The sequence below is a fragment of the Streptomyces sp. NPDC000983 genome, assembly GCF_040299205.1.
Classification (GTDB): domain Bacteria; phylum Actinomycetota; class Actinomycetes; order Streptomycetales; family Streptomycetaceae; genus Streptomyces.
The window spans coordinates 55,438-112,287 of record NZ_JBEPBM010000017.1; the positions used below are offsets into that span (position 1 = coordinate 55,438).

Here is a 56,850-nt window from a genome sequence, read left to right on the forward strand (position 1 = left end):
GACGACGCCACCGCGGGCCGGCTGCTGGACGGCTTCTACCGGCCCTTCGTCGAACTGCGCGCCCAGGGCCGCGGCTACGCCGTGGCCCTGGTCAAGGCGGGCGTCCGGCTGCGCGGCCTGGACGTGGGCGAGGTCCGGCCGCCGCTGCACGAACCGGCCGAGGACCATGTCAAGCAGCTCGCGCTGCTGATCGAGCGCGGGTACGCGCTGCTGGAGGAGGACGGCAAGTGACGGTGTCGGCATTCGTTTACCCCTGGGACGTCAACGGGGACCCCGAGGCGCCCGCGCGGATCGCCGCGCTCGGGGTGCGGCAGGTGACCCTCGCCTCCGCCTACCACTCCACCCGCGCGCTGACCCCCCGCCACCCCCGGCACCGCGTCGTCACCGCCGAGCACGCGGCCGTGCTCTACCCGGCGGACGACGGCCGCTGGGCGGGCCGGGACCTGCGACCCCACGCGTCCGGCGCCTGGGCGCCCGGCGACGCCTACGGCGAGGCCGCCGAGGCGCTGGCCGGGGCGGGCCTCGACGTCCACACCTGGGTCGTGCTCGCGCACAACTCCCGCCTGGGCGCCGAACATCCGGACACCTCCGTCGTCAACGCCTACGGCGACCGCTACCCCTGGGCCCCGTGCATCGCCCAGCCCGCCACCCGCGCCTACCTGACCGACCTGGCCGCCGAGGCCGCGGTCCGGCCCGGCGCCCGCGGCACCGAACTGGAGTCCCTCGGCTGGTACGGCCTCGCCCATCTGCACGCCCACGACAAGACCGGCGGGGTCGGCCTCGGGGAGGCGGGCCAGTACCTGATGTCGCTGTGCTTCTGCCCGGCCTGCCGCCAGGGGTACGGCGCCCACGGCCTGGACGCCGACGAGCTGGCCGCGGCCGTGCGTGCCGCGCTGGAGCCGCTGTGGCGGGGAACCGCCGCCGACGACGAGGGCTGGGCGGGCGTCGAGAAGCTCCTCGGCGAGGCCGACGCGGCCGCCACCCTGGCCTGGCGCGGGGCGACCGCCCGCTCCCTCCAGGAGGCCGCCGTCGCCGCGGTGAGGGCCGCCGCGCCGGCCGGCTTCCAGGTGCTGCTGCACGCCGACCCGGTGCCGTACCACTGCGGGGCCAACGCCGGTGTGGACGCGGCGCACATCCTGTCCGTCGCGGACGGCGTGGTCGTGCCGTGCACCGGCGGCCCCGGACTCCTCGCCCCCTTCGCCGAGCAGGGGCGCGGAGTCCTCGCCGCCAACCTCACCGTGGTCTCCGGGATGGGCGGCAGCCCTGGCACCCTGGCCGCGGACGCGGCCCGCGCCCGTGACCTCGGCGCCACGGAGCTGCGGCTCTACCACGCCGGGCTGGCGTCCGACGGGGACCTGGAGGTGGTGCGGGCGGCCCTCGCCGGGGGGTGAGTCCCGGGTCGGGCGATGAGTTTCCGTGCCGCGGGCGGTCCACCCTGGGAGACCACCGCCGCAGCACGGAGGAACATCCCATGAACGACTCGATCATCGACCTGGGGCCGCAGACCCTGGTCCTGGCCCGGCTCGCCGAGGGCGTCGGGGACGAGCGGCTCGACGACGCGACACCGTGTCCGCTGATGCCCGTGCGTGCGCTGCTCGGGCATCTGCTCGGGCTGTCCGTCGCCTTCCGCGACGCCGGGCGCAAGGACCTCGGTCCCACGACCGACACCGCGCCCACGGAGGGCGAGCCGCGGCTCGGGCCGGGCTGGCGGGAGGAACTGCCGAAGGCGCTCGACGAACTCGCCGAGGCGTGGCGGGATCCGGCCGCCTGGACCGGGATGACGCGGGCCGGCGGGGTGGATCTGCCCGGCGCGGTCGCCGGGGCCGTGGCCGTCGACGAACTGGTGCTGCACGGGTGGGATCTGGCCCGGGGCACGGGGCAGGCGTACGAGCCCGATCCGGCGGCGCTGCGGGTCGCGTACGCGTTCCAGGTGGACTCGGTGGGGGATCCCATGCGGGGGGAGATCTTCGGGCCGGTTGTGCCGGTGCCGGATGCTGCGCCGCTGCTGGATCGGACGGTGGGGTTGAGCGGGCGGTCGCCGGGGTGGGTCTGAAGTCGGCGGTCGTGCAGGTGCGGGGCGTCCCTGATCGGGGCGCCCCGCGGTGCGTTTCGGGTTCTTCGGCGGTCGGGTGCGGGTGCGTCGGGGCTGGTCGCGCAGTTCCCCGCGCCCCTGAACGGGGTTGCCGGGCCGGAGTGTTGGGTGTGCGCGTGTTTTGCTCCGGTGAACCAGTGCGGGTCGGTGGTCGGGTGCGGGTGCGCCGGGGCTGGTCGCGCAGTTCCCCGCGCCCCTTGAGGGGTGGTCGGGGCGGAGTTTGAGTGCGCCGTGCTTCGCCCCGGTGAACTGGCGGGAGCCGTGCCCCTGCGCGCCGGAGCCGTGGGGGCAATCTCAACTTCCTTTGTCAGAAGCATTGACGAAACACAGGGGTGCTCCTACTTTCATCGCGTCGTACTTCGTACGTCATATATGAGACGCGATATGTGAGATCCGAGAGGCGCGCATGACCTCTGTGCCCACGCCGATCCCCTCCCGCACGCAGTACGTGCTGGAGGAGATCAAACGCCGCATCCTCACCGGGCGGTTGACGCCCGGCCAGGCCCTGGTGGAGACCGAGCTGGCCGCGCAGTTCGGGGTGTCCAAGACCCCCGTGCGCGAGGCCCTCAAGACCCTCGCCGGGACCGGGCTCGTGGTGATGAGCCAGTACAAGGGCGTCACGGTGCGCATGGTCGACGCGGACATGGCGCGCGAGGTCTACGACGTCCGCCTGCTCCTCGAACCCGAGGCGCTGAAGCGGGCCGTACGGCGCGGCGCCTCCCTGGACGACGCCCGCGACGCGCTGACCCGGGCCGACCGGGCCACCGACACCGCCGAACGCTCCCTGGCCAACCGGGAGTTCCACCGCGCCCTGTACCTGCCCTGCGGCAACCCGCTGCTCGGCCGGATGCTCGACGAGGTCCGTGACCAGGCCGCCCTCGTCTCCGCCGTCGCCTGGGCCGCCTCGCCCTCCTGGGAGCGGGAGGCCGGCGAGCACCGGGAGATCCTGCGGCTCGCCCTGGAGGGCGACGCGGACGGGGCCGCGCGAGCGCTCCACGCCCACATCGGGTCCTTCGTCGAGCGGGCGTTCCCCGGAACGCCGGAACAGGAAGGTCAGGAATGAGCAGCGTGACGTTCGAGACCCAGCGGGCGGCCCTGGCCGACGTGGTGTCGATCCCGGTGACCCCGTTCGCCGAGGACGGCAGCATCGACCAGGACGTCCACCGGGCCCTGCTGCGTCGACTGCTCGACGGGGGGATCCGCACCCTCACCCCCAACGGCAACACCGGCGAGTTCTACGCCCTCAGCCCGCAGGAACGCCAACTGGTCACGGAGATCACCGTCGACGAGGCCGGCGACCGGGCGGTGATCCTGGTCGGCGTCGGCCACGACGTGCCGACCGCCGTGGCCTCCGCCCGGCACGCCCGGGACCTGGGCGCCGCGATGGTGATGGTCCACCAGCCCGTCCACCCCTACGTGTCGCAGAGCGGCTGGGTCGACTACCACCGCGCCATCGCCGAGGCCGTCCCCGAGCTGGGGGTCGTCCCGTACATCCGCAACACCCAGCTCGGCGGCGAGCGGCTCGCCGAACTCGCCGACCACTGCCCCAACGTCATCGGGGTGAAGTACGCGGTTCCGGACGCCGCCCGGTTCGCCGGCTTCGCCCGGGACGCGGGCCTGGAGCGGTTCGTGTGGGTCGCCGGACTCGCCGAGCCCTACGCCCCCTCCTACTTCTCCGCCGGCGCCACCGGATTCACCTCCGGACTGGTCAACGTCGCCCCGGCCGTGTCGCTGAACATGATCGAGGCGCTCCGCTCCGGCGACTACCCGGCCGCCATGAAGGTCTGGGGCCAGATCCGCCGGTTCGAGGAACTGCGCGCCGCCAACGGCTCCGCCAACAACGTCACCGTCGTCAAGGAGGCCCTCGCCTCCCTCGGCCTGTGCCGCCGGGACGTCCGCCCGCCGAGCCGGACCCTGCCCGAGGACGAGCGCGCCGAGGTCGCCGCGATCGCCGCCGGATGGTCCATATGAAGGCGCCCGAGGAGCTCAGGAGCCACCAGTGGTGGGGCACCGACGGACTGCGGTCCTTCAGCCACCGCGCCCGCACCCGCCAGCTCGGCTACCTGCCCGAGGAACACCTCGGCAAGCCGGTCGTCGCGATCCTCAACACCTGGTCCGACATCAACCCCTGCCACGTCCACCTGCGCGACCGCGCGCAGGCCGTGAAGCGGGGCGTGTGGCAGGCGGGCGGCTTCCCGCTGGAGTTCCCGGTCTCCACGCTCTCCGAGACCTTCCAGAAGCCGACCCCGATGCTCTACCGCAACCTCCTCGCCATGGAGACCGAGGAACTGCTGCGGTCCTACCCCGTCGACGGCGCCGTCCTGATGGGCGGCTGCGACAAGTCCACCCCCGCGCTGCTGATGGGCGCGGCCTCGGTCGACCTGCCGGCGGTCTTCGTGCCGGCCGGCCCCATGCTCCCGGGCCACTGGCGCAACGAGGTCCTCGGCTCCGGCACCGACATGTGGAAGTACTGGGACGACAAGCGCGCCGGCCTCATCGGTGACTGCGAGATGACCGAGCTGGAGAGCGGGCTGGCCCGTTCCCCCGGCCACTGCATGACCATGGGCACCGCGTCCACGCTGACCGCCGCCGCCGAGGCCCTCGGCGTGACCGTGCCGGGCGCCTCCAGCATCCCGGCCGTCGACTCCGGGCACGACAGGATGGCCGCGAAGGCGGGCCTGGCCATTGTCGACCTCGTCCACAAGGGCCGTACGCTCGGCGACATCCTCACCCAGGAGGCGTTCGAGGACGCGGTCACCACCGTCCTCGGACTCGGCGGCTCCACCAACGCCGTCATCCACCTGATCGCCATGGCCGGACGGGCCGGCGTACGGCTCACCCTCGACGACTTCGACCGCATCGCCCGTACCGTCCCGGTGCTCGCCAACGTCAGGCCCGGCGGACAGAAGTACCTCATGGAGGACTTCCACTTCGCGGGCGGCCTGCCCGGCTTCCTCTCCCGGATCCCGGACCTGCTCCACCTGGACCGGCCCACGGTCTGCCACGACACCCTGCGCGAGCAGATCAGCGGCGCGCAGGTCCACGACGACGACGTCATCCGGCCGCGCGACAACCCGGTCGCGAGCGAGGGCGGGGTCGCGGTCCTGCGCGGCAACATCTGCCCGGACGGCGCCGTCATCAAGCACATCGCCGCCGAACCGCACCTGCTCAAGCACACCGGCCCCGCGGTCGTCTTCGACGACTACCGCACCATGCAGCGCACCATCAACGACCCGTCGCTGGACATCACCGCCGACAGCGTCCTGGTGCTGCGCAACGCCGGCCCCAAGGGCGGACCGGGCATGCCCGAGTACGGCATGCTGCCCATCCCCGACCACCTGCTCAAGCAGGGCGTGCGGGACATGGTCCGGATCTCCGACGCCCGGATGAGCGGCACCAGTTACGGCGCCTGCGTCCTGCATGTGGCGCCCGAGTCGTACATCGGCGGACCGCTCGCCCTGGTCCGCTCCGGCGACCCGATCACCCTCGACGTCGCCGCACGCACCCTCCGACTCCACGTGGACGACGAGGAGCTGGAGCGCCGCCGGGCCGAGTGGACGCCTCCGCCCACCCGCTACGAGCGGGGCTACGGCGCGCTCTACAACGACCAGATCACGCAGGCCGACACCGGCTGCGACTTCGAGTTCCTGGCCCGCCCGGGCCATGTGCCGGACCCCTACGCCGGCTGAACCTCCGCACCGCCCACGCAAGGCCAAGAACGCATCGCGCAGTGAGAGAAAGCGCTTCCCCCAGAACGGAGTACAGTCATGGCCCATGCCGCAGCCGTGGCGAAACCGCCCGCGCCACCGAGGCGGCGCCGTGGATCCGCCACCCCGCGCAGGCTGCCGTACCTGCTGATCGCCCCGGCCGCCCTGCTCATGCTGGGCTTCATCGCCTACCCGGTCATCAGCGTCTTCTACTACAGCCTCCAGAACTACAACCCCACCAAGCCCTGGCGGAACGGGTTCGCCGGCTTCGACAACTTCGTCCACGCCTTCACCGAGGACCCGCTGTTCTGGGACACCCTCGCCTTCAGCGCCAAGTGGGTCTTCGTCGAGGTCGGACTCCAGCTGATGTTCGGGCTCGCGCTGGCCCTGATCGTGAACCAGACCTTCGTCGGCCGGGGACTCGGCCGCGCGATGGTCTTCTCGCCCTGGGCCGTCTCCGGCGTGCTGACCTCCGCGATCTGGGTTCTCCTGTACAACTCCCAGACCGGCATCACCCGTTACCTCGCGGACATGGGCATCGGCACCTACGGCACCAGCTGGCTGTCGGACACCTCCACCGTCTTCTCCGCCGCGATCGTCGCGGACCTGTGGAGAGGCGTCCCCTTCTTCGCCATCCTGATCCTCGCCGACCTCCAGTCCGTCTCCAAGGACCTCTACGAGGCCGCCGAGGTCGACGGGGCCAGCCGCATCAAGCAGTTCTGGCACATCACGCTGCCCCATCTGAAGGACGCCATCATCCTGTCCACGCTGCTGCGCGCGGTCTGGGAGTTCAACAACGTCGACCTGCTGTACACCCTCACCGGCGGCGGACCGGCGGGCGTGACGACGACCCTCCCGCTGTACATCGCCAACACCAGCGTCGACGCCCACAACTTCGGTTACGCGTCCGCCCTGACCACCGTCGCGTTCGTGATCCTGCTCTTCTGCTCGATGGTCTATCTGCGGCTGAGCAAGTTCGGAGGTGAGAGCAAGTGAGCATCAAGGAAGCCACCCCCGTCGTGCCCGCCGCCCGGAGGAACCCTCCCGCGCCGCCCCGCCCCAAGAAGGTCCACCGGGCCTGGGACGAGGCCCCGCGCTGGCAGATCTACCTCCCGCTCGGCATCTATCTCCTGTTCACCCTGATCCCCTTCTACTGGATCCTGCTCTTCGCGCTCCGCCCGGCCGGCTCCACCTCCCTGGTGCCCTGGCCGATGACCCTGGAGCACTTCGAGAAGGTCTGGAACGAGCGGAGCTTCGGCACCTACTTCCAGAACAGCGTCTGGGTCGGCGTCGCCACACTGGTGATGACGACACTGGTCGCGCTGGCCGGCGGCTACGCCCTCGCCCGCTTCGACTTCAAGATCAAGCAGGCGTTCATGCTCGCCCTGCTCTGCTCCCAGTTCGTGCCGGGCGCGCTGCTGCTGGTGCCGCTGTTCGAGATCTTCGCCGAACTCCAGATGATCAACTCGCTGGGCAGCGTCATCCTCGCCGAGACCGTCTTCCAACTGCCCCTGTCGATCATCCTGATCAGCAACTTCATCAAGAACGTGCCGTACTCCCTGGAGGAGGCGGCCTGGGTCGACGGCTGCGGGCGGATGCGAGCCTTCCGGGTGGTCGTCCTGCCGCTGCTGCGGCCCGGTCTGATCGCGGTCGGCTCCTTCGCCTTCGTGCACTCCTGGAACCACTTCCTGTTCGCCCTGATGTTCCTCAACAACCAGGACAAGCAGACCATCCCGGTCGGCCTCAACACCCTGATGAGCGCGGACAGCGTCGACCTCGGCGCCCTCGCGGCGGGCGGCATCATCGCCGCCGTACCCGTGGTGATCGTGTTCGCCTTCATCCAGAAGTGGCTGATCACCGGCTTCAGCGCGGGGGCGGTGAAGGGGTGAACCCGTCCCTGGGCACGGCCACGCCACTCGTCCTCGCGGGCGCCCGCGGCCACGGCCGCTGGCACCTGGAGAACATCCGACGGCTCCAGGAGCGGGGCGTCGTCCGCCTCGCCGGCATCTGCGAACTGACGCCGCTGGCCGCCGAGGAGATCCCGGACGGGCTCGGCACACCCGAGCAGTCCGCCGACCTCGGCGCCCTCCTGGACTCCACCGGCGCCGAGATCGCGGTGATCTGCACACCGATCCCGACCCACACGGACCTGGCCCTGACGGCCGCCGCCCGGGGCGTGCACCTGCTGCTGGAGAAGCCGCCCGCCCCCTCCTACGCGGAGTTCCGGCGGATGGCCGACGGAGTCGCCGCGGCGGGCGTCGCCTGCCAGATCGGCTTCCAGTCGCTCGGCTCGCACGCGCTCCCCGCGATCCGGCGCATGATCGCCGACGGCACCGTCGGCGAACTCGTCGGCATCGGCGGCGCCGGCGCCTGGTCCCGGCCCGAGTCCTACTTCCGGCGCGCCCCCTGGGCCGGAAGACGGCGGCTGAACGGCGTCGACGTGATCGACGGCGCGCTGACCAACCCGCTCGCGCACGCCGTCGCCACCGCCCTCGCGCTCGCCGGCTCGACCCGCGCCGAGGACGTCATGGAGGTGGAGACCGAGCTGCTGCGCGCCAACGACATCGAGTCCGACGACACCTCCTGCGTCCGGGTCACCTCCACCCGGGAACTGACCGTCACCGTCGCCGCCACCCTGTGCGCCGAGTACCCCGACGACCCGTACGTGGTGGTGCACGGCAGCAGCGGCCGGATCACCTTCTGGTACAAGCAGGACCGGGTGCTGCTCCAGCGCGCCGACCACGGCCCGCAGGAGTTCGAGTACGGCCGCACCGACCTGCTGGAGAACCTCGTCCGGCACCTCGCCGACGGCACCGGGCTGCTGGTCACCCCCGATCTGACCGGCGCCTTCATGAAGGTCGTCGAGGCGGTCCGGCTGGCCCCCGACCCCGTCGTGCTGCCCGCCGGGGCCTGGCACCGGCCGCCCGGCGAACAGCGCCGCGTGGTGCCCGGGATCGACGGCATGGTCGCCGCCTCCGCCGACAGCCTGGCCCTCTACTCCGAGCTGGACGCCCCCTGGACGCCGCCCCACCGACTGCGCACCGAGGTGAGGACATGACGACCACCCAGGACAGCCCCGTGCTCAGGGTCGCGGGCCGCCCGGTCGGCCGGTACGTCACCCGGCCCGAACTGCCCGACCGGCTCTCCCCGCGCCCGTACCTGCACCCCGTCACCACCCTGGCGGGCACCGCGGTCACCGAGCTCAGCCCGGCCGACCACGCACACCACCTCGGCGTCGGTGTCGCCGTTCCCGACGTCGAGGGGCACAACTTCTGGGGCGGCCGGACCTACGTCCGCGACCGGGGGCCGACCGAGCTGGACAACCACGGCGCCCAGCGCCACAACGGCTTCCAGCTGCGCGACCCCGACGGGTTCGTCGAGGAACTGCGCTGGACGGCGGGCGGCACCGAACTGCTGCGCGAACGCCGTACGGTCGCGGCGACCGCGCTCACCGACACCGCCTGGGCGCTGGACTTCACCTTCTCGCTCACCGACGTCACCGGCGGCGGGCTGTCCATCGGCAGCCCCGCCACCAACGGGCGCCCCGGCGCGGCCTACGGCGGGTTCTTCTGGCGGGCCCGCAAGGAGGCGGCCGCCCCGGACGTCCTCACCGCCGACGGCGAGGGCGAGGAACGGGCGCACGGCAGCCGGGCCGACTGGGTCGCCCTGGCCGGCGCCGGCTGGACCCTGGTCTTCGCGGGCGCCACCGACCGCACCCGCGAGGACCCGTGGTTCGTGCGCACCGCCGAGTACCCCGGCGTCGGCTCCTCCCTCGCCCACGACCGGCGGCTGGAGGTGCCGCCCGGCGAGACCGTGGTCCGGCGGATCGTCACCGTCGTCGCCGACGGCCGGCTCGACCGGGACGCCGCCGCCCTGCTGGTGCGCAAGGCGGTGAGCGCGTGAACACCTACACCAACCCCGTCCTCGACGCCGACTGGTCCGACCCCGACGTGCTGCGCGTCGGCGACGACTACTACCTCACCGCCTCCAGCTTCGGCCGGGTGCCCGGACTGCCCCTGCTGCACTCCCGCGACCTGGTCAACTGGACCCTGGTCGGACACGCCCTCGAACGCCTGGAACCGGCCGCCGAGTTCCGCGCCCCGCGGCACGACTGCGGGGTGTGGGCGCCGTCCCTGCGCCACCACGCCGACCGGTTCTGGATCTTCTGGGGCGACCCCGACCAGGGCGTCTTCCAGGTCAACGCCTCGGGCATCAGGGGGCCTTGGACCCGGCCGCACCTGGTCAAGGCCGGACAGGGACTGATCGACGCCTGCCCCCTGTGGGACGAGGAGACCGGCGAGGCCTATCTGGTGCACGCCTGGGCCAAGTCGCGCTCCGGCGTCAAGAACCGGCTCACCGGCCACCGGATGAGCCCCGACGGCACCGAACTCCTCGACGAGGGCAAGGTGATCGTCGACGGCGACCGGATCCCCGGCTGGTTCACCCTGGAGGGCCCCAAGCTCTACCGGCACGATGGCTGGTTCTGGATTTTCGCCCCCGCCGGGGGAGTGGAGACCGGCTGGCAGGGCGCCCTGCGCTCACGCGGCTTCTTCGGCCCGTACGAGGAGCGGATCGTGCTGGAGCAGAAGGACACCGACGTCAACGGCCCCCACCAGGGCGGCTGGGTGCGCACCCGGTCCGGCGAGGACTGGTTCCTGCACTTCCAGCAGCGCGGCGCCTACGGCCGGGTCGTGCACCTCCAGCCGATGCGCTGGGGAGCCGACGGCTGGCCGGTGATCGGCGCGGACGGCGCGCCCGTCGCGGTCCACACCAGGCCCGCGCTGCCGCCGCAGCCGCCCGCCGCCCCCGCCACCGACGACCGCTTCCCCGGCGGCCGGCACGGCCGGCAGTGGCAGTGGACGGCCAACCCGCGGGAGGGCTGGACCACCCAGCACTCCGCCGACGGGCTCCGGCTGGCCTGCGTCCGCTCGGCCGACGCGCACGACCTGCGCAGACTGCCGAACGTGCTCACCCAGCGGCTGCCGGGCAAGCCGGTCACCGTCGAGGTGGGGCTGCGCCTGGACGGCGAGGAGCCGGGGGCCCGGGCCGGGCTCGCGGTGCTCGGGGACGCGTTCTGCTGGATCGGACTCCAGCGGGCCGCCGACGGCACCGTCCAGGTCGTCCACCGGTTCGCCGAGGCCGCCGCCGAACGGGAGCGGGACGCGGCGCACCCCTGTCCCGCTCCCGGGGGCCGGGTCCGGCTGCGCGTCGAGATCACCGCCGGCGCCCGCTGCCGCTTCCTGTACGACATCGGCGACGGCTGGACACCGTCCGGCCCCGTCTTCGCCGCCACCCCCTGGCGCTGGGTCGGTGCCCTGCTCGGCCTGTTCGCCCTCGCGCCCGACGGACCGGGACATGCCGGCTCCGCCGACTTCACCCACTTCGAGATCGTGCCCGCGTAACCGCCCCTCGCCACAAGCCCGTCGGGAGAAGCAATGACGCACCCCCGGAGCAAGCGCTTGCCGGACAGGGCGGAGCCATGCGCGGGTTCGACCACCGATGACCCCCCACAACTTCATATCTCGCTGGATCCAGAAGAAGAGAGCCGACCAATGAAGATCAGCATCCGCAGAAGCAGGCGTGCCGCCCTGGCCGTCGCCCTGGGCTCCGTGCTCGCCCTGACCGCCACCGCCTGCGGTGACGACGGCAGCGGCGGCGGCGGGGACAAGGGGGCCGAAGGGTCCGGCAAGGGAAAGATCGTCTTCTGGGACAACAACGGCGGTGTGCGCACCGACATCTGGAAGGAGATCATCGCCGACTTCGAGAAGGCGAACCCGGACATCGACGTCGAGTACGTCGGCATCGCCTCCACCGAGTACCAGTCCAAGGTCGACACGGCCATCCAGGGCGGCGGCCTGCCCGACGTCGGCGGCGTGGGCGCGGCGATGCTCGCCGGGTTCTCCGCCCAGAACGCGCTGGAGCCGCTCGACGAGCGCCTGTCCGGGTCCTCGCTGGGCGGCAAGCTCAACGCGGACATGATCGCCTCGCTGAAGGCGGCCGGCGGCGGCGACGACACGCTGTACTCGATCCCCACCTCCGCCAACAACGGTGTCCTGTACTACCGGACCGACCTGTTCGACAAGGCGGGTCTGGAGGAGCCGTCCACCTGGGAGGCCTTCTACAAGGCGGCGGAGAAGCTGACCGCGGCGAAGAAGAACGAGTTCGGCTACACCATCCGCGGCGGCGCCGGTTCCATCGCCCAGGCGCTGGACGCCATGTACGGGCAGAGCGGGATCACCGAGTTCTGGGACGGCGACAAGACCACCGTCAACGACCCCAAGAACGTGGCGGCGCTGGAGAAGTACGCGGCGCTGTACAAGAAGGTCACCCCGGCCGCCGACCTCAACAACGACTTCACCAAGATGGTCGCGCAGTACGACTCCGGCACGATCGGGATGCTCAACCACAACCTGGGCTCCTACCAGGACCATGTGAAGGCGTTCGGGGCGGACAAGTTCCGCGGTATCCCGCAGCCGGTCGGTGACAGCGGCAAGCGGGTCCAGGTCTCCAACCCGGTCGACGGGCTCGGGGTGTTCAAGAGCTCCAAGAACAAGGACGCGGCCTGGAAGTTCATCGAGTTCGCCGTGGGGCATGAGGCGAACTCCAAGTTCAACGAGTCCGCGGGACAGGTCCCGGCCAACAACGACGCGGCCAAGGACCCCTGGGTGTCCTCCGCCGAGCCGACCAAGCTGGCCGCCCAGGCGCTGACCGACGGTTCCACCACGATCGTGCAGCTGCCGTACTACCTGCCGGACTGGAACACCGTCTCCAAGGCCGACAACGAGCCGAACTTCCAGAAGGTGCTGCTCGGTGACATGGACGCCAAGGAATTCCTCGACACGCTGGCCGAGCAGCTGAACGAGGCGCAGGCCGAGTGGAACGAGCAGAAGGGCTGAGCGAGCCGGGTGCTCGTCCGCGGGAGGACTGCCGGTCCGTGCGACGGCCCGCGCAGTCCCCCGCGCCCCTCGGGAGTTCTCCCTTCCACCTGTGACTCCCTCGGACTCACCTCGGACGGAAAGGCCCAGCATGACTCTCTCCCGCAGACAGGTCGCCGGCGCCGCCTTCGCCGCCGCCCTGCCGCTCACCGCCGGAACCGCCCACGCGGGCGAACGGCGGCCGCCCCGGACGCTGTTCATCGCCGGGGACTCCACCGCCGCGCAGAAGTACGCGGACGCCGCGCCCGAGACCGGGTGGGGCATGGCCCTGCCGTTCCTCCTGCGCAAGGGGCTCGCCGTCTCCAACCACGCGGTGAACGGCCGCAGTTCGAAGAGCTTCGTCGACGAGGGTCGGCTCGACGCCGTCCTCGCCGTGATCCGGCCCGGTGACTTCCTGATCGTCCAGTTCGCGCACAACGACGAGAAGGCCGGCGACCCCACCCGGTACACCGAGCCCTGGACGACGTACCGCGACCACCTGCGGCTGTACGTCGAGGGCGCCCGCGCCCGCGGCGCCCGGCCGGTGCTCGCCACCGCCGTGGAACGGCGCCGGTTCGACGCCGACGGCAACGCCCTGCCCAGCCACGGCGAGTACCCGGCGGCGATGCGCTCGCTCGCCGAGGAGGAGCGGGTGCCGCTGCTGGACGTCCAGGCGCTGTCGCTGGCGCTGTGGCAGTCGCTGGGCGTGGAGGAGACCAAGAAGTACTTCAACTGGACCGCGACCGAGCAGGACAACACGCACTTCAACCCGCCCGGCGCCATCGCGGTGGCCCGGCTCGTGGCACGCGAGCTGCTGCGGACCCGGGTGCTGCGCCCGCACGACCTCGGACGGCTGGACCAGGAGATCCCGGAGTCCTGGATCACCTGGCCGCAAGCCGCCGCCTGACCCCACATCCCCTGTCGCGCAAGAAGAAGAGAGCCGCACCATGAACACACCGAAGTGGCATGGGCATGCCACAGGTAGAACCGTCGCGCTGGCCGGCTGCGCCGCCCTCGTCCTCGGGGCCACCGGCGCCGGAACCGCCCAGGCCGGGCACCACCACCGTGACCTCGCCCGCCAGGTGCTCGGCGCCGGGGACGGCTGGGCCTCGGAGGGCGCCGGCACCACCGGCGGGGCCGCCGCCGACTCCGCGCACGTCTACACCGTCACCACCTGGGCGCAGTTCAAGGCCGCCCTCGCCGACAGCCCCGGCGCGCCCCGGATCATCAAGGTCAAGGGCCTGATCGACGCCGTCTCCGAGGGCTGCGACGCGCTCGCCGCCGAGGGCTACGACTTCCAGCGGTACCTCGCCGACTACGACCCCGCGGTCTGGGGCAACGACACCGTCGTCAGCGGCGAACAGGAGGACCTGCGCGCCGCGTCCGCCGCCAACCAGGACCAGATGATCAAGGCGAACGTGCCCGCGAACACCACCATCGTGGGCGTCGGCCGGAACTCCGGTATCCGCGGCGGCAGCCTCCAGATCAAGGCCGTCGACAACGTCATCGTCCGCAACCTCACCATCGAGGCCCCCGTCGACTGCTTCCCCCAGTGGGACCCCACCGACGACAACAAGACCGGAGCCTGGAACTCCGAGTACGACGGGGTCGTCGTCTACGGCTCCACCCATGTGTGGATCGACCACAACACGCTCACCGACGGCCGCTACCCCGACAGCTCCCTGCCGGAGTACTTCGGCAAGGTCTACCAGCAGCACGACGGCCTGCTCGACGTGGTCCGCGGCGCGAACCTCGTCACCGTGTCCTGGAACTCCTTCGAGGACCACGACAAGACCATGCTGATCGGCAACAGCGACGGCGCCGGCTCCACCGACTCCGGCAAGCTCAAGGTCACCCTGCACCACAACCGCTTCGAGGGCATCGTGGAGCGGGCGCCGCGCGTCCGGTTCGGCCAGGTCGACTCGTACAACAACCACTTCGTGGTCACCGCCGGGCAGAAGTTCGGCTACGTCTTCGGCATCGGCGCCTCCTCCCGGCTGTACGCCACCGACAACGCCTTCTCGCTGGGCTCGGGCGTCAGCACCGGCAAGGTGCTGAAGAAGTGGAGCGAGGCGCCCCTGACCGCGGCGAACAACTACGTCAACGGCAGGCTCACGGACCTGATCGCCGTGCACAACGCGGAGATCCCCGCCGAGACCCTCCAGTCCGACGCCGGCTGGACGCCCACCCTGCGCACCAAGGTCGACCACCCCCGGGCGGTCCCCGGCATCGTCGACCACCGCGCGGGCGCCGGCCGCCTCCGCTGAACCCCCGAGGGGGCCGGCCCGCCCGGCCCCCTCGTCCGCCCCCCATCAGGAGCACCCACCAGGAGCACCCGCCATGCCCTCGCCCCACTTCCGACTGCCCGTCTCCAGAAGGGGATTCCTGATGGCGAGCGCCGGTGCCGGCGCCGCCCTCGGTCTCACCCAGGTCCCGGCCGAGGCCGCCGGGCCCCGCCCGTTCGGCCGGTACGGATCACCGGCCGCCCGCCTCACCCCGACCACCCTCTACGTCGACCCGCACGGCCGCGGCGACTCCACCACCGTGCAGGGGGCCGTGAACGCGGCCACCGGCAGCGGCTGGACCCTGGTCCTCGCGCCCGGCACCTACCGGGAGACCGTCTCCGTCGACGCCACCCGCACCGAGATGACCTGGCTCGGCGCCGGCGACCACCCGCGGGACACCGTCATCGTCTTCGACAACGCCGCCGGCACCCCCAAACCCGACGGCTCCGGCACCTACGGCACCACCGGCTCGGCCACCACCACCGTGCGCGCCGACGGCTTCACCGCCCGCCGCATCACCTTCGCCAACGACTGGCTGCGCGCCGACCACCCGGAGATCACCGGCACCCAGGCCGTCGCCCTGAAGGTCACGGGCGACCGCTCCGCCTTCCACCACTGCCGCTTCCTCGGCCACCAGGACACCCTCTACGCGGACACCAACGCGCTGACCGTCCTCGCCCGCCAGTACTTCGCGCACTGCTACGCCGAGGGCGACGTGGACTTCGTCTTCGGCCGGGCCACCGCCGTCTTCGAGCACTGCCACTTCCGCACCCTGACCCGCACCGACCTGGCCTCCGCCCCCCACGGCTTCGTCCTCGCGCCCTCGACCGCGGGCGCCAACCCGTACGGCTACCTCGTCACCCGCAGCCGGATCACCAGCGAGGCCCCGGACGCGTACTACAAGCTGGCCCGCCCCTGGGTGCCCAGCTCCGACCGCACGGCCCGGCCCATGCTGACCGTCCGGGAGACCTGGCTCGGCCCGGGCATCGACGCGGCGGCCCCCTACGCCAACATGTCCGACGCCTACCCCTGGCAGAGCCAGCGGTTCGCCGAGTACCGCAACACCGGCCCCGGCGCCGCGGTCACGGTCCCGGAGAACCGGCCGCAGCTCACGCCCGAGCAGGCCCGCGAGCACACCCCGCGCGCCTACCTGGGCGACTGGCGGCCCCATGGGCACGCCTGACGCGCTCTATCCGGCGCTGGCCGGTGAGCTGACCTTCCCGCTGGCCTGGGGGACCTCCCCGGTCCGCGACTTCGGGCGGTGGCGGTCGGCCGCCCGCGCCAAGGTCGAGGAGTGCCTCCTGGTGCCCGCCCAGGACGGCACGCCGTACGCGCCCGAGTACGGCCCGGGCCACCCGGCCGACGGCTGCACCCGGCAGCTGGTGACCCTCTCCCTGACCCGCCACGCGCGCGTCCGGGGCGTCCTGCTCACCCCGGACGGCCCCGGCCCCTTCCCCGCCGTCCTGCTCCTGCACGACCACGGCGCCAGGTTCGACATCGGCAAGGAGAAGTGCGTCCGCCCCTGGTACGACGACACCCGCCTCGCCTCCGCCCAGGCCTGGGCCGAGCAGCACTTCAGCGGCCGCTTCATCGGTGACGAACTGGCCCGGCGCGGCCATGTCGTGCTGTGCCTGGACGCCCCGGGCTGGGGCGACCGCGGCCCGATCACCTACGAGCAGCAGCAGGCGCTCGCCGCCAACTTCTACAACCTCGGCTCCTCGCTCGCCGGGCTCATGGCCCGCGAGGACGTCCGGGCCGCCGGTTTCCTGGCCGGACTGCCCCAGGTGCGGGGGGTCGCCGCCGTCGGCTTCTCGATGGGCGCCCACCGCGCCTGGCAGACCGCCGCGCTCAGCGACGACGTCGACGCCTGCGCCGCCGTCGGCTGGATGACCGGGCTCAAGGAGATGATGGTGCCCGGCAACAACACCCTGCGCGGCCAGTCCGCGTACTACCTGCTCCACCCCGGGCTCGCCCGCCACCTCGACATCCCCGACGTGGCGAGCATCGCCGCACCCAGGCCCATGTACCTGCTCAACGGCGCGCTGGACCCCCTGTTCCCCGCCGACGGCGTGCGGGTCGCCCACGAAAAGCTGCGTGCCGTCTGGCGCTCGTGCCACGCAGAGGAGCGGTTCCGGGCGGAGACCTGGCCGGACCTCGGCCATGTCTTCACCGCCCGGATGCAGGACGAGGTCTTCCGCTGGCTCGACGCCGTCCTGTGAACCGCGGCCGCGCGACGGATCAGCCCACCGGGTCGACCGACTCCAGGGTCGGCACCACCGGCACGATCGTGCCGTCCGCCGCGAACCGCAGCCGGTCGACCGTCGTCTCCCGGTGCGTGCCGTCCCCGCCCGGACGGCCGGGCCCGTCCAGGGCGAAGCGGTGGTAGACGATGTACCAGTCGTCGGTGCCGGGCGCGTTGACCACCGCGTGATGGCCGGTGCCCCTGATGCCGTACTCGGGGCGCTTGGACAGGATCGTGCCGCGCTCGGTCCACGGGCCCAGTGGGGACGGGCCGGTGGCGTACGCGACGTGGTAGTCCTCGCTGCGCGTGTCGTCCTCGGACCACATCAGGTAGTAGGTGCCGTTGCGTTCGACGACGAAGAACGCCTCACGGAAGTCGGTCGGGGTGATCTCCCGCACCCGCGCCGGGTCGAAGGACATCATGTCGTCGTCGAGCGGCACCACGTAGCCGTGCGTGTTGCCCCAGTAGAAGTACGAGGTGCCGTCGGCGTCGGTGAGGACGGCGGGGTCGATCATCTGACCGGGGTAGGCGTCCCTGGCCACCAGCGGCTTGCCCAGCGCGTCGGTGAACGGGCCGGCGGGGGAGTCGGCCACCGCCACACCGATCTGCTGCTCGGCGCAGAAGTAGAGGTAGTACCGGCCGTCGCGCTCGGCGATCGCCGGCGCCCAGGCGTCCTTCTTGGCCCAGGCCACGTCCCGGCCCAGATCGAGCACGACCCCGTGTCCGGTCCAGTGGACCAGGTCCTTCGAGGAGTACGCCGAGAACGTCGTCCCGCCCCAGCCGGGGAAGCCGTCGGTCGTCGGATAGACCCAGTACGCGCCGTCCAGGTGGCGCACATCGGGATCGGCGGTCAGCCCCGGCAGGACCGGGCCGCGGGTCGGCACCGCCTCGACGGTCCAGGTGCGTGCGGTGCCGTCCGCCGCCGTGACGGTGTACTCCCGCGGGGTGCGCAAGTCGCGGGGTGTGCCGGAGGCCGGCGTGATGGTGGCGCCCTCGGCGGCCCACAACTCGGGTGCGAGCGAGTCGAGTTCGGCGTCCGGCTCCATCGGCAGGACGACCTTGGCCGATGCCTCCGTGACGACGGCGTACCCCCTCTGTCCGGGCGCGGTCACGTCGACGACCGAGGTGGGGCTCCCGGCGTGGGCGGCGAGTAGCCGGTCGTACTCCTCCCGGGTCACCGGGAGCACGCTGCCGTGCCGGGGGTTCGCGGGCAGCCGGTGGTCGGTGCACGGGGTCCAGTGGCCGGAGTCCAGGTCGGTGGTCTCGAAGGGGAGGTAGCCGCGGCCGCCGTACTCGTCCACGAACAGGTACCACTTCTCCCCGGTGTTCGACCTGAACACCGTCGGCCCCTCACCGCGCTCCATCGCGCCCGCGCCGATCCGGTCGGCGACGAACTCGTAGGCCGTCGAGGTCAGTTCCGTCGACTTCTCGCAGGTGACGAACTTCGAGCCGGGAGCGCCCGAGCCGGGCTCGCGCTCGTCCTTGGTGAAGCGGTAGTAGGTGCCCCCGTGTTCCACGACCGTGGAGTCGATGACGGAGTGGCCGGGGTCGTGCCACACCACGGGCTCGCCGAAGGTGCGGAAGTCCCGGGTCGTCGCGTACAGCATCCTGTTGTACGACTCCCCGGTGTGCTCCGGGTCGTCCTGCGCGTACAGGCGGGACGCCCAGTGGACGACGTACGCGTCGAGCGCCGGGTCCCAGTGGGCCTCCGGGGCCCAGGCGTTGCCCGCGTGGTCGGGGGCGATCCGCACCAGGCGCCGACCGGTCCAGTGGACCAGGTCGGTGGAGTCCCAGACCACCACGGACCGGCTGCCGTGCCGCTGCACCCGGTCCCAACTCCCGCCCTCCTCCTCGTACATGCGCAGATCACTGGCGATCAGGAAGAAGCGGTCACCCTGCGGTGAGCGGATCAGGAACGGGTCGCGCAGGCCCTTGGTGCCGACCGTGGAGGTCAACACCGGTCGTCCTCCGTTGAGTTCGCGCCAGTGCAGCGGGTCGTCGCCGCGGCTGAGGGCGAAGCGGATCCGCTCGCCGTCGGCGGTGTCCTCGCCGGTGAAGTAGGCGAAGAGATAGCCGGCGTACTGGGGTTCGGTCACGGGTGGTGCTCCTGGACGGTCGGTGCCTCGCGGTCGGCCCTCGGAGTGTCACCAGCGGGGAAACCGCACGTCAATCGGGATCAGCCGGATACGGGCGAGCGAAAGTTTCGGTCGCTTTCGCGCTCGTGCGGCAACCTCACGGGCCACCGGCGGCGACTGCCGCACATCCCCGTCCCCCAGGAAAGGAGCGTTCCGTGCGGCAGAGCATCGGACGCCACCGCAGAACCCGCACGCTCTCCCTCGCCGCCGCCGTGGCCCTCTCCTCCGGAGCGGGCGGCGTCTACCTCGGCCTGACGAACGGCGGTGCCGAGGCCGCCTCCACCACGGTCACCGTCACCACCACCGCCCGGCTGGAGTCGGCCGTGCGCGACGCGGTCGCCGGCACCGTCATCCAGGTCAGGGCCGGCACCTACACCCCCTCGGCGACCCTGAAGTCCACGGCGAACGGCACCGCTTCGGCACGGATCACCCTCAAGGCGTACAGCGGGGAGAAGGTGCGGATCGACGGCTCGAAGCTGGCCGACGGCTCCCGGCTGGCCGCGATCCACGGCGACTTCTGGACCGTCGAGAACCTCACCTTCCAGAACTCCCCGGCCCAGGGCTTCGTCGCCACCTCCTCGGCCGGCGGCGTCTTCAGGAACCTCGTCACCGCCGACAACGGCGACTCCGGGTTCACCCTGCGCGGCGACGGCACCACCGGCAACCTCGTGCAGAACCTCGACAGCCACGGCAACTACGACGCCTCCGGGCACGGGCAGAACGCCGACGGCATCGCGGTGAAGTTCGGCTCCGGCACCGGAAACCGGATCACCGGGGCACGCCTGTACGACAACTCGGATGACGGGCTGGACCTCTGGCAGTTCTCCTCGCCGGTCACCGTCGACCACTCCTGGGCCTTCGGCAACGGTGAGAACCGCTGGTCCGACCCGGCCTTCGAGGGCGACGGCAACGGCTACGAGCTGGGCGGCGGGGGCGTCCTGGTCGCGCACGTCGTCAACGACAACGCGGCCTGGGACAACACCCTCAACGGGTTCACCGAGAACTCCAACGCCGGCGCGATCGTGCTGAACCGCAACACCGCCTACTCCAACGCCGAGTCCGGCTTCCACTTCGCCACCGGCACGGCGCGCCTCGCGCGGAACCTGGCGGTCGGCGACAGGGGCGGTCCCGCGAAGCTCGGTTCCTCGACGGTGTCCGCCGCCAACAGCTGGGACAGCGGGGTGATCGCGCCGTCCTTCCGGTCGGTGGACGCCGCCACCGCCCACGGCGCCCGTCGGGCGGACGGCTCGCTGCCCGCGACGCCCTTCCTGACCACGGGTTCCACCACCATCGGCGCCACCATGGACTGACCCCGGGCCGCGTCGGCGACCGGCCGAGGAAGACGCCCCCGCCGGTCGTCACCGGCGGGGGCGTCTCTCTGCTGACCGAGGGGGGCTCAGGTCAGCAGGCTCTGGGGATTACTCGTACGTGATGTCAGACGCGCTGAAGAGGCACGACGTTCCGTCCGGACCCACTCCGAGCTGAGTCGGTTCGGCTCCCGAGCTGTTGCCCTTGAACCGTACACATGTCTTGATCTTCTTGCTGCTGTCGCCGTGGATGCGGACCTTGCGCAGCGAGGCGGTGTCCCCGTAGTTGGAGTTGACGCCCACGATCGAGTTCATCGGCGCCGTCACATCCACGTCGTTGATGATGATCGTACGCTTGTACTGCGTGGAGCAGTTACCGCAACTGCGCACCAGCTTGCCGGAGTTCGCGACCTGGAACTTGCTCACGACCAGCTTGCCCGCGCCGTTGAACTGCAGGACCTTGTCCGAGCCGTTCTTCGCGCCGCCGCCGTAGACCGTGTAGACGGACGAGGCGGACTTGCCCTTGAAGGTCGCCGCGTCCTCGCCGACGTCCAGCCACCACACGTTCTGCAGGGTGCAGGAGCCCAGGCAGTGGACGCCGTCGGCGGCCGGGGTGCCGATGATCACGTTCTTCAGGGTGGCGCCGTCGGCGAGCTGGAAGACCGGGTCCTGGCCCTCGTCCTGGCTGTCGCCGCCCAGGGCGCCGCTGCCGTAGAACTTCTGGTACTTGCCGTCGTAGCTGCCCGACACCTTGATGGTGCTGGTCACGGCCTTGCTGCCGGTCGCGGTCGGCCAGCTGGAGGCGGCGCCCGCGGTGGAGAGCATCGCGGTGGTGACGATCGCCGCGCCGGTGATGCCGAGGGCCGAGGCCCCCGCGATCACCGCCCGCCGCTTGCTGACCCGGCGGCGGTGGCGGACGCGCTGTTCGGCTCGTGCAGTCATGCCCATTCCTTGCGTGGGGAGTTGTCGCTTGCGCTACCTGGTCGCCACCGACCTGGAAAGGGTTGCCGCCGCCCGCGGAATTTCCCCCACCGCGCCGTGCCTACGCGTCGCCGTCCTCGCTGTCGTCGTCCTCGTGCCGGGCGAAGCCGCCCGCCACCGAGAGGTCGTCGCCGTCCGCGCGGGCCGTCGCCGTGTAGCCGTCGGCGGCCGCGTCCCGGCCGCCGCGCTCGTGGTCGTACTGCCCGGCGAACACCCACTCGCCCTCGGGGACCGTACGGCCCTCCTTGAGCACCCAGGTGTAGACGAGGAAGCCGTCGCGCTCCGCGACGGTGAGCGCGAAGTCGTCCTCGGGCGGCGAGCGCCAGGCACCGGTGGAGGTCACCCCGCCGGTCTGCGCGATCCTCAACTCGACCGTCAGCTCCGAGAGTTCCTCGTCGGTCTTGAGGGTCACATTGCTCTGCGCCCAGAACTCGTTGCTGTGCGGGTCGACCGAGCCGTCCGACCACAGCGGCCCGTCCTCCTCGCCGGCGGCGGGCGGCCGCCCGGTCGCCGGGGGCCGCGAGGCGGACGGCGACGAACTCGGCTCGCGGGTCGGCTCGGAGGTCTTTGGCGTCGGGTCCGCCGGGGGAGCCGAGGGACGGGGGGAGCGGCTCGTCGCGTCGGGCGAGGGGGCGGCGGTGGGCGTGGGGGAGGTGGCGACCGTTCGCTGCGGCGGGGTGTCGCCCTTCACGGCCGAGGCGACCGCGTACCCGCCGACGGCCAGCACCCCGGCGACCGCGGCGGTGGCGGCGGCCACCCGGACCCAGCCGAACACCGGCGGCCGGCCGGCCCGGTGGTCGGAGCGGGTCTGCTCGGCCATGCCGCGTTCGACCCGGGCGAGGATGTACTCGCGGTTCGGCTCGTGCGCCCCGGCCGCCTCGTGCAGCCGGGCGCGCAGCTCGTCGTGCACGTCCCGCTGCGTCGTCATCGGTCCCTCCCCGTGGCGTCACCGGTGGGCGCCATCGCCGCGTGCATCCTCAGCGGTGCCGCCTTGGGGCCGAGCAGTCGCTGCAGTTCCGCCATCCCCTTGGAGGTCTGGCTCTTCACCGTACCCACCGAGACGCCCAGGGCGAGCGCGGTGTCCTTCTCCGAGAGGTCGAAGGCGTGCCGCAGCACCACGCAGGCCCGTTTGCGGAACGGCAGTCTACGCAGCGCCTCCTGCACGTCGACCACGCCGGCGATGTCCGGGTTCTCGATCCTCTCCTCGCGCTGCGACCAGAACAGGGCGATCCGGCGCCGCTCGCGGACCGCGCTGCGGATACGGGTCCGGGCGAGGTTGGCGACCACGCCCCGGGCGTAGGCGACGGGGTGGTCGGCGGCGCGGACCCGGTCCCAGCGGTTCCACAGGGCCAGCAGCGCGTCCGCCGCCAGATCGTCGGCGGCGTCCGCCTCACCGGTCAACAGATGGGCCAGCCGGGAGAGTTCCGCGTAGTGGCGCTCGAAGAAGGCGTGGAACTCCACGGAGGAGGCGTCGTCGACGACTGTGCCCACGGGCGACCTCTCCTGCCTGTGATTGGCATGTGAATGACATGTGATCGTCCGGCGATCTTCGGTCCGAGGTGCGGAAGCGTAGCAGCGGGCGCGTCCCCGGTTCGTACGGGGCCTCGAACAACGTATGGCCCGCCGCACCTGAGCAGCGCTGATTCCGTAACACGGGGAAAACCTGAAACAGGTTCAACAGGGGAACAATCCAGCCAGCGTTCGCACACCGATCCCTCAGCACCGAGGAGCCGCAGGCATGTCCGAGACACAGGCGAAGGTCGACCGGCCGGGTGGGCCGGCCCCGGCCGTGAGCAGCGTGGACCGTTTCTTCCGGATCTCCGAACGGGGGTCCACCTACGGCCGGGAGATACGCGGCGGCTTCGCCACGTTCTTCACCATGGCCTACATCCTTGTCCTGAACCCCATCATCCTCGGCAGCGCCAAGGACAAGTTCGGCGAGACCCTCGACCCGGTCCAACTCACCACCGCCACCGCCCTGGTGGCCGCTGTCATGACCGTCATCATGGGCGTCGGCGGCAATCTGCCGCTCGCGCTCGCCGCCGGTCTCGGCCTCAACGCCGTCGTCGCCTTCCAGATAGCCCCGCTGATGAGCTGGGACGACGCGATGGGCCTGGTCGTCCTGGAGGGCCTGCTGATCTGCGTCCTGGTCCTCACCGGGCTGCGCGAGGCCGTCATGCACGCCATCCCGCAGGCGCTGAAGCAGGCGATCAGCGTCGGCATCGGCCTGTTCATCGCCTTCATCGGCTTCGTCGACGCCGGCTTCGTCACCCGCATCCCGGACGCGGCGGGCACCACCGTCCCGGTGCAGCTCGGGGCCACCGGGAGCCTCACCGGCTGGCCCGTCCTGGTGTTCTGTCTCGGGGTGCTGCTGACGATCGCGCTGCTGGCCCGCAAGGTCAAGGGCGCGATCCTGATCAGTATCGTGGTGATGACCGTCGTCGCCCTCGTCGTCAACTCGATCGCCGACGTGAAGTCCTGGGGCCTGACCACACCCGAGTGGCCCGAGAAGCTGGTCGACACCCCCGACTTCGGACTGATCGGCCAGTTCAGTCTGTTCGGGGCGTTCGGGCAGACCACCTTCATCACGGTCGTCCTGCTCGTCTTCACCCTGGTGCTGTCCGACTTCTTCGACACCATGGGCACCGTCGTCGGCATCAGCGCCGAGGCGAAGCTGCTCGACGAGGACGGCAAGGTCCCCCACCTCGGCCGGGTGCTGCTCATCGACGGCGCGGCGGCGGTCGCCGGCGGCGCCTCCTCCTCGTCCTCGGCGACCTCCTACATCGAGTCGGCGGCGGGCGTGGGCGAGGGCGCGCGCACCGGCTTCTCCAACCTGGTCACCGGCGGCCTGTTCGCCCTCGCCCTCTTCCTCGGCCCGCTGCTCACCATCGTGCCGCTCCAGGCCGCCGCGCCCGCCCTCGTCGCGGTCGGCTTCCTGATGATGACCCAGGTCAAGCACATCGACTGGGACAGGTACGAGATCGCCATCCCGGCGTTCCTGACGATCGCCGTGATGCCGTTCACGTACTCCATCACCAACGGCATCGGCGCCGGCTTCGTCGCCTACGTCCTCATCAAGACCGTGCTCGGCAAGGCCAAGGAGGTCCACTGGCTGCTGTGGGGGACCTCGGCGCTGTTCCTGGTGTACTTCGCCATCGACCCGATCGAGCAGCTCCTCGGGGTGAAGTAGCCCTCAGCCGGCCAGGGCGGCCTCCATCATCGCCCTGGCCACCGGCGCCGCCAGCCCGTTGCCGCTGACCTCGGAGCGGGCGGCGCCGGACTGCTCGACCAGCACCGCGACCGCCACCTCCCGGTCCCCGGACTTCGCGTAGGAGGTGAACCAGGCGTACGGCGTCTTGCTGTTGTTCTCGCCGTGCTGGGCCGTGCCGGTCTTCCCGCCCACCGTCGCGCCGTCGATCCGGGCGTTGGTGCCGGTGCCCTCCGACACCACCGTCTCCATCGCCGACCGCAACTGCCGGGCCGTGTCGGAGCTGACGATCCGCTCGGTGTCCGGGTCGGAGTCGTGGTCCTCGAGGACCTCGCCGCCGCCGTCGGTCACCTGCGACACCATGTGCGGCGAAACCAGCTCGCCGTCGTTGGCGATGGCCGCCGACACCATGGCCATCTGCAGCGGCGTCGCGGTGACGTCGAACTGCCCGATGCCGCTCAGCGCGGTCTGCGCCCGGTCCATCCCGGACGGGTACACGCTGGGGTACGCCCGCACCGGCACGTCCTGCTCGCTGTCGCCGAAGCCGAACTTCTCGGCCATCGCCCGCACCTCGTCCTGCCCGAGGTCGACGGCCATCTTCGCGAAGACGTTGTTGCACGAGTACTTCAGGGCCGTGCGGATCGTGGCGTTCTCGCAGGGCGCGGACCTGTTCTCGTTCTCCAGCACCGTCGTGGTGTCCGGCAGCGTGTACGGGTCCGGGCTGTCGGTCCGGTCGTCCACCGACGTGTACAGCCCGTCCTCCAGCGCGGCCGCCGCCACGACCAGCTTGAACGTGGAGCCCGGCGGCAGCGGCTGGCGCAGCGCGCGGTTGGTCAGCGGCTTGTCGGGATCGGCCTGGAGCTCCTTCCAGGCCGTACCCGCGGTGTTGGCGTCGGTGAGCGCCGAGGGGTCGTACGACGGCGTCGACACCGTCGCGAGGATCCGGCCGGTCGCCGGATCGATCGCCACCGCCGCGCCCTTGGTGTCGCCGAGCGCCTCGTAGGCGGCCCTCTGCACGGCCGGGTCGATCGTGGTCACCACGTTGCCCGGCTCGGTCCGCTCCCCGGTGACCGTGTCCAGCGGGGACTTCAGCCGGGTGTCGGTGCCGTTGAGCACGTCCTGGTAGATGCCCTCCAGCTGGGTCGCCGAGTACGCCTGCGAGGCGTAGCCCGTCACCGCGGCGTACAGCTCGCCGTCGGTGTAGGTGCGCTTGTAGGCGAGGTCTCCGTCCTCGGTCCGTGCCGAGCCGGTGATCGATTCACCGGCCACGACGATGTTCCCGAGCGGTGCCGCGTACGTCTGGATCGCGTTCCGCCGGTTTTCCGTGTCGTCCGCGAGCGCCCGGCCGTCGTAGAACTGCACCCAGGTGGCCCTGACCAGCAGGGCCAGCACCAGGAGCAGCGAGAAGACCGAGGCGCGCCTGATCGTCTTGTTCATCCCACCGGGACGACGAGCGGCCCGGGGCGAATCGTTCCCTCACGCGGCTTTTCTCATCGACTGTTCATGGAGCGCCGACGGGGGCGGGCCGCGCGGGCCGGGGCGCGCCCGGCGTCAGAGCCTGCGGGTGGCCAGGGTCAGCCGGTCCCGGGCGTCGAAGAGGGCGTCCTTGACCAGCTGCTCGTGGGCCGGGGTCAGCCGGGCCACCGGGACCGAGCAGCTGATCGCGTCCCGGGCCGGCGTCCGGTACGGGATCGCCACGCCGAAGCAGCGCAGGCCCAGGGTGTTCTCCTCGCGGTCCACCGCGAAGCCCTGCTCCCGCACCAGCTGGAGCTCCTCGATCAGCCGCTCGCGGTCGGTGATGGTGTTCTCGGTCAGCGCCGGGAGCGTCTCGGGGAGCAGCTTGCGGACCTGTTCGTCGGTGTAGGTGCTCAGCAGCGCCTTGCCCAGGGAGGTCGAGTGGGCGGGGAGCCGGCGGCCCACCCGGGTGAAGGGGCGCAGATAGTGCTGGGACTGGCGGGTGGCCAGGTAGACGACGTTCGTGCCGTCCAGCCGTGCCAGGTGGATGGTCTCCGTGGTGTCGTCCGAGAGCCGGTCCAGCGTCGGCCGCGCCGCGGCGACCACCTCGTCGCCGTCGATGTACGAGGTGCCGACCAGCAGCGCCCGCACCCCGATGCCGTACCGCGTGCCGGTGGCGTCGGTCTCCACCCAGCCCAGCTCGACCAGGGTGCGCAGCAGCATGTACAGGCTGGACTTGGGATAGCCGACGGCCTCCTGGACCGCCGCGAGGGAGTGCATACCGGGGCGGCCGGCGAAGTATTCGAGCAGTTCAACCGTCCGCACCGCGGACTTGACCTGCGCTCCGCCCCCCGTCTCGCCTGCCGACATCGCCCTTGACCCCTTCGTTCGACGGGAAATAGTCTCCAGCATATTCACCATGAGAGACAGCGTTCAGTATATCGAACGACCTGGTGGATGACCCCGTACTGCGGCAATACATGTGTGGAGGGACCCGCGGTGGCAGCAGCACCAGTCTGGAGTGTCGACCCCCGTACCGGGAAGCAGCGTGAGCAGGTTGCGGTGGAGGCCACAGCCCAGGAGGTGGACGCCGCCGTCCGCGCCGCGCACGGCGCGCGCGGCGCCCTGACCGACCGGTCCGTGCGCGCGGCCTTCCTGCGTTCCGCGGCCGAGCGTCTGGAGGCGGCCAGGGACCAGCTGGTCGAGGCCGCCGACGCCGAGACCGCGCTCGGCCCGGTCCGGCTGACCGGCGAGCTGGCCCGCACCTGCTACCAGCTGAGGGCGTTCGCCGGCATCGTCGACGAGGGCGCCTTCCTCGACGTCGTCATCAACCACCCCGACGACACCGCGACCCCGCCCGTTCCCGACCTGCGCCGCTACAAGGTGCCGCTCGGCGTGGTCGCCGTCTACTCGGCCTCCAACTTCCCCTTCGCCTTCTCGGTCGCCGGCGGCGACACCGCCAGCGCGCTGGCCGCGGGCTGCCCCGTGGTCGTCAAGGCCCACCCCGACCACCCGGGCCTGTCCGAGCTGGTCGCCAAGGTGCTGCGCACGGCCGCCGCCGAGCACGGCATCCCCGGGGGCGTCGTCGGCCTGGTCCACGGCTTCACCGCGGGCGTCGAGCTGATCAAGCACCCGCTGGTCTCGGCGGCCGGCTTCACCGGCTCCGTACGCGGCGGGCGCGCCCTCTTCGACGCGGCGGCGGCCCGGCCGGTGCCGATCCCGTTCCACGGCGAGCTGGGCTCGCTCAACCCGGTGCTCGTCACCGAGGCCGCCGCCGCCGAGCGCGCGGAGGCCATCGGCGCCGGGCTCGCCGGGTCGATGACCCTCGGCGTCGGCCAGTTCTGCGTCAAGCCCGGACTGGTGCTCGCGCCGGCCTCGGACGCGGGCGACCGCCTGCTCAAGTCGCTGACCGACGCCGTGAGCGACGTCGACTCCGGGGTCCTGCTCGACCACCGCATGCGGGACAACTTCGTCGCCGGGGTCGCCGAGCGCGCCGGACTGCCCGGCGTGGAGTCGCCGGTGACACCGGGGGCGGGCGGCGAGCACACGGTGAGCCCGGGCTTCCTGACGGTGCCGGCCGCGAGGCTCGCCGAGGAGGGCGCGCACGACCTGCTGCTGGAGGAGTGCTTCGGACCCGTCACGGTCGTCGTGCGCTACGCCGACGAGGACGAGGCCAAGGCGGTCCTGTCCCGGCTGCCCGGCAACCTCACCGCGACGGTCCAGCTGTCCACCGAGGAGGCCGCGGGCGAGGGGCGCGGGCCCGAGCTGCTCGCGGAGCTGACCCCGCTGGCCGGCCGGGTCCTGGTCAACGGCTGGCCGACGGGTGTCGCGGTCGCCCCGGCCCAGCACCACGGCGGCCCCTACCCGGCGACCACGTCCACCTCGACCTCCGTCGGCGGCACCGCCATCGAGCGCTGGCTGCGGCCGGTCGCCTACCAGGGCGCGCCCGAGGCGCTGCTGCCCGCGGAGCTGAAGGACGACAATCCGCTGGGTCTGCCGCGCCGGTTCAACGGCCGTCTGGAACGCTAGCCCGATGGACCTCGAACTCCCCGAACTGCCCTTCCCGCTGCGCACCTACGGACCCGACGGACACTGGTCCCACGAGGACGGCGTGCTCACCGGATGGGCCGGACCCCGGCAGGACCGCTTCGTCCCGCCGACCGGCGAGAACCTGGACTCCGCCTCGGACGCGCCCCGGCTGCTCGGCGCGCCCGAGGGCGACTTCCAGCTGATCGCCCGCGTCACCGTCGGCTTCGCCGGGGCCTTCGACGCGGGGGTCCTCTACGTCCATGTCGGCGACCGGGCCTGGGCGAAGCTCTGCCTGGAGTACTCCCCGGACGTGCCCACCGTCTGCACGGTGGTCACCCGGGGACACTCCGACGACGCCAACTCCTTCACCGTGGACGGCAGTTCGGTGTGGCTCCGGGTGAGCCGCACCGGGCGGGCCTTCGCCTTCCACGCCTCCCGGGACGGCGAGCGGTGGACCTTCGTCCGGCTCTTCACCCTCGGCGAGGAGAAGGAGACCTCCGCCGCCCTGGTCGGCTTCCTGGCCCAGTCCCCGCTCGGCGAGGGCTGCGTCGTCACCTACGACCACCTGGAATTCCGGCCCGGCTGGCCCGACGACCTCCGCGACGGAAGCTGAGCCCCGGGGCCCCAGCGGCCCCAGGGGTTCCAGGAGCCCCCGGGGCACCGCCGCACTCGCACGGATCCCGACGCGCCTCCGGGGCCCGCCCAGGGACCCGGACGGGAATGAACTCCGCCGCTTGAACGTTCATGCAGTTCTGCGGAGGGAGTCTCCGTATACGTCCGAGCCGGAGAGAGCCGAGAGAACATGCGCGTCGAGATCTGGAGCGACATCGCCTGCCCCTGGTGCTACGTGGGCAAGGCCCGCTTCGAGAAGGCGCTCGCGGCCTTCCCGCACCACGACGAGGTCGAGGTCGTGCACCGCTCCTTCGAGCTGGACCCCGGGCGCGCCAAGGACGACGCCGGCCCGGTCGTCCCGATGCTCGCCAGGAAGTACGGCATGAGCGAGGCCCAGGCCCAGGCCGCCGAGGACAACGTGGGCGCCCAGGCCGCCGCCGAGGGCCTCGCCTACCGCACCCGGGGCCGTGACCACGGCAACACCTTCGACATGCACCGGCTGCTGCACTTCGCCAAGGAGCACGGCCGCCAGGGCGAGCTGGTCCAGGCCCTGTACGAGGCGAACTTCGCCGAGGAGGAGTCCGTCTTCGGCGACCACGAGCGGCTGGTCCGGCTGGCCGCCGCCGTCGGCCTGGACGCGGCCGCCGCCCGCGCCGCGCTCGCCGACCCCGCCGCCTACGCCGACGAGGTCCGCGCCGACGAGCGGGAGGCCGCCGAGCTCGGCGCCACCGGCGTGCCCTTCTTCGTCATCGACCGCAAGTACGGCGTCTCCGGCGCCCAGCCCGCCGAGCTCTTCGCCCAGGCCCTGACCCAGGCGTGGGGCGAGCGCTCCCCGCTGACCCTGATCGATCAGGGCGCCGGCGACACCTGCGGCCCGGACGGGTGCGCGGTCCCGCAGCCGTGAAACCGCAGGTCGGGGCGGACGTATAAGGAGCGCTTGGCGAATCCCCGCAGAAATTCGCAATGGACGGGGAGTTCCGGGCGCCGCACAGTGGTCCCATGGAGACCTTCGAGAGCCTCGTCCAGGCCGAGTTCGCCCCGGAGAGCGTCTACCTCAACACCGCGAGCAACGGCCTGCTGCCGGCCCGCACCGTCGCCGCCGTACAGCGGGCCGTGCGGCTGCGGGCCGCGGGCCGGCCGCTCGGTTCCCTCTACGAGGACGTGGAGGCCGCCCGCGCCTCCTTCGCCCGGCTGGCGGGAGTGCCGGCCACGCGGGTGGCGGCCGGGGGATCGGTCGCCGAGTACGGCGGGCTGATCGCCGCCTCGCTGCCCGCCGGCGCCGAAGTCCTCACCGCCGAGGCCGACTTCTCCTCCCTGGTCAACCCCTTCCACATGCGCGGCGACCTCAAGGTGCGGGCCGTCCCGCTGGAGCGGCTCGCCGAGTCCGTCCGCCCCGGCACCGCGCTCGTCGCGGTCAGCTCCGTGCAGTCCGCCGACGGCCGCCTCGCCGATCTGGCCGCGGTGCGCGAGGCGGCCCGCGCGCACGGCGCCCGCACCTATGTCGACGCCTCCCAGTCGGCGGGCTGGCTGCCCATGGACACCGGCGACCACGACTTCCTCGCCGCGGTCGGCTTCAAGTGGCTGCTGGGCCCGCACGGCGCCGCCTTCTTCGTCGCCCCCGAGGACTTCGGCGGACTGACCCCGCTGCTGGCCGGCTGGGTCGCCGGCGAGGTCCCCTGGGAGAGCTGCTACGGCCCGGTCGGGGAACTCGCCCACTCCGCACGGCGGTTCGACGTCAGCCCCGCCCTCTTCACCTACGCCGGACTGCGCGCCTCCCTCGCCCTGATCGAGGAACTCGGCGTGGACGCCGTCCACGCCCACGACCTCGCGCTCGCCGACCGCTTCCGCGCCGGACTGGCCGGCCTCGGCCACGCACCCCTCCCGGCCCCCGGCTCGGCGACCGTCTCCGTGCCGGGGCTCGGCCACCGCCAGCCCGCACTGAGCGAGGCCGGCATCGAGGTCTCCGACCGGGCCGGCAACCTGCGCGCCGCCTTCCATCTGTACAACACCCCTGCGGACGTAGACCGGTTGCTCGACGCCCTGTCGTCCTGAACCACTGGCGCGGGCTCCGCCGGGACGCTAGGAAAGGCACCGGGGGTGGTGGTGCCGGTGGAGTCCACGGACGGCACGTCCGTCGGCCCGGCCGCCGACGCGGAACTGCACCGGCGGCTGGTGTACGGCGACGAGTCCGCGCTGGCCGAGGTGTACGCGGCGTACGTTCCGCTGGTGCGGCGGATCGCCGTGCGGGTCACCCGCGCCCGGGCCGCCGCCGAGGACGTGGCGCAGGAGGTCTTCGCCCACCTGTGGAGCCGCCCCTACGCCTACGACCCGCGCCGCGGATCGCTGCGCACCTGGCTGTCGATGCTCGCCCACCGGCGGGCCGTGGACTGGGTGCGCGGCGAGGCCCGGCACCGCAAGCACGCGCACGCCGACGCATCCGCCCTCGACACCGTCCCCGAGCCCGGCCCCGGCCCCGACGAGACCGTGGTCGACCGGGAGCGCGCCCTCCTCCTGCACACCGCGCTCGCCGAACTCCCCGCCCCGCAGCGGGAGGTCGTGCACCTCGCCTACTTCGCGGGCCGCACCTACCGCCAGGCCGCCGCCGAACTCGGCATCCCCGAGGGCACCGCCAAGACCCGGCTGCGCACCGCCCTGCGCCGCCTGGCCGACACCCTCGCCGACCCACCCGACCCCGCGCTCGAAAGAGGCGCATGATGGCAGGAAGGAAGAGCGGGGAAGGAGGCCGCGGGTGACCGAACACGAGGACGTGCGCGAGCTGCTGGCCGCCTGGGCCTTCGGGGCCCTGGAACCGCAGGACGCCGAGCGGGTGCCCGCCCACCTCGCCGCCTGCCCCGACTGCGCCGCCGAGGCGCGGCGGCTGCGCGAGACGGTACGGCTGCTCGACGGGCCGCCCATCGGCGGCCTGCCCGCCCGGCCCGCCGCCGCCCCTGTGCCGCCCGCGCTGCTCGCGCGGCGCCCGGCGCCGCCCCCGGCCGCCGGGCACACGGGACCCTACGCCGCCGCCGTCCGGGGCCTGACCGCACTCCTCGCCGAGGCGGACGGCCGCTGGTCCACCCCGGTGGTGCACGACTGGGACGTCCACGCCACCGTCGCCCATCTGCTCGCCGCCGACGAGGCACTGGCCGGACGGCTCGGCATCGCCGCCCGCGTCCCGGCGACCGCCCCGCCCGGGGACACCGGCTGGGAGGACGCCTGGGACCTGCGCACCGCCGAGGTCATCGCCCACGAGTACGGCCGTACGCCCCGGGAGACCGTCGGCTCCTGGTCGGCGCAGGCCGCCGCGCTGCTCGCCACCCCGGAGGCGCGGGACGGCGAACTCGCCGCGCGGGCCGAGACGTTGATGGGGCTGCGGCTGCCGGTCGCCGACCATTTCGTGGTGCGCGGCTTCGAGACGTGGATCCACACCGACGACATCGGCCGCGCCCTCGGACTCGCCGTCCCGCCGCCGCCCGAGGCGCATCTTCGGCGCATGGTCCGGCTGGCCGTACGGGTCCTCGGTCTGGCACTCGGCCGGGAGGCGGCGCCGGTGCTGCTCTCGGTCCCCGGTGTGGAGGAGTGGGTGCTGGGCTCGACGGACGACCCGGTCCGGGCCGAACTCGCCCTGGACCCGGTCGACCTGTGCCTGCTCATGGGCGGACGGCGCACGCCCGCGGAGGTGCCCAGGAACGCCACGGGCGACGCGGCCGCCGTACGGAACGTACTGGAGCGGGCCGCGTCGCTGGCGTGGCTGTGAGGGGGCACGTCTCCGGTGGGCGCCGGCTCACCGGAGACCCACCGGAGCGGAGGGTCACTTCACCGGAGTGAAGTCCCTGGCCCCGATGAAGGCGGGCCGCCGTACCGGAGCCGCGAACGGCTCGACCGCCTCGTTCTCCACGCTGTTGAAGACGATGAAGACGTTGCTGCGGGGGAACGGCGTGATGTTGTCGCCGGAGCCGTGCATGCAGTTGCAGTCGAACCAGGTCGCCGAACCGGCCCGGCCGGTGAACAGCCGGATGCCGTGCCGGCCGGCCAGCTCGGTCAGCGCCTCGTCCGAGGGCGTGCCCGCGTCCTGCATCTGGAGCGACTTCTTGTAGTTGTCCTTCGGGGTGGCCCCCGCGCAGCCGAGGAACGTCCGGTGCGAGCCCGGCATGATCATGAGCCCGCCGTTGGTGTCGTGGTTCTCGGTCAGCGCGATCGACACCGACACCGTCCGCATGTTCGGCAGACCGTCCTCGGCGTGCCAGGTCTCGAAGTCCGAGTGCCAGTAGAAGCCACTGGCCCCGAAGCCCGGCTTGACGTTGATCCGGGACTGGTGGACGTACACGTCCGAGCCGAGGAGCTGCCGGGCCCGCCCGACCACCCGCTCGTCACGCACCAGGGCCGCGAACACCTCGCTGATCCGGTGCACCTCGAAGACCGAGCGGATCTCCTTGGACTGCGGCTCGATGACCGAGCGTTCGTCCGCGCGGATCCCCGGGTCGGTGACCAGCCGCTCCAGCTCCCGCCGGTAGACCGCCACCTCGTCGTCGCCGAGCAGCTCCTCCATGGCGAGGAAGCCGTCGCGTTCGTAGGACTCCAGGTCGAGGGCCGTGATCGGGCCCGCCGCGCCGGGCGGGGACCAGACCACGGGGTCCTTGCGCGGGGTCGATACCTCGGTCGCGCCCCGGCTGGGGTACAGATCGGTCGTCGTCATGACTCTCACACCTCCTCGGGCTCGGTGAGCAACGGGTAGACGCCGTTCTCGTCGTGGTCCTCCCGGCCGGTCACGGGCGGGTTGAAGACGCACAGGCAGCGGAAGTCCTGCTTCACCCGCAGCGTGTGCCGCTCGTGGCCGTCCAGGAGGTACATCGTCCCGGGCGTGATCGTGTGGGTCAGCCCGGTCTCGTGATCGGTCAGTTCGGCCTCGCCCTCGACACAGACGACCGCCTCGATGTGGTTCGCGTACCACATGGACGTCTCCGTACCCGCGTACAGAATCGTCTCGTGGAGGGAGAACCCGACCCGCTCCTTGGCGAGGACGATGCGTTTGCTCTCCCAGGTGCCGGACGCGGCCCTCACATGCCGGTCGGTGCCTTCGATCTCCTTGAACGAACGGACGATCACGGTATTGCACGCCTCCTGATCAGACGGTCTCTCGTACGGCGCGGGCGAGGACGCTGAGGCCCTCGTCCAGCTCTTCGGGGGTGATGGTCAGCGCGGGCAGCAGCTTGACGACCTCGCTCTCCGGGCCGGACGTCTCGATGAGCAGCCCGAGTTCGAAGGCGCGCTGCGCCACCCGGCCGGCGCGGGCCTTGTCGTGGAACTCCAGGCCCCACACCAGACCGCGGCCGCGGTACTCCTTCACATCGGCGAGGTTCTCCTCGGTGATGGAGATCAGCTCCTGCTCGATCTGCTCACCGCGGGTCCGGGTCTGCTTCTCCATCGCGGAGCCGTCCGCCCAGTAGGTCTCCAGGGCGGCGGTGGCGGTGACGAAGGCGGGGTTGTTGCCGCGGAAGGTGCCGTTGTGCTCGCCCGGCTCCCACACGTCCAGCTCCGGCATGAACAGGCAGAGCGACATGGGCAGTCCGTAGCCGCTGATGGACTTGGACACGGTGACGATGTCCGGGGTGATGCCCGCCTCCTCGAAGGAGAAGAAGGCGCCGGTACGGCCGCAGCCCATCTGGATGTCGTCGACGATCAGCAGCATGTCCTGCCGCTTGCACAGCTCGGACAGCTCGCGCAGCCACTCGGTGCGGGCCACGTTGATGCCGCCCTCGCCCTGCACGGTCTCCACGATCACCGCGGCCGGCTTGTTCAGTCCGGACCCCTGGTCCTCCAGCAGCCGCTCGAACCAGAGGAAGTCCGGGACCTGGCCGTCGAAGTAGTTGTCGAACGGCATCGGCGTGCCGTGCACCAGCGGGATACCGGCCCCGGCCCGCTTGAAGGCGTTGCCGGTCACCGCGAGCGAACCCAGCGACATCCCGTGGAAGGCGTTGGTGAACGACACGATCGCCTCGCGCCCCTTCACCTTCCGCGCCAGCTTCAGCGCGGACTCCACGGCGTTGGTGCCCGTCGGCCCGGGGAACATCACCTTGTACGGCAGGTCGCGCGGGCGCAGCACCAGGTCCTGGAAAGTCTGCAGGAAGGTGCGCTTGGCGGTGGTCGACATGTCGAGCCCGTGCGTGACGCCGTCGCGCTCCAGGTAGTCGAGCAACGCCCGTTTCAGGACCGGGTTGTTGTGCCCGTAGTTCAGCGAACCGGCCCCGGCGAAGAAGTCCAGGTACTCGTGGCCGTCCTCGTCGTACATACGGCTGCCCCGCGCCCGGTCGAAGACCGTGGGCCAGCTTCGGCAGTAGCTGCGCACCTCGGACTCCAGGGTCTGGAAGACGCTGAGGTCGGGCTGGGTGATGGTCACGGCGAAATCGCTCCTCGGTGCGTGGGGGGTTCAGAGGGGGAGGGGACCGATGCGGTGCAGGACCTCGGGGTCGTGCGGCCCGTCGGGGAACAGGCCCGTGTCGAAGAGCACCTCGCGCTCCAGGGCGGCGCCGTGCCGCTCGGCGAAGGAGGCGAACAGCCGCTCGGAGGCGGTGTTGCCCGGTGAGACGGTGGTCTCGACATGCGTCACGCCATGACTGCCGCCGACCCGCGCCACGAGCCCGTCGAGGAGCCTGGCGGCGATCCCGCGCCCGCGGTGGGCGTCGTCCACGGCCACCTGCCAGACGAGCAGGGTGTGCGGGCGGTCCGGCCGTACGTAGCCGGTGACGAAGCCGACCGGCTCGCCCCGCTCGTCCCGGGCGACGGCCGAGGTGCCGGCGAAGTCCCGGCACCACAGCAGATAGCTGTAGGACGAGTTCAGGTCGAGAACCTCGGAGTCCTTGGCGATACGCCAGAGCGCACCGCCGTCGGTCACCTTGGGCCGGTCGATTTGCAGGTCTGCTTGTGCGGCAGTCATGCGAATTGAACTTACCGAGGGAATTTCAAAATTGCATTGCTGCTCGGGGTTACGTGCGCGGAGGCGGTGTGTTATTCGCGCGAGTGGCGATACGTCCGATTCTGTCCCGAATATATGGGGCAAATGGGCCGCGATGTGTAACGCGTCACAACCATGTAATCCCCGTGGGACCCGCTCGAATTACTCGGGTTGACGCGAGTGGAATCCATGCGTTTACGGCCCGGAAAAGCGGGCAGAAGCGTAGCGGGAGGCCGAGGGGAATCTGCTACCGGAATGGAATTCTCTCATCGCGCCGAATTCAATTCCGGGTAACCCTCCGGAAGGTTCCTAGCCGCGCGCCCCGCCCACCGCCGAGCCGAGCGCCGCCAGACAGCGCCGTACCGTGCCCTCGGTCGCGTGGGTCCCGTAGTGGTTCACCCGGATCATCTCCTTGGCCAGGGCGCCGCCGCCCGCGGCCAGCGGCAGCGTCGGGTCCTGCGCCAGCGCCTTGGCCACCACCTCGGCCGCGACCACGCCCGCCGGGGTTCTCAGGGTCGTGGCGACCGGCGCCGCGTCCCGCGCCTCGTACACGTACGGCTCCAGGCCCACGCCCAGTGCCACCGCCCCCGCCCGCGTCGCCGCGGCGGCGGACGCGTGCCGGGACATCACCGTCTCCAGGCCCTCCGCCTCGATCCGCGCCACGCAGGCGTCCAGCGCCTCCATCTCCAGCTGCGCCGGAGCGTGCAGCAGGGCGCGCCGGCCGCCGTCGATCCAGCGCTCCTTCCAGTCCAGCAGCGACAGATAGGAGCGGCGCGGCGCCCGCGGGTTCGCCGCCATCCGGGCCCACGCCCGCTCGCTCACCGACACCGCCGACACGCCCGCCGGGCCGCCCATCGCCTTCTGTGCGCCGATCACGCACAGGTCGACGCCCCAGTCGTCCGGCAGTACCGGCTCGGCGCCGATCGACGCCACCGCGTCCAGGTAGAACAGGGCGCCGTGGGCGCGCACCACCTCGCCGATCTCCGCGACCGGGTTGGTGTTGCCGGTCGCCGCCTCGGCGTGCACCAGGGAGACGAAGTCGATCTCCGGGTGCCCGGTGAGGGCCTCGTCGATCTGCGCGGCCGTCACCGCGGTGTGGAAGGGCACCGCCAGGTCGATCACCGCGGCCCCGCAGTCCCGCAGCCAGTCGCCGAAGGTCTGCCCGTACGGGCCGGTGATCACGTTCAGCGCGGTCGTGCCGGGGCCCGCCGTGCCGCGGATCGCGCCCTCCAGCGGCAGCAGCGCCTCGCCCTGCGTGATCACGACGTCCTGCCCGGTGCGCAGCAGCCGCGCCACCCGGTCCTCGATCGAGGCGAACCGCGCTGCGTCCATCGGGGCGAGATCCAGGAAGGGGTGGGTCACGGCGGTGCTCTCTTCACTCACGAGGGTCGACCTGTCGAGGGTAGCCGTCGCCCTCCCACTCCCGACTTCTTAGGCCGAACGCCCCGGCGGCCATGGGTTTGATTTGAGGTACTCAAACTTCTCCTTATAATCGGAACGCACAGTCCCCCCACAGGAGGCTCCCCCTTGAAGACGACCCTCGGGCGCCGGACCCGCATTCTGGCCGCCACCACCGCGACGGCAGGGCTCGTGCTTGTGGCCGGCTGCTCCTCCGACGACGACGGCGGCAGCGGCAGCAAGACCGCCGCCGGTGGCGTCGAACTCGTCAAGGCGGGTCAGCTCACCACCTGCACCCACCTGCCCTATCCGCCTTTCCAGTCGGAGATCGACGGCAAGGTGCAGGGCTTCGACGTCGCCCTGATCGACCTCGTCGCCGAGAACCTGGGCGTCGAGCAGGAGATCCTCGACACCCCGTTCGAGAACTTCAAGACCGGCGCCTTCCTCAACTCCGGCGAGTGCGACCTGGCCGCCGCCGGTATGACCATCACCGAGGAGCGCAAGAAGAACGTCGACTTCTCGGACCCCTACTTCGAGGCGACGCAGGCCGTGCTGGCCGACAAGGACAGCGGCGTCACCTCCTTCGCCGACCTCAAGGGCAAGAAGGTCGGCGCCCAGGCGCAGACCACCGGCGAGGACTACGCCAAGAGCCAGGGCCTGGACCCGGTCTCCTTCGAGTCCTCCGACGCCGTCCTCAACGGCCTGCGCACCGGCCAGGTCGACGCCGTCGTCATCGACTACCCGGTCGTCCAGGGCTGGCTGAAGGACAAGGCCAACGCCGACGCCTTCGAGGTCGCCGAGCAGATCAACACCGGTGAGCAGTACGGCTTCACGGTGAAGAAGGGCAACACCGCCCTGCTCACCGCCGTCAACAAGGCGCTCACCGACGCCAAGGCCGACGGCACCTACAAGGAGATCTACGAGAAGTGGATCGGTCCGTACGAAGAGTCCGCCGCCTCGCCGGCCGCGTCCTGACCCGATGGCCGACACGGACGCACGACTCCAGCCGAAGAAGAAGGGCCTGACCCGCAGTCAGAAGCGCCGCCTGTCACGCGGAGCGCAGTACGTCGTCTTCGTGGCGGCCGTGGTCGCCTTCGCGGCCTCGGCCGACTGGGACCGGCTCCAGAACCAGTTCGCCCAGTGGGACATCGCCGAGCAGATGTTCCCGGACGTCATCACCCTGGCGCTGAAGAACACCGTGCTGTACACGCTGTCCGGCTTCGTCTTCGGGCTGGTCCTCGGCATGGTCATCGCACTGATGCGGCTGTCCTCGGTGGGCCCCTACCGCTGGTTCGCCGGCGTCTACATCGAGATCTTCCGCGGACTGCCCGCCCTGCTGATCTTCATCTTCATCGGGGTGGCCGTCCCGCTGGCCTTCCCCGGCACCGAGATCCCCGGCGGCACCTACGGCAAGGTCGCCCTCGCGCTCGGCCTGGTGGCGGCCGCGTACATGGCCGAGACGATCCGCGCGGGCATCCAGGCGGTGCCCAAGGGGCAGATGGAGGCGGCCCGTTCGCTGGGGTTCTCGCCCGCCCGGGCGATGGTCTCGGTGATCATTCCGCAGGCGTTCCGGATCATCCTGCCGCCGCTGACCAACGAACTCGTCCTGCTCTTCAAGGACTCCTCGCTCGTGCTCTTCCTCGGCGTCACCCTGGAGGAGCGCGAACTGTCCAAGTACGGACGCGACCTGGCCAGCACGACCGCCAACTCCACGCCGATCCTCGTCGCCGGCCTGTGCTACCTGCTGGTCACGATCCCGCTCGGCTTCGTCGTGCGCCGCATGGAGGCCAAGGCCCAGGAGGCCGTGAAGTGAGCCGTCCCGAGATCCACGTCAAGGGCCTGCACAAGTCCTTCGGCGACAACGAGGTCCTCAAGGGCATCGACCTGGAGATCCGGCAGGGCGAGGTGGTCTGTGTCATCGGCCCGTCCGGCTCCGGCAAGTCCACGCTGCTGCGCTGTGTGAACCTGCTGGAGGAGCCGAGCAGGGGCCAGGTCTTCGTCGGCGGCACCGAACTCACCGACCCCGACGTCGACATCGACGCCGTACGCCGGCGGATCGGCATGGTCTTCCAGCAGTTCAACCTCTTCCCGCATCTGACGGTGACCGAGAACCTCACGCTGCCGCAGCGGCGGGTCCTCAAGCGGGGCAAGGCCGAGGCGGCGAAGGTGGCCGCCGAGAACCTGGAGCGGGTGGGCCTGTCGGAGAAGGCGGGCGCCTACCCGGCCTCCCTCTCCGGCGGCCAGCAGCAGCGGGTGGCGATCGCCCGGTCGCTGGCCATGGGGCCCGAGGTGATGCTCTTCGACGAGCCGACCTCCGCCCTGGACCCGGAACTCGTCGGCGACGTCCTCGCCGTCATGCGGATGCTGGCCGACGAGGGCATGACGATGATGGTCGTCACCCACGAGATGACCTTCGCCCGTGAGGTCGCCGACCGGGTCGTCTTCATGGACGGCGGACAGATCGTCGAGGACGGCACCCCGGCCCAGGTCATCGGCAGCCCCCGCCACGAACGCACCCGCCACTTCCTCTCCCGCCTGCTGGACCCGGCCATGGCCGATGTGGAGGAGGAGACCTCCGACCAGGTGGGCAAGTCCCGGTAGCTCCTTGACTAGGGTGCGGGGCATGAGCGATCACGCGGTGCTGCACGTGCGAGGCCGGATCCTGGTCGGGCCCGAGGAGGTCCGGGACGAACTGTGGGTCGTCGGCGGCCGGGTCACCTACGACCGCCCCGCCGGCGCCCAGGACGTCCGCACCGTCGACGGCTGGGCCCTGCCCGGCCTCGTCGACGCGCACTGCCACGTCGGCCTCGGCGCCCACGGCCCCGTCGACCGGGACGTCGCCGAGAAGCAGGCGCTCACCGACCGCGAGGCGGGCACCCTGCTGATCCGGGACGCCGGTTCCCCCTCCGACACCCGCTGGGTCGACGACCGCGAGGACCTCCCGAAGATCATCCGGGCCGGCCGGCACATCGCCCGCACCCGCCGCTACATCCGCGGCTACGCCCACGAGATCGAGCCCGCCGACCTCGTCGCCTACGTCGCCCGGGAGGCCCGCCGCGGCGACGGCTGGGTGAAGCTCGTCGGCGACTGGATCGACCGCGACCTAGGCGACCTGGCCCCCAGCTGGCCGCGCCAGGCGGTCGAGGCCGCCATCGCCGAGGCTCACCGCCTCGGCGCCCGCGTCACCGCGCACTGCTTCGCCGAGAACTCCCTGCGGGACCTGGTGGAGGCGGGCATCGACTGCGTCGAGCACGCCACCGGCCTCACCGACGACCTGATCCCGCTCTTCGCCGAGCGGGGCGTCGCGATCGTGCCGACCCTCGTCAACATCGCCACCTTCCCCAAGCTCGCCGAGGGCGGCGAGGCCAAGTTCCCGCGCTGGTCGGCGCACATGCGCAGGCTCCACGAACGCCGCTACGACACCGTCCGGGGCGCCTACGACGCCGGCATCCCCGTCTTCGTCGGCACCGACGCGGGCGGCACCCTGCCGCACGGGCTGGTCGCCGACGAGGTCGCGGAACTGGTCACCGCGGGACTGCCCGCCCGGGACGCCCTCGCGGCGGCCACCTGGTCCGCCCGCGCCTGGCTCGGCCGCCCCGGCCTGGAGGAGGGCGCTCCGGCGGACCTGGTGGTCTACGGGACGGACCCGCGCGCCGACGTCCGCGTCCTCGCGGCGCCCCGCAGGATCGTGCTCGACGGACGGGTCGTCGGTTGACCGGGCGTGACCTGCCGGGCCTGCGGATCGTTCTGCACTCCGGCTCGCACGACCCGGCACCGCGCGGGTGCGCCGGTACGGGGGAGAACGAGGGAACACCCGTGCCGGACGATTCGAAAAGGTTCACGGAAACACCACGTTGGAGTGAAGTGACGCAGGATCGCTGACTGTTCACTCCGTGTGCGTAATTCTGACCGGGTCCCAAGCAAGTCTCTCTGGGGGTCCCACCACCTTGAACGGCCATCACTTCCGCATGCCCGCACGCCGTTTCGCCACCGTCGCGGCGGCCACCGCCCTCGCCGCCGGACCGGTGGCGCTGGCCGGGGCGGGCTCCGCGCACGCCACCGACGACGAGGGCCGCGCGAGCGCCGTGGTCCTGCGCACCGGGCTCGACGTGTCCCTGCTCAACAAGACCGTGAACGTCCCGCTCGCGGTCTCCCTCAACGAGGTCGAAGCACCCGCCAGCGCCGAGAAGACCGCGCTCACCGCCACCCTGGACGGCGTCGACGGCGGACAGCCGTTCAACGTGCTGAGCGCCGAGGTGGCCTCGGCGAAGGCGACGGTCACCGACGCGAAGGCCGAGGGGTACACCAACCTCGCGCACGCCAGGATCCATGTGCCCGGGCTGCCGCTGCTCTCCCTGATCGAGGTGGAGGGCGTCACCTCCAAGGCGACCTGCGAGGCGGGCAAGGCGCCCACCGCCACCTCCAACGTGCTCGGCGCGGTGACCGTCCTCGGCAAGAAGGTCACCCTCACGGCCGGCGGCCCCACCGACGTCCAGGTCCCGGGCGTGGGCGAGGTCCGCCTGGACCTGTCGAAGACGGAGACCGGTACGCGTACGGCGGCCGCCACCGCCCTCGAACTCACCGTCTCCGTCAACCCGTTGAAGCTGAACGTGGCCGAGGTGACCGGCACGGTGACGCTGGCGAAGGCCACCTGCGAGACCCCGGCGGCGCCCGCCCCCGCCGCCGTTCCGAGCGAGGAGGCGCCGGAGATCCGGACCCAGGGCGGACCCGTCGAGGAGGCGGGCCTCGCCGAGACCGGCGGCAGCTCGAAGACCCCGTACATCGCGGGCGGCGCCCTCGCCCTGCTCCTCGCGGGCGCGGGCGCGGTGGCCCTGTCCCGCCGGGCCAAGGGCTGACGGGACCCCGACGGCGGCACGCCCCGGGCGCGCCGCCGTGGCCCCTCACGGCGTTCCCATCCCGGCGCCCGCGAGCGGTATCGCCACGCACGGCGCCACCCGCCGGACCGACGCCGCGGCGGGCAACAGCCCTCGCTGTGGCCGATGCCCTGCTGTCACCGGGCCGGCCCCGCAGGATCCGCCGCCGCGTCTGCTCCGGCTGGGTGCGCCGCTGCTCCCGAGCGTGCCGAGGTGCCGGCCCTGGGCACCGACGGCGCTCCGCGTCACCCCGAACGGCACCGGCCCGGCTGGTGCGCTGCTGACCGCCGACAGGCGTGGGCCCCGGCCACCGGGGGCGCCGGACGCCACCCTTAAGCGGGCTCGGCCGCCCGGATGCTCACCGCAGGGTCCGTCTGCCCGGCTGGTGCGCGCATGCCGAGGTGCCGGTCCCGGGCGCCGACGGATTGTCTTGCGTCCCCTCAAGCGGCGTGGGCCCGAACCGGTGCCGCGCCTCACCGAGGCGTCCGCCCCGGCCCGCGCCGCCGTTCACCGCGAGGGCATACCCCTGCCGGCCTCGCAGCGCACAGCAGGGTTTCCCGCGGCGCCCGCCCCGCCCGCCGGGGCAGCCGCCGTGCCGCCCACTGCGGCATCAGCCCCCGTGCTAGCCGCCTCGCGCCAGCCGTTCAGCGCAGCGCCCGGTCCAGTGCTCGCAGGAACGCGTCCGTCGTGCCCCTGTCGCGTACCGCCAGGCGGAGCCACTGCGTGTTCAGGCCGGGAAAGGTGTCTCCGCGGCGTACCGCGAAGCCCAGGTCGCGCAGGCGGTGTCGGACCGCTGCGGCGTCCGGGAGCCGGATGAGGACGAAGGGGCCCTCGGCCGGTTCCGCCACCCGCAGGCCCCGGGGCGCGAACTCCGCGAGCCCCGCGAGGAGATGGGCCCGGTCGGCGGCGATGCGGTGGGCGGCGTGGGCCGCCTCGGCCAGCGCGCGCGGCTCCACGCAGGCCAGCGCCGCGGCCAGCGCGGGCGTGGACACCGGCCACAGCGGCTGGGCCCGCTCCAGCTCCGCGATCGTCTCCGGGGCGGCGAGGACGTAGCCGATGCGCAGCCCGGCCAGGCCCCAGGTCTTGGTCAGGCTGCGCAGCACCACCAGCCCGGGCACGTCCGTGCGCCCGGCCAGGGCCTCCCGCTCACCGGGGACCGCGTCCATGAACGCCTCGTCCACCACCAGCGTCCGCCCCGGCCGGGCCAGCGCGGCGATGTCGGCCGCCGGGTGCAGCACCGACGTCGGGTTGGTGGGGTTGCCGATCACCACCAGGTCCGCCTCCTCGGGGACGGCCGCCGGGTCGAGGCGGAAGCCGTCCGCCTCCCGCAGCAGCACCCGGTCCACGGTGTGCCCGGCGTCCCGCAGCGCCGCCTCCGGCTCGGTGAACTGCGGGTGCACCACGACCGGCCGGCGCACCTTCAGGGCGCGCGCCAGCAGCACGAACGCCTCCGCGGCACCCGCCGTCAGCAGCACCCGCTCCGCCGGGAGCCCGTGTCGGGCCGCCACCGCCGCCCGCTCCGCCCGCCCGTCCGGGTAGGCGGCCAGCGAGGTGAGGGAGCCGGCGATGCGCTCCCGCAGCCACGGCGGGGGAGTGTCCGCGCGGACGTTCACCGCCAGGTCGACCAGGGCCGAGCCGTCGTCGCGCATCTCGGCGTCGCCGTGGTGCCGCAGGTCGTGTCCCTCAGTGCTCATCGCCGTGTCCTCCCGTGCGCGGGTCACCCGCGACCGCCTCCCGATACCGCTCCGTCACCAGCTCCAGCAGCTCCGGCCCCGGGCCGATCACCCCGGCCGGAACCACCTCCACCTCCGGATGCGCCTCCGCCCACCCCTCGGCCTGCTGCCCCACCCGGTCCGGCAGGACCCCGGGGAACAGTGAGTACGGCAGCACCACGATCCGCCGCGCCCCGAGCCGTACACACCGGTCCAGGCCACTCGGCACGTCCGGTGCCGCCGGCGACAGGAACGCCGGCTCCACGCCCGCGTACCCGCGGCCCTCCCACAGCAGCCGGGCCGCCGCGTGCACCTCGGCGTTGGCGCCCGGGTCGGTGGAACCGCGGCCCACCAGCAGCACGGTGACCTCCGCGCGGGCCCGCGGGTCCCGCCCGCCGAGCGCCTCGTCGAGCCGCCGCTCCAGCACGTCCAGCAGCGCGGGGTGCGGCCCCAGGGGGCGGCCGTGGAGGCAGGAGACGCCAGGGTGGCGCTCGGCCTCGCGGGCGAGGGCGGACGGGACGGCGTTCCCGGCGGACAGCGTCAGCGGCACCGCGGCGATCCTGCGGGCGCCCCGCGCCACCAGTTCGGCGAACGCGGCACCGAGCGACGGCTCGGCCGGTTCGAGGAGACCGCCCGCGACGGGCAGATCCGGGTGCCGGCGCCCCAGCTCACCGACGAACTCGCGGAACGCCTCGGCGTCGTCGCGGGTGCCGTGGCCCGCGACGAGCAGGGCGGGCGGTGGGCTGTTCACGGCTTCTCCTGAAGGGGTGCGGAACGGGAGGGCGGTACGGCGGGACGCCGTACGACCGCGCAGGTGGCCATGGCCGACTTCTGCTTGGGGACGAGGAGTTGACCACCGTGCCGGAGCGCAGACGCCTCCGCGACCGACGGCGTGCCCACGGCCGCCAGCGCGGCCCCGGACGGACTCGGCACCGCGACGGCCGCCAACTCCCCGGCGGAGTAGGTCACCAGCGGCACGCCCAGCCGCCGCGCCGCCCCGACGACCCCGGGCTCGCCCGACTTGGCGTCCACGGTGGCCAGTTCGACGACCGAGCCGACCGGCAGACCCGCCAGCGAGCCGAGGATCAGCGCGAGCAGCTCCTCGGCGGACACCCCCTTGGCGGCGCCGACGCCGACGACCAGACCCGGCTCGGGCGACGTGCCGCCGCTCGGGGCATCGGCCATGGGGATCGGTCCTCTCCTGCGCGGTGCCGGCCCGGGCCGGCGGGAAAAGTCAGTGGGCACGCGGGCGTCGTACACGCACGGACGCCCGCCGATCGGATAGCAAGGCCCTATGGCGGTCCTTGTCGCGCTCGGCGCGTTCCTGATGACGCTGGCCGGCGGCTGGACGGCGCAGCGGGTCACCGACCGGCGCCATCTGGTGCTGGGCCTCGCCGGAGGCCTGATGCTGGGCGTGGTCGGCCTCGACCTGCTGCCCGAGGCACTGGAGGCGGCGGGCGAGGAGATCTACGGCGTACCGGCCGCGCTGCTGCTGTTCGTGGCCGGATTCCTCCTGGCCCACCTGGTGGAACGGCTCCTGGCGGTCCGTCAGGCGGCGCACGGCGCGGAGGAGTCGGACGGCCGCGCCCCCGAGGTCGGTCTGACGGCGGCCGCCGCGATGGTCGGCCACAGCGCGATGGACGGGGTCGCGATCGGCGCGGCGTTCCAGGTCGGCGGCGGCATGGGCGCCGCCGTGGCACTCGCGGTGATCGCCCACGACTTCGCGGACGGCTTCAACACGTACACGATCGCCAGCCTGTACGGCAACGCCCGCAAACGGGCCCTCGCGATGCTGTACGCGGACGCGTTCGCGCCGGTGGTGGGCGCCGCCTGCACCACGTTCGTGACCATCCCCGAAGGGCTGCTCGGCGGCTATCTCGGCCTGTTCGGCGGCGCCCTGCTCTACCTCGCGGCGGCGGAGATCCTCCCCGAGGCCCACCACGAGCACCCGGCCCGCTCCACCGTGCTGTGCACGATCGCGGGGGCGGCGTTCATCTGGCTGGTGGTGGGCACGGCCGGCGGCTGACCGCCCCGCGGCGCCGGCCGTCGGCCGGCCGCTCACGGCGTCGCGCACCTCTCCACGAACCGGCGGGCGACCTCCGGCCGGGCCGCCCAGTGCGTGTGCAGATAGCTCGCGTGCACACCCTGCTGCACGAACCCCTCGACCCGCCGCTGCGGGGAGTGCATCCCCCAGGCGGGCGCCGCCCCGGCGCCCGGCTCCACCACGGTCCGGTGGAACTCGTGCCCGCGCATCCGGGTCCCGGCGGCGGCGAGCGAGCTGTCGCCGACGGCGACCGCGTCCCGGTAGCCGAGCGTGAGCCGCCCGCTCATCCGCGCGCTCGCGTCGAGGACCCCGCACATGGGCTGCCCGTCCAGCTCGCGGCAGAGATAGAGCAGCCCGGCGCACTCCGCGGCGATCGGGGCGCCGTCCCCGGCGAGGGTGGCGACGGCCTTGCGCAGCGGCTCGTTGGCGGACAGCTCGGCGGCGTACATCTCCGGGAACCCGCCCCCGATCACCAGCCCGCCGGTGCCCTCCGGCAGGGCCTCGTCGCGCAGCGGATCGAACGGTACGACCTCGGCGCCGGCCGCGCTGAGCAGCTCGGTGTGCTCGGCGTAGGAGAACGTGAAGGCGGGCCCCGCGGCCACGGCGACCCGGGCCCGCCCGCCGACGGCGCCCCGCGTCTGCCCGGCCGCCGCCTCGAACGCCGGCCGCCACGCCTCGCAGGACAGCGGGCCCGCGCTGCGCGCCAGCTCCAGCAGCGCCTGAAGATCGCAGCCCGCGCGCACCTGCTCCGCCATCGCCGCGACCGCGTCCACGGCCTCCGCCCGCCGCTCGGCGACCGGGACGAGCCCCAGATGCCGGGACGGCGTGTCCACCCGCGCGGCCCGCCGCACGACCCCCAGCACCGGCAGCCCGGTCTCCTCCAGGGCGTCCCGCAGCAGCTCCTCGTGCCGGTCCGAGGCGACCTTGTTCAGGATGACGCCCCCGAGCCGCACCTGCGGATCCCAGGACGCGAACCCGTGCACCAGCGCCGCCACCGAACGGGACTGCGAGGAGGCGTCCACCACCAGCACCACCGGCGCCCGCAGCAGCTTCGCCACCTGCGCGGTGGACGCCAGTTCGCCCTGCCCCGCGGCCCCGTCGTACAGCCCCATCACGCCCTCGACCAGGGCGAGGTCGCAGCCGCGCGCCCCGTGCCGGAACAGCGGCCCGACCAGCTCGGGCCCGCACATGTAGGCGTCGAGGTTGCGCCCCACCCGCCCGGTCGCGAGCGCGTGGTAGCCGGGGTCTATGTAGTCCGGCCCCACCTTGTGCGGGGACACGGCGAGGCCCCGCCCGGTGAAGGCGGCCATCAGCCCCGTGGCGACGGTGGTCTTGCCGCTGCCCGAGGCGGGCGCGGCGATGACCAGCCGGGGGACCTGGGACATCACCACTCGATGCCCCTCTGCCCCTTCTGCCCGGCGTCCATCGGGTGCTTGACCTTGGACATGTCGGTGACGAGGTCGGCGAAGTCCACCAGCTGCGCGGGCGCGTTCCGCCCGGTGATCACGACGTGCTGGGTGCCGGGCCGCCCGCGCAGCACCTCGACGACCTCGTCCGGGTCGACCCAGCCCCAGTGCATCGGGTAGGCGAACTCGTCGAGGACGTACAGCTTGTAGCGCTCGGCCGCCAGGTCGCGCTTGACCTGCTCCCAGCCCTCCCGGGCCTTCTCCTCGTTGTCCAGCTGCGCGTCGCGCTGCACCCAGGACCAGCCCTCGCCCATCTTGTGCCAGTCGACGGTGCCGCCCTCGCCGGAGGCGCCGAGCACCCGCAGCGCGTTCTCCTCGCCGACCTTCCACTTCGCCGACTTGACGAACTGGAACACCCCGATCGGCCACCCCTGGTTCCAGGCGCGCAGCGCCATCCCGAACGCGGCGGTCGACTTGCCCTTGCCCACGCCCGTGTGCACCATCACCAGCGGCCGGTTCCGACGCTGACGGGTCGTCAGACCGTCCTTCGGCACCACACTCGGCTGCCCCTGAGGCATTACGCGGCCCTCCTCTGTACGTCCTTGACCAGACCGGCGATGCTGTCCGCCCGCAGCTCCTCGAGCGTCACCGCCGTACCCCCCAGTTCGCCCGCGAGCTGCCCCGCGAGCCCCAGGCGCACGAACCCCGACTCGCAGTCGACGACCACCGAGGCGACGCCCTCGGCCGCGAACAGCCGGGCCGCCCGGCCGGCCAGCGCGACCGGCTCGGGACCGCCCGTGGCCCGCCCGTCGGTCACCAGGACCAGCAGCGGCCGCCGGGCCGGATCCCTGAGCCGTTCCACCCGCAGCACCTCGTGGGCCTTGAGCAGCCCGGCCGCCAGCGGGGTGCGCCCACCGGTCGGCAGCGACTCCAGCCGGGCCGCGGCCGCGTCCACCGAGGAGGTCGGCGGCAGTGCCACGTCGGCGGCCGTCCCCCGGAACGTCACCAGACCCACCTTGTCCCGCCGCTGGTAGGCGTCCAGCAGCAGCGACAGCACGGCACCCTTCACGGCGCCCATCCGCTGCCGCGCGGCCATCGACCCCGAGGCGTCCACGACGAACAGCACGAGATTGCCCTCGCGCCCCTCCCGGACCGCCTGCCGCAGATCGTCCCGCCGCACGACGAGCCCCGGCCCGGACCGCCCGCGCGCCCGCTGCCGCGGGGCCGCCGCCTGCACGGTCGCCGCCAGATGCAGCTTCGTCAGCGCGCCGCGCGGCCGCCGGGCCCCGGTGGTGCGCCCGTGCTCGGTGCGCGCCCGGGACCGCCGCCCGGCGGCACCCTGGCCGATCCCGGGCACGCTCAGCACCTTGGTGCGGAACGGCTCGGCGGCCCGTACGGCGGGCTGCTCGCCCGCCCCGGCGGGCCGAGGACGCCCGGCCTCCCCGTCGCCGTTGCCGTCGTCGTGGGGCTGCTCTCCCGTGTCGCCGCCCCGCGGACCGGCCTCGGGTTCCGGAGCCCCGCCGCCCCCACCCCCGCCGCCGGGCCCGCCGGGCCCCTCCGGGCCGGGGTCGGGGTCCTCGGGGCCGGGATCGTCGTCGCCGGAGAACTCCTCCAGCGTCCGGTCGAGCCGGTCCTCGTCCAGCCCCGGCGCGTCGAAGGGGTTGCGGCGCCTGCGGTGCGGCAGCGCGAGCAGCGCGGCCTGCCGGACGTCCTCCGCGAGCACGTCCGTCCGCCCGGCCCAGGCGGCCAGCGCGGTCGCGGTGCGCGCCATCACGATGTCGGCCCGCATGCCGTCCACCTCGAAGGCGGCACAGGTCGCCGCGATCTGCCGCAGCGCCCCGTCGCCGAGCACCACCGACGGCAGCAACTCCCGTGCGCGGACGATGCGTTCGCGTACGGCCGCCTCCTCCTCGGCCCAACGGGCGGCGAAGCCCGAGGGGTCGTCGTCGTAGGCGAGCCGCCGCCGGACCACCTCCACCCGCTGGTCGGGCTCGCGGGAGGCCGTGACCTCCACGGTCAGCCCGAACCGGTCGAGCAACTGGGGCCGCAGCTCGCCCTCTTCGGGGTTCATCGTTCCGACGAGCAGGAACCGGGCCGCGTGCCGCACCGAGACGCCCTCGCGCTCGACGTACGAGGCGCCCATCGCGGCCGCGTCCAGCAGCAGGTCGACCAGGTGGTCGTGGAGGAGGTTGACCTCGTCCACGTAGAGCAGACCGCGGTGGGCGTCCGCCAGCAGACCGGGCTCGAACGCCTTGACGCCGTCGGCGAGGGCCCGCTCGATGTCCAGGGCGCCGACCAGCCGGTCCTCGGAGGCGCCGACGGGCAGTTCCACCATCCGGGCGGGACGGGCGCCGCCGCTGCCGGGCTCGTGCGGTCCGTCCGGACAGGCCGGGTCGGGCCGCGCGGGGTCGCAGGAGAAGCGGCAGCCGGGGACGACGGCCACCTCGGGCAGCAGCGCCGAAAGGGCGCGTACCGCCGTCGACTTGGCGGTGCCCTTCTCGCCGCGCACGAGGACACCGCCGACCGCCGGCGACACCGCGTTCAGCAGCAGCGCCAGGCGCAGGTCGTCCTGGCCGACCACGGCCGTGAACGGGAATGGGGTGGTCACTTTCGGCCCTCCGAGTCGCCTTCCGCTTCCAGATGTGTGACGCCGGCCGCCGGGCTCACGCGGGCGCTCCCGGGGCCACGAACGGCAGCCCGGCAGGCGCGCCCGACTCGATGAGCCGCCAGAGCGCGTCGGTGTCCGCGTGCTGCTCGATGAGATCGCCGAGCCGGTCCAGCTGCTCCTCGCGCAGCGCGGCGAAGGAGGTGTCGGCGGCCGGTACGAACCGGCGCCCCGCCGCGGCCGCCACCTCGCGCAGGAACGCCCGCCGGAAGCCGTCCGACTCCAGCGAGCCGTGCCAGTGCGTGCCCCAGGTCTGCCCGACCCGGCAGCCGTCGAGGGCGCCGCCCCCGCCGTCGGTCAGGAACGCCTCGCCGCCGGTGACGTCGGCGACCCCGTGGTGGATCTCGTACCCCTCGACCCGCTCGCCCAGGGCCTCGCCGGCCGGCCGGGTGAGCGTCTTGTCGCGGGCGAACCGCACCCGCACGGGCAGCACGCCGAGCCCCTCGACCACGCCCCGGCGGCTCTCCACCTCGTCCTCGATCCGCTCGCCGAGGATCTGGTAGCCGCCGCAGATCCCGAGCACGGGCAGCCCTTCGGCGGCCCGCCGGCGCAGGGCGTCCGCGAGCCCGCGCTCGCGCAGCCACTCCAGCGCCCGGACGGTGCCCCGGGTGCCGGGCACGACGACCAGATCGGCGTCGGCCAGCTCCTCCGGCCGGTCCACGAACCGCACCACGACGCCCGGTTCGGCGGCCAGCGCGTCGACATCGGTGAAGTTGGACATCAGGGGGACGGCGCAGACGGCGACCCGCAGTACGTCCGCGCCGACGGGCGGCGCGACGGACGACTCCCGGACCGTGCCGCGCAGCGACACCCGCAGCCCGTCCTCCTCGTCGATCCCGAGCCCGTGCCGGTACGGCAGCACCCCGTACGTCGGCCGCCCGGTCAGCCCGAGCAGCATGTCCAGGCCCGGCTCCAGCAGCGAGACGTCACCGCGGAACTTGTTGACCAGGAACCCGGCGACCAGCGCCTGGTCCTCGGGGGAGAGCAGGGCGACGGTGCCGAAGAACGAGGCGAACACCCCGCCGCGGTCGATGTCGCCGACCACGACCACGGGCAGTCCGGCGTTGCGCGCTATGCCCATGTTGACGATGTCGGTGCGCCGCAGATTGATCTCGGCCGGCGATCCGGCGCCCTCGCAGATCACCGCGTCGTAGGTGGAGCGCAGCTCGGCCAGACAGTCCAGCACAGTGCCGAGCAGCCGCTGCTGGCGTCCGCCGTGGTAGCCGCGCGCGCTCAGCTCGCCCACCGGCTTGCCCATCAGGACGACCTGACTGCTCTGCTCCCCGCCCGGCTTCAGCAGCACGGGGTTCATCAGCGCGGTCGGCTCGATCCGGCAGGCCTGCGCCTGCATGGCCTGCGCCCGCCCGATCTCGGCGCCCTCGCGGGTCACGAAGGAGTTGAGCGACATGTTCTGCGCCTTGAACGGCGCCACCTTCACGCCCTGGCGCACCAGCCAGCGGCAGATCCCCGCGGTGACCACGCTCTTGCCGGCGTCGGAGGTCGTCCCGGCCACCAGCAGCCCGCCCCCGCTCATGACCTGACCCCCTTCACCGCGGCGCGCGCGGCGACGCAGACGCCCAGCGCCAGCCACCCCACCCCCCGGGACAGCCGTACCGCCCGTTCGATGTCCCTGACGTCCACGGCACGTCCCTCCCCGTTCAGCACCGGCCGGTGCTCGATCCGTCCGCCGTACGACAGGGTCCCGCCCAGCCGCACCCCCAGCGCGCCCGCGAACGACGCCTCCACGGGCCCGGCGTTGGGGCTCGGGTGCTTGCCCGCGTCGGCCCGCCAGGCGCGTGCCGCACCCCGGGGATTCCCCCCGGCGACGGTGGCCAGGACCGCGGTGAGCCGCGCCCCCGGCCATCCCGCGACGTCGTCGAGGCGGGCCGAGGCCCAGCCGTAGCGCCGGTGGCGGGGCGACTTGTGGCCGACCATCGCGTCGAGGGTGTTCACGGCCCGGAAGCCGAGCAGGCCCGGCACTCCGCCGACGGCACCCCACACCAGTGCCCCCACCACCGCGTCGGAGGTGTTCTCGGCGACCGACTCCACGACCGCCCGCGCGATCCCGTCGGCGTCCAGCGCCTGCGGGTCCCGTCCGCACAGATGCGGCAGCCGCGCCCGCGCGGCCTCGACGTCGCCCGCCTCCAGGGCGCGCCCGACGCCCCGGGCCTCCCGGGCGAGCGAGGTGCCCCCGACGACGGACCAGGTGGCGACGGCGGTCAGCGCGACGGAGGCGGCGGGGGAGCGGCGGGCCGCCGAGGCGGCCAGCGTGCCCACGGCCACGGCGCCGCCCACGCAGACGGCGGTGTGCAGCGCGCCCCGGCCCCGGTCGTCCCGCCACAGCCGCCGTTCCACGGCGGCGGCGGCGCGCCCGAACACGGCGACCGGATGCCCGCGGCGCGGATCGCCGAGGAGCAGGTCGCCCAGGAGGCCGGTGGCGGCGCCGTACGCGAAGACGCGATCGGCCCGCATCGGCTCAGCCGGCCGTGCGGTCGTTCGGAACCCGGGCGTCGTGCCGGGCGGAGAACCGGTCCTTGCACCTCAAGGGGCAGCCGCGCATGGCGATATGTCCTCACTCAGGGTGTCCACGCCCTGGCTCGACTGGATCGGCGGTGAGAGTTCCTGGCTCCCGGGGGCTACTACCCCGGTGACAGTGGCGGGACCGCGCCGGAGTCGCACCGGCTTCCTCTCCTGCCGCCGTAAATGGCTCGGGCAGTCCACCACGGGTCCCGAAGGGCCGTCAACTTGCCTTTGACCTGCGAGGGGAGAGTGTGCTGAGGCCCACATCGGGCCGGACGGGGCGGGGTTGACGGCTGTGCCCACCGAGGCCCGACCCGCGCCACGGCACGCACACACGCACCCGGACCACGCCGGCACGCAGGCACGTAACCCACCCCGGCCCGCCGCGCGCAAAGACCCGCCCCGCGGGTACGGCGCCGGACGCCGTACCCGCGGGGCGGGTGGAGGAACGTGGGCCGGGTCAGGCCACGATCAGGTAGATCCCGTAGGCCACCGCCGCCGCGCACGCGGCGAAGCAGGCGTACGCGCCCGTGACCGCGAGGGCCGCGGAGCCGCCCTGTTCCGCCGCCCGCTCGCGGCGGGACAGGCCCGAGATGCCGAGGGTGAACAGGGCCACCAGCGCCACGGTGACCACGAGGCTGACGCCGAAGACGGAGCCGAGAGCCGCCCAGTCGATCTTCATGATGCTTCTTCCTTAACCGGGTGGGGGTCAGACGGCGGCCTGCGAGGACGCAGGCTCGCCGGCCGGGGCCGGGATGGTCGTCGCGAGGTCCTCGGTCACCGTGCCGGCCGGCGGCGGGGTCACCGCGGCCATGGCCTGGGTCACGACGCCCGCGGGCTCCTCGGTCTCGTTGACGTTGGTGTGGTCGACGACCTCGCGCCGCGAGATCTTCCAGATCGCGGCGCTGGAGGCGATCAGGAACACCGCGACGAGGGCGGTGCCCCAGTCGCCGAACCCGCAGACCCACTCGGCGAGCGCGGCGACCAGGGCCGCGGCCGGCAGGGTCAGACCCCAGGCGACGAACATGCGGGTCGCGGTGGACCAGCGGACCACACCGCCCTTGCGGCCGAGGCCGGCGCCCATCACCGAACCGGAGACGGAGTGCGTGGTGGACAGGGAGAAGCCGAGGTGGGAGGAGGCCAGGATGACCGTCGCCGCGCTGGTCTGGGCGGCGAAGCCCTGCTGCGGCTGGAGGTCGGTCAGGCCCTTGCCCATGGTGCGGATGATCCGCCAGCCGCCGAGGTAGGTGCCGAGCGCGATGGCCACACCGGCGGAGAGGATGACCCACATGGGCGGGTCGGAGTCGGGGGCGAGGGTGCCGCCGGCGACGAGGGCCAGGGTGATGATGCCCATCGTCTTCTGCGCGTCGTTGGTGCCGTGGGCCAGCGAGACCAGACCGGCGGAGGCGATCTGCCCGGCGCGGTAGCCCTTCTCGGAGGACTTGCTGCCCTCGGCCTTCTTGCCCATCGAGTACATCAGCTTCGTCGCCAGCATCGCCGCGAGGCCCGCGACGATCGGGGCGGCGATGGCCGGGATCAGGACCTTGGTGACGAGCACGTCGCCGTGGACGGCGCCCACGCCGGCCGAGGCGATGGTGGCGCCGATCAGACCGCCCATGAGGGCGTGCGAGGAGCTGGAGGGGAGACCGACCAGCCAGGTCAGCAGGTTCCAGAGGATCGCACCCACCAGGGCGGCGAATATGACCTCGGGACGGATACCGGTCTCGTCGACGAGACCCTTGGAGATCGTGTTGGCGACCTCCACCGAGAGGAAGGCGCCGACAAGGTTCAGCACGGCGGACATGGCCACCGCGACCTTGGGCTTGAGCGCGCCGGTCGAGATGGTGGTGGCCATCGCGTTGGCGGTGTCGTGGAAACCGTTCGTGAAATCGAACGCGAGTGCGGTGACGACCACAATCGCGAGGATCAGCGAGAAGTTTTCCATTTACCCAGGCAATCGTTCGAGGTCATTGGTCGGACGAACGTAGGTAACCTGGATGAACGGAAGGTGAACTGGAGCGGGCTGCGTGGTGTCCGGAGGGAATGCTCCGTCTCATGTCGGCTCCGCATCGCCGCGCACGCCCCAGTCGCCCCAAGGATCGGGCCCCGCGGGCGGACCTCCGCGGCCGCTCCGGGACGTGCGGAAGAGATTCCGGTCACCCGGCGGCCGGGCCGTCCGAGGCCCGCCCTGGCAGGATCGCGGCATGGTCGAACAGCGAGCGAATCAGCGGGGTGCGGGGGAGGCCCGGCAACCGTGGCGGGCCGGGGTGCGGGCCGAGGAGGCGGACGCCTGGGAGGAACTCGTCGCCACCGCCCGCCGGACGGTCTCCGAGGGCCTGGTCGTGGGCACCTCCGGCAATGTCTCGGTACGCGTCGGGGAGACGGTCCTGGTCACCCCGACGGGAGTGCCGTACGACCGGCTCACGCCGCGGGACGTGACGGGCGTCGACCTCGCCGGCCGGCAGGTGCTCGGCACGCTCCGGCCGACCAGCGAACTCCCCATGCACCTCGCCGTGTACGGCGCCACCGACGCCCGCGCGGTCGTCCACACCCACGCCGTCCACGCCACCGCCGTCTCGACGCTGGTCCCCCAGGTGCCGGCGATCCACTACGTCACCGCCGACCTCGGCGGTCCCGTCCGGGTCGCCCCGTACGCGACGTACGGCACACAGGAGTTGGCCGAGAACATGCTGCGGGCCCTGACCGGCCGCACCGCCTGCCTCCTGCAGAACCACGGCACGATGACCCTCGGCGCGAGCCTCGCCCAGGCGTACGACCGCACGGCCCAGCTGGAGTGGATGTGCAGGGTGTGGCTCACGGCCTCCTCGGTCCCGGGCCTGACCCCGAGCCTGCTGTCCACGGCCCGGCTCGACGAGGTCGCCGACAGGCTCCGCGGCTACGGCCAGCCGACCTGACCGGGGCGAGCGCGCCGCGACGGCTCTCCACTGGCCGGTGACGGGGTCCGACAGGACACTGGGTTCGTGCGCACTGCCACCGCGACGGCCGCTGCCGTCACCATGACCCTGGCCGCCGGCGCGGCGAGCGTGGCCGCCGGGCGGCTCGCCAGCGACGCCGCTCTCAAGGCGCCCCCCGGCAGGCCCCTGCCGACCGAGCCCCGGCTCACCGTGCACGGCACGGCGCCCGGCCGGATCACGCTCACCCGGGCCCTGGCCTCCCTGCGCCCCGGCATCCACGGGCTCGGCGGCGACGGCTCGCACGCCGTCGTCGGCCCCGTCCTCGACGACGCGCCCCACACCGCGGACACCGTCGTACGCCGGCTGGAGCGCGTCACCCACGGGAGCCTCGCCACGGGCGACCACGTCTGGCTCACCCCGAACGTCCACGTCGGCGACCCCGGCGCGGCGCTCGGCCTCGACCACGCCGACGTCGACATCCCCGGCGAGCTGGGCTCACTGCCCGCCTGGTTCGTCCCCGGCACCCGGACCACCTGGGTCATCGCGGTGCACGGCCTGGGCGCCACCCGCGAACTCGCCATGAACGTGATGGGCTTCCTCGCCGGCCGCAAGTTCCCGGTCCTGGCCCTCGCCTACCGCGGCGACCTCGGCGCCCCCCGCTCCCCGGACGGCCTGAACCACCTCGGCGAGACCGAGTGGCGCGACCTGGACGCGGCGATGCGCTACGCCGTGCGCTTCGGCGCCGAACAGATCGTCCTGCTCGGCTGGTCCACCGGCGCCACGATGGCCCTGCGCGCCGCCGCCCGCTCCGGGCTGCGCGACCGCGTCCGCGGCCTCGTCCTGGACTCCCCGGTGCTCGACTGGGAGGACACCCTGCGCGCCCTCGCCACGGCCCGGCAC

51 protein-coding genes, 2 pseudogenes and 1 riboswitch (2 of these 54 cut by a window edge) are annotated in these 56,850 nt (G+C 72.7%); of the genes and pseudogenes, 32 read left to right on the plus strand and 21 right to left on the minus strand.

Annotated features, from left to right (window positions below; all coding sequences use genetic code 11):
* The 16 genes from ABT296_RS20715 to ABT296_RS20790 form a co-directional block, all read left to right on the plus strand.
* Nucleotides 1–231: the end of a 5-dehydro-4-deoxyglucarate dehydratase gene (locus ABT296_RS20715; RefSeq protein WP_351929345.1), read on the plus strand. 714 nt of this gene lie to the left of the window's left edge; only the last 231 of its 945 coding nucleotides appear in the window; its start codon lies off the left edge, out of view; it ends in the stop codon at nt 229–231.
* The gene (locus ABT296_RS20720; protein WP_351929347.1) at nt 228–1,391 is read left to right on the plus strand and encodes a hypothetical protein; all 1,164 of its coding nucleotides are present in this window, start codon (nt 228–230) and stop codon (nt 1,389–1,391) included. The genes ABT296_RS20715 and ABT296_RS20720 overlap by 4 nt, the downstream gene beginning before the upstream one ends.
* An 80-nt stretch (nt 1,392–1,471) precedes the next feature.
* On the plus strand, nt 1,472–2,053 hold the full coding sequence (locus ABT296_RS20725; RefSeq protein WP_351929349.1) for a TIGR03086 family metal-binding protein: 582 nt from the start codon (nt 1,472–1,474) through the stop codon (nt 2,051–2,053).
* 445 nt (nt 2,054–2,498) lie between these two features.
* Nucleotides 2,499–3,155 carry a GntR family transcriptional regulator gene (locus ABT296_RS20730; protein ID WP_351929351.1) on the plus strand — a complete coding sequence of 219 codons (657 nt, stop codon included), beginning with the start codon at nt 2,499–2,501 and terminating at the stop codon, nt 3,153–3,155.
* The gene (locus tag ABT296_RS20735) at nt 3,152–4,063 is read left to right on the plus strand and encodes a dihydrodipicolinate synthase family protein (RefSeq protein ID WP_351929353.1); all 912 of its coding nucleotides are present in this window, start codon (nt 3,152–3,154) and stop codon (nt 4,061–4,063) included. Before ABT296_RS20730 ends, ABT296_RS20735 begins: the two co-directional genes overlap by 4 nt.
* Nucleotides 4,051–5,781, plus strand: a complete 1,731-nt coding sequence (gene araD, locus ABT296_RS20740) for an L-arabinonate dehydratase (protein ID WP_351929355.1) — start codon at nt 4,051–4,053, stop codon at nt 5,779–5,781. The genes ABT296_RS20735 and araD overlap by 13 nt, the downstream gene beginning before the upstream one ends.
* A gap of 78 nt (nt 5,782–5,859) precedes the next feature.
* Nucleotides 5,860–6,795: a carbohydrate ABC transporter permease gene (locus tag ABT296_RS20745; protein WP_351929357.1), complete on the plus strand. Its 936-nt coding sequence runs from the start codon at nt 5,860–5,862 to the stop codon at nt 6,793–6,795.
* Complete coding sequence (locus tag ABT296_RS20750; protein WP_453167517.1) at nt 6,792–7,688, plus strand: carbohydrate ABC transporter permease; 897 nt, start codon at nt 6,792–6,794, stop codon at nt 7,686–7,688. Before ABT296_RS20745 ends, ABT296_RS20750 begins: the two co-directional genes overlap by 4 nt.
* Complete coding sequence (locus tag ABT296_RS20755) at nt 7,685–8,857, plus strand: Gfo/Idh/MocA family protein (protein WP_351929359.1); 1,173 nt, start codon at nt 7,685–7,687, stop codon at nt 8,855–8,857. The genes ABT296_RS20750 and ABT296_RS20755 overlap by 4 nt, the downstream gene beginning before the upstream one ends.
* Nucleotides 8,854–9,702: a DUF6807 domain-containing protein gene (locus tag ABT296_RS20760; RefSeq protein ID WP_351929361.1), complete on the plus strand. Its 849-nt coding sequence runs from the start codon at nt 8,854–8,856 to the stop codon at nt 9,700–9,702. The genes ABT296_RS20755 and ABT296_RS20760 overlap by 4 nt, the downstream gene beginning before the upstream one ends.
* A complete protein-coding gene (locus ABT296_RS20765) occupies nt 9,699–11,201 on the plus strand; it encodes a glycoside hydrolase family 43 protein (protein WP_351929363.1) in 1,503 nt (500 codons plus the stop codon). Before ABT296_RS20760 ends, ABT296_RS20765 begins: the two co-directional genes overlap by 4 nt.
* 150 nt (nt 11,202–11,351) lie before the next feature.
* Complete coding sequence (locus ABT296_RS20770; RefSeq protein ID WP_351929365.1) at nt 11,352–12,695, plus strand: ABC transporter substrate-binding protein; 1,344 nt, start codon at nt 11,352–11,354, stop codon at nt 12,693–12,695.
* 130 nt (nt 12,696–12,825) lie between these two features.
* Nucleotides 12,826–13,620 carry a rhamnogalacturonan acetylesterase gene (locus tag ABT296_RS20775; RefSeq protein ID WP_351929367.1) on the plus strand — a complete coding sequence of 265 codons (795 nt, stop codon included), beginning with the start codon at nt 12,826–12,828 and terminating at the stop codon, nt 13,618–13,620.
* 40 nt (nt 13,621–13,660) lie between these two features.
* Nucleotides 13,661–14,980 carry a pectate lyase family protein gene (locus ABT296_RS20780; RefSeq protein WP_351929369.1) on the plus strand — a complete coding sequence of 440 codons (1,320 nt, stop codon included), beginning with the start codon at nt 13,661–13,663 and terminating at the stop codon, nt 14,978–14,980.
* A gap of 73 nt (nt 14,981–15,053) precedes the next feature.
* Nucleotides 15,054–16,181 carry a pectinesterase family protein gene (locus ABT296_RS20785; RefSeq protein ID WP_351929371.1) on the plus strand — a complete coding sequence of 376 codons (1,128 nt, stop codon included), beginning with the start codon at nt 15,054–15,056 and terminating at the stop codon, nt 16,179–16,181.
* The gene (locus tag ABT296_RS20790; RefSeq protein WP_351929379.1) at nt 16,168–17,217 is read left to right on the plus strand and encodes a dienelactone hydrolase family protein; all 1,050 of its coding nucleotides are present in this window, start codon (nt 16,168–16,170) and stop codon (nt 17,215–17,217) included. Before ABT296_RS20785 ends, ABT296_RS20790 begins: the two co-directional genes overlap by 14 nt.
* A gap of 19 nt (nt 17,218–17,236) precedes the next feature.
* Here the strand turns inward: ABT296_RS20790 and ABT296_RS20795 are convergent.
* Nucleotides 17,237–19,369 (minus strand): annotated as a pseudogene (locus ABT296_RS20795) (glycoside hydrolase family 43 protein); the annotation flags it as partial.
* 161 nt (nt 19,370–19,530) lie between these two features.
* Here ABT296_RS20795 and ABT296_RS20800 point away from each other — a divergent pair.
* Entirely contained in the window at nt 19,531–20,685 is a 1,155-nt protein-coding gene (locus ABT296_RS20800) for a right-handed parallel beta-helix repeat-containing protein (RefSeq protein WP_351929384.1), read from the plus strand.
* Between the two features lie 108 nt (nt 20,686–20,793).
* Here ABT296_RS20800 and ABT296_RS20805 read toward each other — a convergent pair whose 3' ends face one another.
* The 3 genes from ABT296_RS20805 to ABT296_RS20815 form a co-directional block, all read right to left on the minus strand.
* Nucleotides 20,794–21,624 (minus strand): pectate lyase, encoded by an 831-nt coding sequence (locus tag ABT296_RS20805; protein ID WP_351929386.1) that lies wholly within the window; start codon nt 21,622–21,624, stop codon nt 20,794–20,796.
* A gap of 100 nt (nt 21,625–21,724) precedes the next feature.
* Entirely contained in the window at nt 21,725–22,591 is an 867-nt protein-coding gene (locus ABT296_RS20810) for a hypothetical protein (RefSeq protein ID WP_351929388.1), read from the minus strand.
* Entirely contained in the window at nt 22,588–23,154 is a 567-nt protein-coding gene (locus ABT296_RS20815) for a SigE family RNA polymerase sigma factor (RefSeq protein WP_351929390.1), read from the minus strand. The genes ABT296_RS20810 and ABT296_RS20815 overlap by 4 nt, the downstream gene beginning before the upstream one ends.
* A 247-nt stretch (nt 23,155–23,401) precedes the next feature.
* On the opposite strand from ABT296_RS20815, the gene ABT296_RS20820 reads away from it, so the two are divergent.
* Complete coding sequence (locus ABT296_RS20820; protein ID WP_351929392.1) at nt 23,402–24,853, plus strand: NCS2 family permease; 1,452 nt, start codon at nt 23,402–23,404, stop codon at nt 24,851–24,853.
* A gap of 3 nt (nt 24,854–24,856) precedes the next feature.
* Here the strand turns inward: ABT296_RS20820 and ABT296_RS20825 are convergent, their stop codons facing one another.
* Together ABT296_RS20825 and ABT296_RS20830 are read right to left on the minus strand one after the other, a co-directional pair.
* The gene (locus ABT296_RS20825; RefSeq protein ID WP_351929394.1) at nt 24,857–26,308 is read right to left on the minus strand and encodes a peptidoglycan D,D-transpeptidase FtsI family protein; all 1,452 of its coding nucleotides are present in this window, start codon (nt 26,306–26,308) and stop codon (nt 24,857–24,859) included.
* Nucleotides 26,309–26,422: 114 nt separating this feature from the next.
* Nucleotides 26,423–27,196, minus strand: a complete 774-nt coding sequence (locus tag ABT296_RS20830) for an IclR family transcriptional regulator (protein ID WP_351929395.1) — start codon at nt 27,194–27,196, stop codon at nt 26,423–26,425.
* A gap of 129 nt (nt 27,197–27,325) precedes the next feature.
* On the opposite strand from ABT296_RS20830, the gene ABT296_RS20835 reads away from it, so the two are divergent.
* From ABT296_RS20835 to ABT296_RS20860, 6 genes are all read left to right on the plus strand, one after another.
* Nucleotides 27,326–28,855, plus strand: a complete 1,530-nt coding sequence (locus tag ABT296_RS20835) for an aldehyde dehydrogenase (NADP(+)) (protein ID WP_351929397.1) — start codon at nt 27,326–27,328, stop codon at nt 28,853–28,855.
* Between the two features lie 4 nt (nt 28,856–28,859).
* On the plus strand, nt 28,860–29,468 hold the full coding sequence (locus tag ABT296_RS20840) for a DUF1349 domain-containing protein (RefSeq protein ID WP_351929399.1): 609 nt from the start codon (nt 28,860–28,862) through the stop codon (nt 29,466–29,468).
* Nucleotides 29,469–29,657: 189 nt separating this feature from the next.
* Complete coding sequence (locus tag ABT296_RS20845; RefSeq protein ID WP_351929401.1) at nt 29,658–30,371, plus strand: DsbA family oxidoreductase; 714 nt, start codon at nt 29,658–29,660, stop codon at nt 30,369–30,371.
* 95 nt (nt 30,372–30,466) lie between these two features.
* Nucleotides 30,467–31,519, plus strand: a complete 1,053-nt coding sequence (locus ABT296_RS20850) for an aminotransferase class V-fold PLP-dependent enzyme (protein ID WP_351929403.1) — start codon at nt 30,467–30,469, stop codon at nt 31,517–31,519.
* A gap of 45 nt (nt 31,520–31,564) precedes the next feature.
* Complete coding sequence (locus ABT296_RS20855; RefSeq protein WP_351929405.1) at nt 31,565–32,182, plus strand: RNA polymerase sigma factor; 618 nt, start codon at nt 31,565–31,567, stop codon at nt 32,180–32,182.
* Between the two features lie 34 nt (nt 32,183–32,216).
* Nucleotides 32,217–33,221 (plus strand): maleylpyruvate isomerase family mycothiol-dependent enzyme, encoded by a 1,005-nt coding sequence (locus ABT296_RS20860; protein ID WP_351929407.1) that lies wholly within the window; start codon nt 32,217–32,219, stop codon nt 33,219–33,221.
* 54 nt (nt 33,222–33,275) lie between these two features.
* Here ABT296_RS20860 and thpD read toward each other — a convergent pair whose 3' ends face one another.
* The 5 genes from thpD to ABT296_RS20885 all read right to left on the minus strand — a co-directional run bounded on the left by thpD (nt 33,276) and on the right by ABT296_RS20885 (nt 37,778).
* A complete protein-coding gene (thpD, locus tag ABT296_RS20865) occupies nt 33,276–34,160 on the minus strand; it encodes an ectoine hydroxylase (protein WP_351929409.1) in 885 nt (294 codons plus the stop codon).
* Nucleotides 34,161–34,165: 5 nt separating this feature from the next.
* On the minus strand, nt 34,166–34,570 hold the full coding sequence (locus ABT296_RS20870; RefSeq protein WP_351929411.1) for an ectoine synthase: 405 nt from the start codon (nt 34,568–34,570) through the stop codon (nt 34,166–34,168).
* Between the two features lie 19 nt (nt 34,571–34,589).
* On the minus strand, nt 34,590–35,861 hold the full coding sequence (ectB, locus tag ABT296_RS20875) for a diaminobutyrate--2-oxoglutarate transaminase (protein ID WP_351929413.1): 1,272 nt from the start codon (nt 35,859–35,861) through the stop codon (nt 34,590–34,592).
* Nucleotides 35,862–35,891: 30 nt separating this feature from the next.
* Nucleotides 35,892–36,398 carry a diaminobutyrate acetyltransferase gene (gene ectA, locus ABT296_RS20880; RefSeq protein ID WP_351929415.1) on the minus strand — a complete coding sequence of 169 codons (507 nt, stop codon included), beginning with the start codon at nt 36,396–36,398 and terminating at the stop codon, nt 35,892–35,894.
* A 327-nt stretch (nt 36,399–36,725) separates the two neighbouring features.
* The gene (locus tag ABT296_RS20885; RefSeq protein WP_351929577.1) at nt 36,726–37,778 is read right to left on the minus strand and encodes a pyridoxal-phosphate-dependent aminotransferase family protein; all 1,053 of its coding nucleotides are present in this window, start codon (nt 37,776–37,778) and stop codon (nt 36,726–36,728) included.
* 165 nt (nt 37,779–37,943) lie between these two features.
* On the opposite strand from ABT296_RS20885, the gene ABT296_RS20890 reads away from it, so the two are divergent.
* The 5 genes from ABT296_RS20890 to ABT296_RS20910 all read left to right on the plus strand — a co-directional run bounded on the left by ABT296_RS20890 (nt 37,944) and on the right by ABT296_RS20910 (nt 42,670).
* Entirely contained in the window at nt 37,944–38,789 is an 846-nt protein-coding gene (locus ABT296_RS20890) for a basic amino acid ABC transporter substrate-binding protein (protein ID WP_351929417.1), read from the plus strand.
* Nucleotides 38,790–38,793: 4 nt separating this feature from the next.
* Nucleotides 38,794–39,627 carry an amino acid ABC transporter permease gene (locus ABT296_RS20895; protein ID WP_351929419.1) on the plus strand — a complete coding sequence of 278 codons (834 nt, stop codon included), beginning with the start codon at nt 38,794–38,796 and terminating at the stop codon, nt 39,625–39,627.
* Nucleotides 39,624–40,415, plus strand: coding sequence for an amino acid ABC transporter ATP-binding protein (locus ABT296_RS20900; protein WP_351929421.1), 792 nt, complete (start codon nt 39,624–39,626; stop codon nt 40,413–40,415). Before ABT296_RS20895 ends, ABT296_RS20900 begins: the two co-directional genes overlap by 4 nt.
* Before the next feature lie 22 nt (nt 40,416–40,437).
* Nucleotides 40,438–41,529: an amidohydrolase family protein gene (locus ABT296_RS20905; protein ID WP_351929423.1), complete on the plus strand. Its 1,092-nt coding sequence runs from the start codon at nt 40,438–40,440 to the stop codon at nt 41,527–41,529.
* A 232-nt stretch (nt 41,530–41,761) separates the two neighbouring features.
* A complete protein-coding gene (locus tag ABT296_RS20910) occupies nt 41,762–42,670 on the plus strand; it encodes an SCO1860 family LAETG-anchored protein (protein ID WP_351929425.1) in 909 nt (302 codons plus the stop codon).
* A 662-nt stretch (nt 42,671–43,332) separates the two neighbouring features.
* On the opposite strand, the gene cobC is transcribed toward ABT296_RS20910, so the two are convergent.
* From cobC to ABT296_RS20925, 3 genes and pseudogenes are all read right to left on the minus strand, one after another.
* On the minus strand, nt 43,333–44,382 hold the full coding sequence (gene cobC, locus ABT296_RS20915) for an Rv2231c family histidinol phosphate aminotransferase CobC (protein WP_351929427.1): 1,050 nt from the start codon (nt 44,380–44,382) through the stop codon (nt 43,333–43,335).
* On the minus strand, nt 44,372–45,151 hold the full coding sequence (locus ABT296_RS20920; RefSeq protein WP_351929429.1) for a sirohydrochlorin chelatase: 780 nt from the start codon (nt 45,149–45,151) through the stop codon (nt 44,372–44,374). The genes cobC and ABT296_RS20920 overlap by 11 nt, the downstream gene beginning before the upstream one ends.
* Before the next feature lie 38 nt (nt 45,152–45,189).
* Nucleotides 45,190–45,549: pseudogene (locus ABT296_RS20925) on the minus strand (cobalamin biosynthesis protein); the annotation flags it as partial.
* Nucleotides 45,550–45,694: 145 nt separating this feature from the next.
* On the opposite strand from ABT296_RS20925, the gene ABT296_RS20930 reads away from it, so the two are divergent.
* Complete coding sequence (locus ABT296_RS20930; protein ID WP_351929433.1) at nt 45,695–46,426, plus strand: ZIP family metal transporter; 732 nt, start codon at nt 45,695–45,697, stop codon at nt 46,424–46,426.
* Between the two features lie 32 nt (nt 46,427–46,458).
* On the opposite strand, the gene ABT296_RS20935 is transcribed toward ABT296_RS20930, so the two are convergent.
* The 7 genes from ABT296_RS20935 to ABT296_RS20965 all read right to left on the minus strand — a co-directional run bounded on the left by ABT296_RS20935 (nt 46,459) and on the right by ABT296_RS20965 (nt 54,980).
* Nucleotides 46,459–47,829 carry a cobyrinic acid a,c-diamide synthase CobB gene (locus tag ABT296_RS20935; RefSeq protein WP_351929435.1) on the minus strand — a complete coding sequence of 457 codons (1,371 nt, stop codon included), beginning with the start codon at nt 47,827–47,829 and terminating at the stop codon, nt 46,459–46,461.
* Nucleotides 47,829–48,428: a cob(I)yrinic acid a,c-diamide adenosyltransferase gene (gene cobO / locus ABT296_RS20940; protein WP_351929437.1), complete on the minus strand. Its 600-nt coding sequence runs from the start codon at nt 48,426–48,428 to the stop codon at nt 47,829–47,831. Before cobO ends, ABT296_RS20935 begins: the two co-directional genes overlap by 1 nt.
* A complete protein-coding gene (locus ABT296_RS20945) occupies nt 48,428–50,458 on the minus strand; it encodes a putative cobaltochelatase (protein WP_351929439.1) in 2,031 nt (676 codons plus the stop codon). The genes cobO and ABT296_RS20945 overlap by 1 nt, the downstream gene beginning before the upstream one ends.
* A gap of 55 nt (nt 50,459–50,513) precedes the next feature.
* Nucleotides 50,514–52,049 (minus strand): cobyric acid synthase, encoded by a 1,536-nt coding sequence (locus ABT296_RS20950; RefSeq protein WP_351929441.1) that lies wholly within the window; start codon nt 52,047–52,049, stop codon nt 50,514–50,516.
* On the minus strand, nt 52,046–52,987 hold the full coding sequence (locus tag ABT296_RS20955; RefSeq protein ID WP_351929443.1) for a cobalamin biosynthesis protein: 942 nt from the start codon (nt 52,985–52,987) through the stop codon (nt 52,046–52,048). Before ABT296_RS20955 ends, ABT296_RS20950 begins: the two co-directional genes overlap by 4 nt.
* 125 nt (nt 52,988–53,112) lie before the next feature.
* Nucleotides 53,113–53,252: riboswitch (cobalamin riboswitch) on the minus strand.
* A 243-nt stretch (nt 53,253–53,495) separates the two neighbouring features.
* On the minus strand, nt 53,496–53,717 hold the full coding sequence (locus ABT296_RS20960) for a hypothetical protein (RefSeq protein WP_351929445.1): 222 nt from the start codon (nt 53,715–53,717) through the stop codon (nt 53,496–53,498).
* A 27-nt stretch (nt 53,718–53,744) separates the two neighbouring features.
* Nucleotides 53,745–54,980: an inorganic phosphate transporter gene (locus ABT296_RS20965; protein ID WP_351929447.1), complete on the minus strand. Its 1,236-nt coding sequence runs from the start codon at nt 54,978–54,980 to the stop codon at nt 53,745–53,747.
* 259 nt (nt 54,981–55,239) lie between these two features.
* On the opposite strand from ABT296_RS20965, the gene ABT296_RS20970 reads away from it, so the two are divergent.
* Together ABT296_RS20970 and ABT296_RS20975 are read left to right on the plus strand one after the other, a co-directional pair.
* Nucleotides 55,240–55,950: a class II aldolase/adducin family protein gene (locus ABT296_RS20970; protein WP_351929449.1), complete on the plus strand. Its 711-nt coding sequence runs from the start codon at nt 55,240–55,242 to the stop codon at nt 55,948–55,950.
* Between the two features lie 66 nt (nt 55,951–56,016).
* On the plus strand, nt 56,017–56,850 hold the 5' portion of the coding sequence (locus ABT296_RS20975) for an alpha/beta hydrolase (RefSeq protein ID WP_351929451.1). 285 nt of this gene lie beyond the right edge of the window; only the first 834 of its 1,119 coding nucleotides appear in the window; it begins with the start codon at nt 56,017–56,019; the stop codon falls past the right edge of the window.

Bases quoted from the DNA above. Each gene is read 5' to 3' on its own strand.
- ABT296_RS20725 (WP_351929349.1), top strand. From the start codon at position 1,472: ATGAACGACTCGATCATCGACCTGGGGCCGCAGACCCTGGTCCTGGCC.
- ABT296_RS20730 (WP_351929351.1), top strand. From the start codon at position 2,499: ATGACCTCTGTGCCCACGCCGATCCCCTCCCGCACGCAGTACGTGCTG.
- ABT296_RS20735 (WP_351929353.1), top strand. From the start codon at position 3,152: ATGAGCAGCGTGACGTTCGAGACCCAGCGGGCGGCCCTGGCCGACGTG.
- araD (WP_351929355.1), top strand. From the start codon at position 4,051: ATGGTCCATATGAAGGCGCCCGAGGAGCTCAGGAGCCACCAGTGGTGG.
- ABT296_RS20745 (WP_351929357.1), top strand. From the start codon at position 5,860: ATGGCCCATGCCGCAGCCGTGGCGAAACCGCCCGCGCCACCGAGGCGG.
- ABT296_RS20760 (WP_351929361.1), top strand. From the start codon at position 8,854: ATGACGACCACCCAGGACAGCCCCGTGCTCAGGGTCGCGGGCCGCCCG.
- ABT296_RS20770 (WP_351929365.1), top strand. From the start codon at position 11,352: ATGAAGATCAGCATCCGCAGAAGCAGGCGTGCCGCCCTGGCCGTCGCC.
- ABT296_RS20775 (WP_351929367.1), top strand. From the start codon at position 12,826: ATGACTCTCTCCCGCAGACAGGTCGCCGGCGCCGCCTTCGCCGCCGCC.
- ABT296_RS20780 (WP_351929369.1), top strand. From the start codon at position 13,661: ATGAACACACCGAAGTGGCATGGGCATGCCACAGGTAGAACCGTCGCG.
- ABT296_RS20785 (WP_351929371.1), top strand. From the start codon at position 15,054: ATGCCCTCGCCCCACTTCCGACTGCCCGTCTCCAGAAGGGGATTCCTG.
- ABT296_RS20790 (WP_351929379.1), top strand. From the start codon at position 16,168: ATGGGCACGCCTGACGCGCTCTATCCGGCGCTGGCCGGTGAGCTGACC.
- ABT296_RS20805 (WP_351929386.1), bottom strand. From the start codon at position 21,624: ATGACTGCACGAGCCGAACAGCGCGTCCGCCACCGCCGCCGGGTCAGC.
- ABT296_RS20810 (WP_351929388.1), bottom strand. From the start codon at position 22,591: ATGACGACGCAGCGGGACGTGCACGACGAGCTGCGCGCCCGGCTGCAC.
- ABT296_RS20820 (WP_351929392.1), top strand. From the start codon at position 23,402: ATGTCCGAGACACAGGCGAAGGTCGACCGGCCGGGTGGGCCGGCCCCG.
- ABT296_RS20825 (WP_351929394.1), bottom strand. From the start codon at position 26,308: ATGAACAAGACGATCAGGCGCGCCTCGGTCTTCTCGCTGCTCCTGGTG.
- ABT296_RS20830 (WP_351929395.1), bottom strand. From the start codon at position 27,196: ATGTCGGCAGGCGAGACGGGGGGCGGAGCGCAGGTCAAGTCCGCGGTG.
- ABT296_RS20840 (WP_351929399.1), top strand. From the start codon at position 28,860: ATGGACCTCGAACTCCCCGAACTGCCCTTCCCGCTGCGCACCTACGGA.
- ABT296_RS20845 (WP_351929401.1), top strand. From the start codon at position 29,658: ATGCGCGTCGAGATCTGGAGCGACATCGCCTGCCCCTGGTGCTACGTG.
- ABT296_RS20850 (WP_351929403.1), top strand. From the start codon at position 30,467: ATGGAGACCTTCGAGAGCCTCGTCCAGGCCGAGTTCGCCCCGGAGAGC.
- thpD (WP_351929409.1), bottom strand. From the start codon at position 34,160: ATGACGACGACCGATCTGTACCCCAGCCGGGGCGCGACCGAGGTATCG.
- ectA (WP_351929415.1), bottom strand. From the start codon at position 36,398: ATGACTGCCGCACAAGCAGACCTGCAAATCGACCGGCCCAAGGTGACC.
- ABT296_RS20895 (WP_351929419.1), top strand. From the start codon at position 38,794: ATGGCCGACACGGACGCACGACTCCAGCCGAAGAAGAAGGGCCTGACC.
- ABT296_RS20905 (WP_351929423.1), top strand. From the start codon at position 40,438: ATGAGCGATCACGCGGTGCTGCACGTGCGAGGCCGGATCCTGGTCGGG.
- cobC (WP_351929427.1), bottom strand. From the start codon at position 44,382: ATGAGCACTGAGGGACACGACCTGCGGCACCACGGCGACGCCGAGATG.
- ABT296_RS20930 (WP_351929433.1), top strand. From the start codon at position 45,695: ATGGCGGTCCTTGTCGCGCTCGGCGCGTTCCTGATGACGCTGGCCGGC.
- ABT296_RS20935 (WP_351929435.1), bottom strand. From the start codon at position 47,829: ATGTCCCAGGTCCCCCGGCTGGTCATCGCCGCGCCCGCCTCGGGCAGC.
- cobO (WP_351929437.1), bottom strand. From the start codon at position 48,428: ATGCCTCAGGGGCAGCCGAGTGTGGTGCCGAAGGACGGTCTGACGACC.
- ABT296_RS20950 (WP_351929441.1), bottom strand. From the start codon at position 52,049: ATGAGCGGGGGCGGGCTGCTGGTGGCCGGGACGACCTCCGACGCCGGC.
- ABT296_RS20955 (WP_351929443.1), bottom strand. From the start codon at position 52,987: ATGCGGGCCGATCGCGTCTTCGCGTACGGCGCCGCCACCGGCCTCCTG.
- ABT296_RS20960 (WP_351929445.1), bottom strand. From the start codon at position 53,717: ATGAAGATCGACTGGGCGGCTCTCGGCTCCGTCTTCGGCGTCAGCCTC.
- ABT296_RS20965 (WP_351929447.1), bottom strand. From the start codon at position 54,980: ATGGAAAACTTCTCGCTGATCCTCGCGATTGTGGTCGTCACCGCACTC.
- ABT296_RS20970 (WP_351929449.1), top strand. From the start codon at position 55,240: ATGGTCGAACAGCGAGCGAATCAGCGGGGTGCGGGGGAGGCCCGGCAA.